Below are 57,671 nucleotides of genomic sequence, written 5' to 3'. Positions count from 1 at the left end.
CCGACACCCTCGGCTGACCTCCGGCGCCGGATCCGCGCGGCGGTCGAATGTCGCAGTCTTGCGACAGTCGGCCGCCGCTTGGCATATCCACGTACTTGTGTGCGAGGGTGGCCCGTGGTGTCTACAGGCGTGTCGTCTGCGGGCACGTCGTCTGCAGAAGCGTCACGAACGTCGATGCGCAGCACCCAATCGCCGCGGGGGGCCGGGGCCGGGTAACGCCGCTGCGCGCCAGGGGGAGTCTTGGCCGGAGAACGCCGCCGTCAGCCCAGCCGCCGACGGTCCAGCCGCCGTGCCTCGATAGCCGGCTTCATCGCGCTCTGCGCCGTGGCCCTGTGCTGCGGCGTGGGATACGCCGCGTGGGACACCCGGCACGACGACTCCGCCGCCGCCGAGGACGGCAGCGCGATGACTGCCACCACCGCGCCCGCCGACCTGTCGGACGACGCGGCGGGCAGCCCGTCGGACGTGCCGTCCTCGCCCTCGTCCACGCCGAGCCCCACCCGCACCACCCCGTCGCCCACGCACACCACGACCCCGCCGCCCCCGAAGGTCCCCACCCACGGCAGCGGCACCTTCACCACCGCCCAGGCCGACGGGGCCGCCTCGGGGCAGGGCCGCATCCGCCGCTACAAGGTCCAGGTCGAGGGCGGCATCCAGCTCTCGTCCAGCGCCGCCGCCCACGAGATCGCCGCGATCCTCGCCGACAAGCGCGGCTGGACCGCCGACGGGCGCGACGGTTTCCAGCTGGTGTCGTCCGGGTACGCGGACTTCGTCATCAAGATCGCCACTCCGGACACGGTCGACGCGATCTGCGGCCAGGCGGGCCTGCTCACGCGCGGCGAGGTCAACTGCGACGTCGGCGCCACCGTGGTGGTCAACCTCAAGCGCTGGATGCTCGGCTCCCCGGAGTTCGACGGGCCGATCGACGAGTACCGGGCGCTGATCATCAACCACGAGGTCGGCCACCGCATCGGGCACGGCCACGAGGGCTGTCCGGGCCCGGGCAAGCTCGCGCCCGTGATGATGCAGCAGATCAAGGGTCTGCACGGATGCCTCGCCAACGCCTGGCCGTACGACAGCCAGGGCCGGTACATCCAGGGCCCGCCGGCTGCCTGATCCTGCAAGCCTTGCCGGATCGGCCAGGACCGCAGATGATCTCGGCACAGCCCGGTGACCCCGGGCCATGCTCTGGAGGTATCCCATGTCCGATGCACCGACCGAAGAGGCGGCGACCCCGAACCTCTCGTTCGAGGGCACGACCCCCTACGAGGACTACGTACAGGCGTCCGTCCTCACCCATCTGCAGCACCCGCTGTCCGACGAGCCCGGCGAGATGGCCTTCCTCGTCACCACCCAGGTCATGGAGCTGTGGTTCACCCTGCTGGTCCACGAGTGGACCACCGCGGCCGCCGCCCTGCGCGAGGACGACATCCCCCGGGCCGTGGCCGCCCTGCGGCGCAGCCTGCCTGAGCTGGAGTCGCTCAACGCCTCCTGGAAGCCGATCGCCCACCTCACCCCCGCGCAGTTCAACGCGTACCGCTCCGCGCTCGGCGAGGGCTCCGGCTTCCAGTCCGCGATGTACCGGCGGATGGAGTTCCTGCTCGGCGACAAGTCCGCGTCCATGCTGGTGCCGCACCGCGGCACCCCCAGCGCGCACGCCGAGCTGGAGAAGGCCCTGACCGAGCCCAGCCTGTACGACGAGGTGCTGCGCCTGCTGGCCCGCCGCGGCCACCCCGTGCCGGCCGAGGTGCTGGAGCGGGACCCGAGCCTGCGCTACGAGCCGCACCCCGAGGTAGAGGCCGCCTGGCAGAGCGTGTACGCCGACCCCGACCAGGACTCCGAGCTGGTCCGCCTGGCCGAGCTGCTCACCGACGTCGCCGAACTCGTCTGGCGCTGGCGCAACGACCACCTCGTCGCGACCCGGCGGGCGATGGGCGCCAAACCCGGCACCGGCGGCTCCGCGGGGGTGGCCTGGCTGGAGAAGCGCGCCGCCAAGAACGTCTTCCCCGAGCTGTGGACGGCCCGCAGCCATGTCTGAGCCCCTGACGCAGCCGCCCGCGGCAGACCCCGCGTCCGGCCGGCCGGACGCCGCCGCCCTCGAAGGCCGCGCGGCCGCCCTGGACGCGCAGGACCCGCTGGCCGCGGTCCGCGACCGCTTCGACCTGGTCACCGGCGAGGTCTACCTCGACGGCAACTCGCTCGGCCCGCCCACCACCCGGATCATGGAGCGGCTGGGCGACGTCGTCGGCCGCGAGTGGGGCCGGCTGGGCATCCGCTCCTGGGACGGCAGCGGCTGGTGGACGGCCCCGGAGCGGATCGGCGACCGCATCGGCGCGCTCGTCGGCGCCGCCCCCGGCCAGGTCGTGGTCGGCGACTCGACCAGCGTCAACGTCTTCAAGGCGCTGGTCGCGGCGGTCCGGATGGCCCCGGACGGACGCGACGAGATCCTGGTGGACGCCGCGACCTTCCCCACCGACGGCTACATCGCCGAGTCCGCGGCCAGGATGACCGGCTGCACCCTGCGCGCCGTCCCGGCCGGGGAGATCGGCGCGGCGGCGGGGGAGCGCACCGCCGCCGCCCTGGTCAACCACGTCGACTACCGCAGCGGACGGCTGCACGACCTGCCCGCCGTCACCGCCGCCCTGCACGCCGCCGGTGCGCTGGCCGTGTGGGACCTGTGCCACAGCGCCGGTGCCGTGCCCGTCGCCCTCGACGCGGACGGCGTGGACCTGGCCGTCGGCTGCACCTACAAGTACCTCAACGGCGGGCCCGGCTCGCCCGCGTACCTCTACGTGCGCGGCGCGCTGCAGCCGCGCTTCGACTCGCCGCTGCCGGGCTGGAACTCGCACGCCGACCCGTTCGGCATGGCGCCGGCCTACGCACCCGCCGAGGGGGCGCTCCGCGGCCGCGTCGGCACACCTGAGATCCTGTCGCTGCTCGCCCTGGACAGCGCCCTCGACGCGTGGGACGGCGTGGACCTCGGCGACGTGCGGGCCAAGAGCCTGGCACTGACGGACTTCTTCCTGGAGTGCGTCGGTGCGCTGGTCCCGCCCGGGCGTGTGGAGTCGGTGACCCCGCAGGCACACGCCGAGCGCGGCAGCCAGGTGTCGCTGCGCTGCCAGGACGCCGGCGAGGTGATGCGCGCGCTCATCGCGCGCGGTGTCGTCGGCGACCACCGCAGGCCGGACGTGCTGCGCTTCGGCTTCACCCCGCTCTACACCCGCTTCGCCGACGCGCTGCACGCCGCACGCGTCCTGGCCGACATCCTCGAAGGGACGCCGTAACCGATGGCCGACGCCGCACCCGACGTGTCTCCGTCCGCCACCGGGCCCCGGCACCCCTCCGGTGTGCCGGATCCGGAGGGCCGGGCGGAGGCCGAGGAGGCGGCGGCCTTCAGCCATGCGCACGTGCCGCCGGACGCGACCGCGGCCTACGGCGGCCACCCCGACCAGATCGTGGACTTCTACCGGCCGCGCCCCGCGCCCGCCCGTCCCGCGCCCCTGGTGGCGCTGCTCCACGGCGGCGCGTGGCGGGCCGCCTACGACCGCGCGCACGTGTCCCCGCTGGCCGCCCACCTGGCCGCGCACGGCTTCGCCGTGGCCTCGGTGGAGTACCGGCGCGGCGGCGCCCCGGACGGCGGCGAGCAGGCCGCAGACCGGCCCGCAGCGGGCTCCGCACCCGACCGGCCGGCCCCCGCCGGCCGCTGGCCGGACACCCTGGACGACGTGGCCGCCGCGATGGACGCCCTGCCGGCCCTGGCCGTCGCGACACTCGGCGACGACGCCGTCGACCCCCGGCGGATCGTGGTCACCGGGCACAGCGCGGGCGGCCACCTGGCCCTGTGGGCCGCCGCGCGCCATGTCCTGCCCCCCGATTCCCCCTGGCACCGCTCCTCGCCTCCCCCGTTGCGCGGCGTCGTGGCGCTCGCCCCGATCGCCGACCTCGGCGCGGCGGCCCGGCTGCACGTCTGCTCGGACGCGGCCGTCGATCTGCTCGGCGGCCCCGACCGCCTCACCGAACGCCTTCCGCACGCCGACCCGGCCGTGCTGCTCCCCACCGGCATCGCCACGACCATCGTGCACGGCGCCACTGACAACGTGGTTCCGCCGCAGGTCAGCGAGGCTTTCATGGACGCGGCGGCCGCGGCGGGGGAGGAGCCGGTGGTGGCCTGGCTGCCCGGCACCGGGCACTTCCCGCTGATCGACCCGGCCGCGCCCGCGGTGTCCGCCGTCACCGACGAGATCGCCCAGCTGGCCTGGTGACGGCGGCGGCCGTCGCGCCGCCCCTCCGCCGCAGGCCGGGATCGGCCGCGCCATCCGCCGATCCCGACCGCCCCCGGACAGCACGAAGCCCCCGCCGTGGCGGGGGCTTCGTCGAGGAGCAGGTGGAACCGTGCGGCGGTGCGGCCGGCCGCTCAGCGGCTGCGCTTGGCCAGCCGCTCGACGTCGAGCAGGATCACCGCGCGGGCCTCCAGCCGCAGCCAGCCGCGGCCGGCGAAGTCGGCGAGGGCCTTGTTCACGGTCTCGCGGGAGGCGCCGACCAGCTGGGCCAGCTCTTCCTGCGTGAGGTCGTGGACGACGTGGATGCCCTCCTCCGACTGCACGCCGAAGCGCCGCGAGAGGTCGAGCAGCGCCTTGGCGACGCGGCCGGGGACGTCGGAGAAGACCAGGTCCGACATGACGTCGTTGGTCCGGCGCAGGCGGCGCGCGACGGCACGCAGCAGCGCGGTGGACACCTCGGGCCGCACGTTCAGCCACGGCTGGAGGTCGCCGTGGCCCAGGCCCAGCAGCTTGACCTCGGTCAGCGCGGTGCCGGTCGCGGTGCGCGGGCCGGGGTCGAACAGCGACAGCTCGCCGATCAGCTCGCCGGGGCCGACCACGGCCAGCATGTTCTCGCGGCCGTCGGGCGAGGTGCGGTGCAGCTTGACCTTGCCTTCGGTGACGACGTACAGCCGGTCCCCGGGGTCGCCCTCGTGGAACAGCGAGTCGCCACGCGCGAGCGTGACCTCCGTCATGGAGGCGCGCAGTTCAGCGGCCTGCTCGTCGTCGAGCGCCGCGAAAAGCGGAGCACGGCGCAGAACGTCGTCCACGAGCTCTCTCCTTGTCGACAGCCGACATCGCCGGGTTTTCCCATGATGCACGACGTCTCAATCAGTGCGATCAATCACAAGGATGTCGTATCCGACCGAGGAGTAGTGCCCCGGGGGCCCGATTGGGCGTCGATTTCGGTGGTTCTGGCCCTGCCTCAGGGCCGAATGAGTGGCGAGAGTACCGGATTCCGCTCTCGGCGAACACCCCGTGCGCGGCCCTCGGACGGCCCCGGCGGGGTGGTTGCGGGGCCTTCGCCGCGGGCCCGTGCGGTGGCGGGCCGCACCGGCCGCCCGTGCGCCGGTCCGGCGCGTCGGAATCGGGTGATCCCTGTCGGCGCCGCCCCGTAGGCTGCATGCATGGCGACAAGTGGTACGGGCGGGGCCCAGGGCCGGCCGGTCAGGAAAGCGAAGCCGCCGCAGACGCACACCGGGCTGGTGCGCCAGGCGCGAAAGATCTACCGCGAACTCGGCGAGGTGTACCCGTACGCCCACCCCGAGTTGGACTTCGAGAACCCCTTCCAGCTGCTGATCGCCACCGTGCTGTCGGCGCAGACCACCGACCTGCGGGTGAACCAGACCACGCCGGCGCTGTTCGCCAAGTACCCCACTCCCGAGGACATGGCCGCGGCCGACCCCGAGGAGCTGGAGCAGATCCTGCGGCCCACCGGGTTCTTCCGCGCGAAGGCCAGGTCCGTGCTGGGCCTGTCCGCGGCGCTGCGGGACAACTTCGGCGGGGAGGTGCCGGGCAACCTGGCGGACCTCGTCACCCTGCCCGGTGTCGGCCGCAAGACCGCCAACGTGGTGCTGGGCAACGCCTTCGGCGTCCCCGGCATCACCGTCGACACCCACTTCGGGCGCCTGTCCCGCCGGTTCGGCTGGACCACCTCGGAGGACCCCGAGCAGGTCGAGAAGGACGTCGCGGCGCTCTTCCCCAAGTCCGACTGGACGATGCTGTCGCACCGCGTCGTCTTCCACGGGCGGCGCATCTGCCACGCCCGCAAGCCCGCCTGCGGCGCCTGCCCGATCGCCCACCTGTGCCCGTCGAACGGCATCGGCGAGATCGACCCGGACAAGGCCGCCAAGCTGCTGAAGTACGAGAAGGGCGGGTTCCCCGGGCAGCGGCTCAACCCGCCGCCGGACTACCCGGGCAAGGCCGCGCCGCCGCTGGGCGCCTCATGACGCAGGCCCAGGGCGCGGACGCGGCCGGCATCCAGGTCACCGCGGACGGCGTGCCCTCCTGGCTCGACCCCGTCGTCACCGTGGTGCAGGGGGTGCGCCCCGAGCAGCTCAGCCGCTTCCTGCCGCCGGACGGCGAGGGCCGCCCGTCGGCCGTGCTGATCCTGTTCGGCGAGGGCGAGCAGGGCCCCGACCTGCTGCTCATCGAGCGTTCCGCGGCGCTGCGTTCGCACGCGGGCCAGCCGTCGTTCCCCGGCGGCGCGCTGGACCCGGAGGACGGCGACCCCGAGGGCGACGGTCCGCTGCGGGCCGCGCTGCGCGAGGCCGAGGAGGAGACCGGCCTGGACCCGTCGGGTGTCCAGGTGTTCGGGGTGCTGCCGCGGCTCTACATCCCGGTGAGCGGCTTCGTGGTGACCCCGGTCATGGGCTGGTGGCGGCGGCCGAGCCCGGTCGCCGCGGTGGACCCGGCCGAGACCGCACGGGTGTTCCGGGTGCCTGTGGCGGATCTCACCGACCCGGCGAACCGTGCGATGCTCGTCCACCCGAGCGGTTTCCGCGGCCCGGCGTTCCTGGTCGACGGAGCCCTCGTCTGGGGCTTCACCGCGGGCCTGATCGACAAGATCCTGCACTACGCGGGGTGGGAGCAGCCCTGGGACACCGAGCACACGGTGCCGCTGGGCTGAGCAGGCGTGACGCGCCGGCCGGGGTTCCGGGCGCGGCGGCGGCGCCGCAGGCGCGGTTAGTGCCGTTACGGTCCCGCGTCCTCAGCCGGTCGTGAGACCGTGTTCCCCGTGAACGCGCTGGACTTCCTGCTCATCCTCGCCGCCGCCTGGTTCGCCGTGGTCGGCTACCGCCAGGGGTTCGTCGTCGGCATCGCGTCGGTGACGGGCTTCCTCGGCGGTGGTCTCGCCGCGGTGTACCTGCTCCCGCTGATCTGGGACAAGGCGACGGACAACGCCCAGCCGGGCTCGGTCGCGGTGATCACCGCCGTCACGCTGGTGATCGTGTGCGCGTCGGTGGGGCAGGCGTTCACCACCCACCTCGGCAACAAGGTCCGCACCCGCATCACCTGGTCGCCGGCCCGGGCGCTGGACGCCGGCGGCGGCGCGCTCATCAACGTCGTCGCGATGCTGCTGGTGGCCTGGCTGATCGGCAGCGCCCTGGCGACCACGACCCTGCCGACCATAGGGCGCGAGGTGCGGTCGTCGAAGGTGCTGCTCGGCGTCTCCAAGGTGGTCCCGGCGGAGGCCGACACCTGGTTCAACGACTTCAGCACCACGCTGGCCCAGAACGGGCTGCCGCAGGTCTTCGGCACCTTCGGCTCGGAGCCGATCACCTCGGTCCCGGCGCCCGACCCGGCCCTGGTCAACAACCCGGTGGTCGACCGCGCCGAGCGCAGCATCGTGAAGGTCGTCGGCACCGCCCCCGGCTGCGGCAAGGTCCTCGAGGGCTCCGGGTTCGTCTTCGCCAAGGACCACGTGATGACCAACGCGCACGTCGTCGGCGGCGTGAGCGAGCCCACCGTCCAGGTCGCCGGCAAGGGCCGGCTGCACGACGCCCGCGTGGTGCTCTACGACTGGCAGCGCGACATCGCCGTCCTGGACGTGCCCGGCCTGGACGCGCCCGCGCTGCAGTTCGCGTCCACCGACGCCCGTTCCAAGGACGACGCCATCGTGGCGGGCTTCCCGGAGAACGGCGCGTTCGACGTGCGCGCGGCCCGCATCCGCGGCCGGATCGAGGCCAACGGCCCGGACATCTACCGCCGCGGCACCGTGCACCGCGACGTGTACTCCCTCTACACCACCGTCCGGCAGGGCAACTCCGGCGGCCCGCTGCTCAGCACCGACGGCAAGGTCGTGGGCGTGGTCTTCGCCAAGTCCCTCGACGACGCCAACACCGGGTACGCGCTGACCGCCGACGAGGTCGCGCCGGACGTGAAGGCGGGACGGACCGCGGTCCGGCAGGTGGACAGCCAGGGATGCGCGCTGTGACCGCGTTCGGGGCGGGCGGCTCAGTCCCGCCCGTGGCGTAGCCGGGCGCCGACCCAGCGGGCCCTGCGCCCCAGGATGCGGGGGATGCCGAGATGGCTGTGCCCTGGCGGGAGCAGCGTCATGGCCGCGGAGGCGCCCGCGGCGGTGAAAGTGCGGCGGCGAGTGCGCGATACGTCACTGTAGTCGTGCGTCCAACCCATACCGAGCTACGTGCCCGCGCCTCCCGGTCGGTAATCGCCGGATCATCGCTCAGTCGGCGTATGCACGCGGCAATATGACCGATCAGCAGCTCGTCGTACCGGCAGGTGTGCCGGGCTCAGCGGTCCGGTTCCGGGTCCTTGAGCCAGTTGATCAGCTCGGTCGAGAACGCCGCCGGGTCCTCCTCGTGCGGGAAGTGCCCGAGACCGTCGAACAGCCGCCAGCGGTAGGGGGCTTCGACGTACTCGCCGCTGCCCGCCGCGATGCGCGTGCCCATCGCCGGGTCGAGCGAGCCGTGCATCTGCAGGGTCGGCACCCGCACCGGCCGCTTCATCCGCCGGTTGAACTGGATGCCGTCGGGGCGCGCCATCGACCGCACCAGCCACCGGTACGGCTCGATCGCGCAGTGGGCGGTCGACGGGATCTGCATCGCGCGGCGGTAGACGTCCACCGCCTCCTCGTCCGGCAGGCTGGGCCCCGACCACTCCTGCACCAGCCGGCCGACCAGCGCCGCCTCGTCGGCGACGAGCTGCCGTTCCGGCAGCCACGGGCGCTGGAAGCCCCAGATGTACCCGCCGGACCTGCTCTGCCGCAGGTCGGCGAGCATCGCGGTGCGCCAGCGGCGCGGGTGCGGCATGGAGGCGACCGCGAGCCGGCGCACCAGCTTCGGGCGCATCGCCGCGGCCGTCCACGCCAGGTAGCCGCCGAGGTCGTGGCCGACCAGCGCCGCGTCGGGCTCGCCGAGCGAGCGGATCACGCCGGTCACGTCGAGGGCGAGGTTGCCCGGGTCGTAGCCGCGCGGTGTGCGGTCGCTGCCGCCCACCCCGCGCAGGTCCATCGCGACCGCCCGGAAGCCTGCGTCGGCGAGCGCCGGCAGCTGGTGGCGCCAGGTCCACCAGAACTGCGGGAAGCCGTGCAGCAGCAGCACCAGCGGCCCGTCGCCCATCTCGGCGATGTGGAAACGGGCGCCGTTGGCCGCGACCTCGCGGTGGATCCACGGGCCGTCGGGGCGGGGAACCGGGATGCGCGTGCCGGACGGCCGACGCGAACCGTCGGGGAGGTTCATGTTCTGAGCGTGTCACATCCGGCGCCGCCATGTGGGCGAGCCGGCGCTCGTCACCCCATCGGTCAGCGGGAGCCCGACGGCGGCAGCGCCGACTGCGACGCCTTCTGCCCGGCGCCGGTCAGCTCCGGCTTGGCGTCCGCGGGCTCCAGCGGCCGCGGGTGCGGCTTGGCCTTCTGCAGCACCGCCGCGCTCTCCTTGGCGGAGTTCAGCGACCGCTCCGGCTTCTTGACCTTCTTGAACCGGCCGTACGCGATCAGCGCGAGCAGGACCGCGAGCACGATGTAGGCGCCGCACACGATGAGGAACGACCAGCCGAGGGTGATGCCCAGCGCGTGGATGCCGTACGCGGCGGCCATGCTGCCCATCGGCACCGCGAACAGGGCCAGCGCCAGGGCCGCGACCACCGCGCCGCTGCCGATCGCGGCCCGCTTGGCGTCCTGCCGGATCTCGGCCTTGAACAGGGCGATCTCGTCGTGCACCAGGGCGGACACCTCCGCCGTGGCGGACGCGAACAGCTGCCCGAGGCTGCGCTCGTCACCGTTCGAGGCTGCGCTCATCGCGGCGTCCTCCGTCGTTCTGCGTCGTATCGGTCCGGTACCGGTCGTACCGTGTCTGCCCCCGATCATGCCTTACGTCGCATCAGGGCCGCCCGCGTCCCGGCCGAGTTGGGCGAGGCGACGGTGTTCGGCGGCCTGGCGTTCGAGTATTTCCGCCATCCGGAGGTGGTACGCGGGCTGGTCCTCCTCGTAGACGTCGGGGATCCCGTCGCCGTCGGAGTCGCGGTTCTCGTCCTCGGTCAGCGCCCGGTAGGTGTTGTTGCGCAGCTTCAGCAGGGTCGCCGCGAGCACCGCGGAGAACAGCGAGCCGAGCAGCACCGCGGACTTGCTCTCGTCGGCCAGTGGCGGACCGGTGAAGGCGAGTTCGGCGATGAGCAGCGAGACGGTGAAGCCGATGCCCCCCAGGGTGGCGACGGCCAGCACGTCGGGCCAGCGCAGGTCGGCGTTCAACTCGGCCCGGGTGAAGCGGGCGGCGAGCCAGGTGCCGCCGAACACCCCGAGCGGCTTGCCGACCACCAGGCCCAGCACGACGCCGAGGGTCTCCGGCTTGTGGAAGACGTCGGCGAGCGCCCCGCCGGACACCGCCACGCCCGCAGAGAACACCGCGAACAGCGGCACGGCCACGCCCGCGGACAGCGGACGCACCAGGTGCTCGATGTGCTCGCCCGGTGCCTGCTCCTCGCCCGGCCGCGGGGTGCAGCGCAGCATCAGGCCCATGGCCACGCCGGCGATCGTCGCGTGGATGCCGCTGTTGTACATCAGCGCCCAGATCACCAGCGCCAGCGGCACGTACACGTACCAGCCGTGCACCTCGCGCCGCAGCAGCACCCAGAACAGGGCCAGCCCGGCGAAGGCGCCGAGCAGCGCGCCGTAGTCGATGTGCGAGGTGAAGAAGACGGCGATGATCAGGATGGCGAAGAGGTCGTCGACGACGGCCAGGGTGAGCAGGAACGCGCGCAGCGCGGACGGCAGCGCGGTGCCGATGACGGCGAGGACGGCGAGCGCGAAGGCGATGTCGGTCGCGGTGGGTACCGCCCAGCCCTTCAGCGACCCGCCGCCCGCGGACGCGGTGATGGCGTAGACGACCGCCGGGACCACCATGCCGCACAGCGCCGCGACCACCGGCAGCACCGCGGCCGCGGGGCTCCGCAGCTCGCCGACCACCAGCTCGCGCTTCAGCTCGACCCCGGCGACGAAGAAGAAGACGGCGAGCAGTCCGTCGGCCGCCCAGTGCGCGACGGACAGGTGCAGGCCGAGCGCTGCCGGGCCGAAGTGGAAGTCGCTCGCCGCCTCGTAGGAGTGGTGCCCGGTGTTCGACCAGATCAGGGCGGCCACCGCGGCCGCCAGCAGCAGCACGCCGCCGACCGTCTCGGTCCGCAGCGCGTCCGCGACGAACCTCCGCTCGGGGAGCGGCAGCCGCCCGAGCAGGGTCGCGGCGCGGCGGACCGGCCCCGGCCCGGGGGCGGATCGCTGCGGCGGCTGCTCGGACACGGGGGCGACCTCCTGGGCGTCCCCCTCAGTCTTGTCGGGAAGCGGGGGCGGGGCGCCGCCCGGATGACCCGAACGAATGAGAGCGGGAACGGGAGAAGGCCCGAGGGGGAGGGGGCGGGAACGGAAGGGGGGCCCCCCCCCCCGGGGCCGGGGCCCCCCCCCGGGGGGGGGCCCCCCCGGGGGGGGCCCCCGGGGGGGGGGGGGGGGGGGCCCCCCCGCGGGGCCCCCCCGGCCCGGCGGGGGGCACGGGGCCCCGCCCGGGGGGGGGGGGGGGGGCACGGGCGGGGGCGCCGGGCCGGGGGGGCGGGGCGCCCCTCTCGTGCGGCGGTCCGCGCGTGTCGGTCCGCGCGTGTCAGGACTGGGTCGTCAGTCCTCGCTCGGCGCCGAGGGCAGGCGGGTCTGGATGAGGTCCATCACCGAGGAGTCGGTGAGCGTGGTGACGTCGCCCAGCTCGCGGTTCTCCGCGACGTCGCGCAGCAGGCGGCGCATGATCTTGCCGGAGCGGGTCTTCGGCAGCTCGGTGACCACCAGGATCCGCTTGGGCTTGGCGATCGGGCCGAGCGTGTGGCCGACGTGGTCGCGCAGGGCCGCGGTCAGCTCGGCGCTGTCCTCGGCGGTGCCGCGCAGGATGACGAACGCGACGATGGCCTGCCCGGTGGTCTCGTCGGCGGCGCCGACGACCGCGGCCTCGGCCACCTTCGGGTGCGAGACCAGCGCGGACTCGACCTCGGTGGTCGAGATGTTGTGGCCGGAGACCAGCATCACGTCGTCGACCCGGCCGAGCAGCCAGATGTCGCCGTCCTCGTCCTTCTTGGCACCGTCGCCGGCGAAGTAGCGGCCGGGGAAACGGGACCAGTAGGTGTCGATGTACCGCTGGTCGTCGCCCCAGATGGTGCGCAGCATCGACGGCCACGGCTCGGTGAGCACCAGGTAGCCGCCGGAGCCGTTGGGCACCTCGTTGGCCTCGTCGTCCACCACGGTGGCGGCGATGCCCGGCAGCGGGCGCTGCGCGGAGCCGGGCTTGGTCTCGGTGACGCCGGGCAGCGGGGAGATCATCATCGCCCCGGTCTCGGTCTGCCACCAGGTGTCCACGATCGGGGTGCGGCTGCTGCCGATGTGCTCGCGGTACCAGACCCACGCCTCGGGGTTGATCGGCTCGCCGACGCTGCCCAGCACCCGCAGGCTGCTCAGGTCGAACTTCGCGGGGATGTCGTCGCCCCACTTCATGAAGGTGCGGATCGCGGTCGGCGCCGTGTAGAGGATGGTGACGCCGTACTTCTGCACGATCTCCCAGAACCGGCCCTGGTGCGGGGTGTCCGGGGTGCCCTCGTAGATGACCTGGGTCGCGCCGTTGGAGAGCGGGCCGTACACGATGTACGAGTGGCCGGTGACCCAGCCGATGTCCGCGGTGCACCAGTAGACGTCGGTCTCCGGCTTGAGGTCGAACACCGCGTGGTGGGTGTAGCTGGCCTGCGTCAGGTAGCCGCCGGACGTGTGCAGGATGCCCTTCGGCTTCCCGGTGGTGCCCGACGTGTACAGGATGAACAGCGGGTGCTCGGCGTTGAACGCCTCCGGGGTGTGCTCGGTGGACTGGCGGCCGGTCAGCTCGTGCCACCAGACGTCCCGGCCCTCGGTCCAGGCCACGTCCTGCCCGGTCCTGCGGACCACCAGCACGTGCTCGACCTGCGGGGTGCGGGAGACGGCGTCGTCGATGGCCGGCTTGAGCGCGGACGGCTTGCCACGCCGGAAGCCGCCGTCGGCGGTGATGACGACCTTGGCGTCGCCGTCGTCGATCCGGGACGCGACGGCGTCCGCGGAGAAGCCGCCGAACACCACGGAGTGCGCGGCACCGATCCGGGCACACGCCAGCATCGCGAAGACCGCTTCCGGGATCATCGGCAGGTAGATCGCCACCCGGTCGCCCTTGGCGACGCCCAGTTCGGTGAGCGCGTTCGCGGCGCGGCACACCTCGTCCTTCAGCTCCGCGTATGTGACGGTGCGGCCGTCGCCGGACTCGCCCTCGAAGTGGATCGCGACGCGGTCGCCGATCCCGGCCTCCACGTGGCGGTCCACGCAGTTGTAGGCCACGTTCAGCTCGCCGTCGGCGAACCACTTGGCGAAGGGCGGGTTGGACCAGTCCAGCGTCTGGGTGGGTTCGGTCGCCCAGGTCAGGCGGCGGGCCTGCTCGGCCCAGAAGCCCAGCCGGTCGGCCTTGGCCTGCTCGTACGCCGCCTCGGTGACATTGGCTGCGGCGGCCAGTTCGGCCGGGGGAGCGAACCGCCGCTCCTCCTTCAGCAGATTGGCCAGGCTCTCGTTGCTGCTCACGCCAGCTCCTTGTCAGGGTGTCCCAGATGTCCCAGCCCTACCTCATCAGTCCGCGCCGACCCTGACAAGGGGCCTCCGCAAAGTGGTTTAGACCTTTGTGGCGACACCCTCCGTTTCCGGCGCCTCGGGGGCGGTACCGCCCGCGGTTCCCGCCAGGCCGGCTTCCGGGCTCGCTTCCGGGTCGGCCGCGGAGTCGTCCGGGGGGTCGTCCGCGGGGACGGTGGCGAGGCGGTCGGCGAGAGCGCCGGCCGGGCCGGAGGCATGTGCGCCGGGCGAGCCGTCGGCGGGGACCATCACCGGGTCCGGGCCGACCGCGGTGAACACGCCGGTCGCCGGGTCCAGCATGTACGCCTGCGCCTCGGCCACGTGGAAGTACATCCCGTGGAGCTGGAGGGTGCCCTCGGCGACCCGGACGGCCACGCACGGATGGGCCGTCAGATGGTCGAGCTGGGTGACCACGTTGGCCAGGGCGAGGCGCTCGGCCTCGTCGGCGACCGGTCGGCCGGCCAGTGCGACCCCGCCGGGGCCCGCGGGGGAGGGGCGCCCCAGCCGTACCAGGCTCGGGCGGCCGTGGTCCAGCCACCGGGCCAGCGGGGTCCGGGCACCCGGCTCGTGATCCGAGGCCAGCAGCGCCTGCATCGCGCCGCACCCGGAGTGCCCGCACACGGTGATGCCGGAGACCCGCAGCACCTCCACCGCGTACTCGACGGCGGCCGCCACCGAGTCGCAGGAGGACTCCGCGCCGGGCGGCGGCACCATGTTGCCCACGTTCCGCACCGTGAACAGGTCGCCAGGACCGCTGGAGGTGATCATGCTGGTGACCAGCCGGGAGTCCGCGCAGGTGAGGAAGAGGTGCCCCGGGCTCTGCCCCTCCAGGGCCAGCCGGGCCAGCTCCGCGCGGACCAGTGGCGCGGTGTTGCGCTGGAACGCGCTGACCCCGCCCAGCAGCTGCCCGCTGCTCGTCGCCGTCGCCGTCGCCGTCGCCGCCTCGGCCCGGGCGGGGCGGGTGCAGTGGTGGTTGCGCCACGGCGTCCAGGGGCGGCAGGCGTGCGCGCTCACCGGTTCGCTGACCCTCCGCCCCGCGCCGTCGCTCAGCGCCGCCCGTCCGCCGCGCGAACGGTGCCGGTCGCACCAGGAGTTGAGCGCCTCGTAGGCGGCGTGGTCCATGAACGAACCGCCCAGCTCCACCACCGCGTTGGCCCCCGCCGGCACCTGGGCGAACCCGCGCGCCAGCCGCGGCACGGCCAGGAACGTCAACTGGCCGGTCACCCGGACCCGGTGGCAGCCCGGCTCCTCGGTGACGGTGACCCGGGTGCGCGTCAGGCGGCTCAGCGCCAGCGCGACGGCGACCAGGACTCCGGCGACCACGCCCTGCAGGACGCCGAACAGGACGACCGCGGCGAGCGTCACCGCGTAGACCGGGAACTCACGGTGCCGCTGGACGTGCCGGATGTGCGCGAAGCTCACCATCCGCATCCCCACCACCATGACCAGCGCGGCGAGTGCCGCCAGCGGGATCGCCTCCAGGGCGGCCGCCGCGAAGCCCGCGCACACCAGCACCCACGTGCCGTGCAGGATCGTGGCCCTGCGGGTGCGGGCGCCCGCTTCGACGTTGGCCGAGCCGCGCATCGCCCCGCCGGCGATCGGCAGTCCGCCGAGCAGCCCCGAGAGGATGTTGGAGGCGCCCTGGCCGAGCAGTTCGCGGTCCAGTCGGGCAGGTGGGGCGTGCGGGCCGGGACGTCCTGCTTGCAGGGTGTCGACGGCGACCGCCGACAGCAGCGACTCCATGCTGGCCACCAGCGTCACGGTCAGGACGGCAGCGGTGACCCCGAGCACCGGCCCGTCGGGCACCTGCGGCAGCACCGGCATCTGCCAGTCCGGCAGGGTCACCCGGGGCACGCTCTGCCAGGCACTCGCCGCGGTGGCGAGCGCGACCGCCACCAGCGGGGCCGGGACCCCCCGCAGCCGCGCCGCGCGGCCGCGCAACCTCGGCCAGCCCAGCAGGACCGCGGCGGTTATCGCCCCGATGAACGGGGTCGCGGGGTGGCTGTGCAGCAACTGGCCGGGTAAAGCGGCGATGTTGGCGAGGGTGGTGCTCTGCGGGGCGCCGCCGAGCACCACGTGGAGCTGGCCGACCGCGATGACCGTGCCGATGCCGGCGAGTATGCCGTGCACGATCGCGGGGCTGATCGCCAGCGCGGCCCTGGCCACCCGCAGCCCGCCGAGCAGGAGTTGGGCCAGCCCGGCCAGCACGGTGATCGCGCAGGTCGCGCGCCATCCGTAGCGGTCGACGAGGCCCGCGGTGACCACCACCAGGCCGGTGGCGGCGCCGCTGACCTGCAGCGGCGCACCTCCCAGCGTGCCGGCGACGATCCCGCCGACGGCGGCGGCGACCAGGCCTGCCTGTAACGGGGCGCCGGTGGCGAGGGCGAGGCCGAGCGAGAGCGGAACGGCGATCAGGAAGACCGTGATCGAGGCGGACAGATCGGATCGGAGGGCGCCGAGCGGGCTCGGCGGGGGAGGCAGTCTCATGGCTCCCGTCTCCTTCGGCGGACGGCGGGCGGTGGACGTACGACGGGTGGTGCACGGGCTGCGGCGGCCTGAGAGTCGGCTCTCGCGATGTTCAAGCGTCGGTAAATGAAGAGTAATGTCCCGAACGCGGAGAGTGAAGTCCGGAGGCTCGATCTGTGGATGATTTCCAGCTATCGAGTGAATTGTCTGGTGAGCGGCCCGGTGGGATCGGCGACGCCCGGTGAGCGTGCCATCGTCCGATCACGGGTGCCCGTCGATCCCCCATCCCACATTCCGCGCCACCGCAGAGCCTCCGTACCCGTCCACGTAGCGAGGTCCGCATGCTGTCCGTGCGCCCGACCCGTCTCCTGCACGCCGTCCGCAGCCGCCGGCTCGCCGCGCTCCGCCTGCTGCGAGCCGTCCCGGCCGCGTGTTCCGCTCGTTCCGCCGCGGTCCCGGCGGCGGATCCGGCCCGTGCCGCCGCCCGTGCCGCCCCCGCCCGTGCCGCCGCCCCGTCGTCCGCCTCCGTCCGCGTCGCCGCGGCCCTCGCCGTGGTCGCGCTGGCCGCCGGCGCGGCGGGGTGCGGCTCCGGCGCCGGGCGCATCGGCCGGTCGCAGTCCGGGAACGCGGACGACCAGGTCGCCATGCCCCCGTCCTCTCCCGCGCGCGTGCTCGGCGACGGCTCGACGTCCGACACCGGTCCCCAGCCGCACCAGCCCGTGCCCTACCGGCTGGTGACCGGCGAGGTGCCGCCGCAGTTCGTCGTCTTCTCCTTCGACGGCGCGGCCGAGGACGCCCGGAAACTGTTCTCCCGGTTCCGCGCCGCGGGCGGTCGCGCCAACGCGGCCATGACCTATTTCCTCAGCGGTGCCTCGCTGCTGCCGGCCGGCCGCGCGGACCTGTACGTCCCGCCGGGCGGTGCCGCCCGGCCCGCTGGTCTCGGCAGCGACGACGTGGACTCGATCGCCGCCACCCTGCGCGAGATGCGGCTGGCCTGGCGGGACGGCAGCGAGATCGGCACGTCCTTCAACGCGCGGACCTGCGCGCAGGCGGCCGCCGGCTCCGACCGCTGGACGTCGGCGGAATGGGGCAGCGAGATCCGGCAGGCCGAGTCCTTCGTCACGCGCTGGAAGTCCGACTCCGGCCTCACCGACGAGGACCCGCTGCCGTTCGAATACGCCAAGGTCCTCGCCGGAGGCCGGGCGCCCTGCCCCGGCGGCGGAGCGGGCCTGCTGCCCGCGGCCGCCGCGGCGGGCTTCCGCTACGACGCGAGCGGCACCGGCGGGCGCCAGATGTGGCCCTCGACGGCGGAGGGAATCTGGGAGTTCCCGCTGCCGTCGGTTCCCGTGCCCGGCGGCACGCGCCAGGCCCCGGCGACCGACGCCGGCCCGCTCGGAGCCGGCCTCGACCGGCAGCAGGTCCGCGACGCCCTCACCGCCGCGTTCCAGCGCGCCTACCGCGGCAACCGCGCACCGCTCTTCGTCGGCGCTCATCTCGCCACGGCGGGCGACGCCTACCTGCGGGGCGTCGAGGACACGATGAAGGACGTGTGCGCCCGGCCCGGCGTGCGCTGCGTGTCCTTCAGACAGCTCGCGGACTGGCTCGACGCGCAGGACCCGCGGGTGCTGGCCCGTCTGCGCACGCTCGCCGTGGGGCGGGCGCCGGCGCCGGGCTGGAAGGAGTTCGTCGCCGCGGCGAAGCGCTAGGCAGGCCCGTCGGCCCCCGCTGAAACGCTCAGCAGGGCCGTCGGCCCCCGCGTCACGCCGAGAGCGTGCCGGCCCCCGCGGGTTCCGCGAGCAGGGCCTCGCTCAGCACGAACGTCGGGTCGATCTGGGCGACCAGGTCCGCACCCGTCTTCTCGTTGCCCCAGTTCCGTGCGTTCTTCTCGTGGAAGTGCGTCATCTGGCGGGTGTAGCGCGCCCAGTCGCGGGCCTCGTACGCCCGGTCGGCGTGCGCGTGGACCGTGCGCAGCGCCTCGCGGTTGGCCTGCTCCAGCAGTTCGAACCGCGGCGGGCGGCCCTTTTCCATGGCCCGCACCCAGTCGGAGTGGCCGAAGGCGACCAGCAGGTCGTTGCCCACCTCGGCGCGCAGGAACGCCAGGTCGTCCTCGCCCTGCACCTTGTTGCCGATGACGGCCAGGCCGACGCCGAAGTCGCGGGCGTACTCCTTGTACTGGCGGTAGACGGCCACGCCCTTGCGGGTGGGCTCGGCGACCAGGAACGTCATGTCGAAGCGTGTGAACATCCCCGAGGCGAACGAGTCGCTTCCGGCCGTCATGTCCACCACGAGGTATTCGTCGCGCCCGTCCACCAGGTGGTTGAGGCACAGCTCCACCGCGCCGACCTTGGAGTGGTAGCAGGCCACGCCCAGGTCCGACTCGTTGAACGGTCCGGTGACCATCAGGCGCACGGCCGCGTCGCCGTCCAGGGCGACGGTGTGCGCGCAGGCCGTGTAGACGGGGTTGTCCTCGACCAGGCGCAGCAGCCGGGAGCCGTGTCCCGGCGGCGTGGTCTTGATCATCGTCGCTGCCGAGCCGATCCGCGGGTTGGCGCCGCGCAGGTACTCCTTGATCTCCGGCAGGTGGGCGCCCAGCGCGGGCAGGGCGGCGGCGTCGTCCTCGTCGAGACCGAGCGCGGGGCCGAGGTGCTGGTTGATGTCCGCGTCGATCGCGAGGACGGGGACCTGCGCCGCGGCGAGATGGCGGACGAAGAGCGAGGACAGCGTCGTCTTGCCGCTGCCGCCCTTCCCAACGAAAGCGATCTTCATGTTCGTCAGCGTAGTGGCGTTCGCCACGTTCCAGTCCGCCAGGAGTGGGAAAGGCCACTCGTTCGTGGTCGTTCGGGGTCCCGGGGGGTTTGTATGGTCGTGCACATGGCTTCGAACGCAGCTCCCTCGCCCGCTCACGGGCACGCCGACCCGCTGGCTGTGCTGGGCGATCTCCCGGGTGTTCCCGAGGCGGTCGCCTCGGTGCGCAAGGCCGTCGACGGCGTCTACGGGCACCGCGTGATGCGCCGGCGCTCCGACGAGGTCGCCTCGGAGGCGGCGCTGCGCGGAGCCCGGGCGTCGGCTGCGCTCGCGGACGCGGACTGGCCGCTCGAGGAGCTGCGCCGGCGCAGTGACTTCTCCGCCGACGCCGAGGCCCGCACCGTCGGCGCCGCGCTGCGGCTGACCGCCGAAGCCGGTCAACTGCTCGGCATCTGGCGCCAGTCGCCGGTCCAGGCGCTCGCCCGGCTGCATCTGGTGGCGGCCGGTGGGGTGGCCGACGACGCGACGGTGGGGCGCCCGCGGCTGAGCGGCGAGGCCGTGGACGAGCCGCTGGTCCCGGTCTCCGAGATCCCGCTGCCCGACCCGATAGAGGTCAACGCCCGGCTGGAGGGCCTGGCCGACCTGCTGCGCGCCGGCACCAGGGCGCCCGCTCTGGTGGTGGCCGCGGCCGTGCACGGTGAACTGCTGTGCCTGCGGCCGTTCGGGTCCTTCAACGGACCCGTCGCACGGGCCGCCGAACGTATCGTGCTGGTCGGCAGCGGCCTCGACCCGAAGTCGGTCTGCCCGGCCGAGGTCGGCTACGCGGAACTGGGCCGTTCGGGGTACCTGGCGGCGCTGGAGGGCTACGCCTCGGGAACTCCGGAGGGCATGGCCGTGTGGATCGCCCATTGCGGCAAGGCACTGGAACTCGGGGTGCGCGAGAGCGTGGCGGTCTGCGAGGCGCTGCAGCGCGGGGCCGCCTGAGTCCGGCGGCGAGTTCCGCCCGGCCCGGCGCCGGTGTCCGTGCACCCGGACAGAGTTGCGGCGGCATCATCGGAGATGCCGCCGCTGGCATGTCCGCCGAGTTACCAGTGCGTGCGCGAATTCTGCCCATCAGGCCGGGATCTTTGCCCGTCACCTGGTGCGGCTGGCCCGGTTGGCGGGTCGGCTACGCGTGGGTGCCCAGCTTCCATACTCGGTCCGTGGGGCCATCTGCTGTGAACTGCGGTCTTCCTCTCGGAACTCCGTGGTCTCGCGGGCCTAAGTCCTTTCTACCGCCGACCCGTGCGTAGCGGAACCCCTGGCTACACTTTTTACTTTTCCTGCCAATCAGGACATAAGCATCGGCCGGCGCCGCCGGGAGGCCAGCCACACCAGCCCCGCCGTCGCCACGGCCGCACCCACGGCTGCCATCACGAGCACGGGCCCCTGGGGCATCGGCAGCGACGGGAGGCGCTGGTTGAGCCGCACCGGCCGGCTGAACGTCAGTACCGGCCACTCGCGGGACACCGCCTCCTTGCGCAGCGCCCGGTCCGGGTTGACCGCGTACGGATGGCCGACCGCCTCGAGCATCGGGATGTCGGTCGCCGAGTCGCTGTAGGCGAAGGAGCGCTCCAGGTCGTATCCCTCGGACTCGGCCAGCAGGGCGATGGCGTCGGCTTTCGCCGGACCGTAGACGTAGTGCTCGATCTCCCCGTTGTAGGCGCCGTCCTCGACGACCATCCGGGTGGCGATCACATGGTCGGCGCCGAGCATCTCGCCGATGGGCTCGACGACTTCGGAGCCGGAGGCGCTGACGATCACCACGTCACGCCCGGCCGCCCGGTGCTCCTCGATGAGGGAGGCCGCCTCGTCGTAGATGATCGGGTCGATGAGGTCGTGCAGCGTCTCGGCGACGATCTCCCTCACCTGCTGTACATTCCAGCCCCGGCACAGATCGGAGAGGTATTTGCGCATCCCTTCCATCTGGTCGTGATCCGCACCTCCGACCAGGTACACGAACTGGGCATATGCGGTACGCAATACCGCACGTCTGTTGATGAGCCCGCCGTGGTAGAAGGAGCGTCCGAAGGCGAGCGTGCTGGACTTGGCGATCACGGTCTTGTCGAGATCGAAGAACGCCGCGGTGCGCGGTGGCAGGTGGTTTTCCACGAGATGAGCATAGGCAACCACCATTCGGCGTAAGCTCAGGCGCGTGGGTTTGCCTGAGAAGGGCTTCGGGTACACCATGGAAGTCACGGATCGTTCGCGACCGTGCTAACCCGGTCTGGCTCCTCCCCCCCCGAGTCGGACCGTGGGGACGACCCCCGCTCTCCCCCCCGGCGGGGGTCGTCGCATGTCCGGATGCGTTTCGGCACTCCGACCCCGGCTCCGCGACTCGTACGTCCATCGTTCTCTCCTTCGCATGTGTGTGCGCTGCGATGTGTACGACGCGTGACGCTCCGTAATCGATTCCCGATCCTGCGGAACTCACTCCTCCGAGTGGCGGAGTTATCCACAATCGCCGAGTTGTCCACAGATTCCGACCAAGATCATCTCAATTCCGGTTCGGGTCCCAAGCTGATCGCAGACGAAGCTCACCGAGCTCGCACGACATGCGACGGGGGACTTGGAAATGCCCGGAACCACCACGCCCGACCGCCTCACGGCCGCCACTGCCGAACGCCCGGCCGGTCCGCTGATTGTGACCGAGGACGAATCACTCCTCGACGATCTGCTGCGGTTGTGTGCCGCCGCGGGCAGCGAACCGGAAGTCGTGTTCACCGCACCGCCGCGTGCGGGCAGTTGGGACCGTGCGCCGCTGGTGCTGGTCGGCGCGGAAGCCGCCGCGCGGGTACGCGGCGCGCCCCGGCGCCGGGGCGTCCTGCTCATCGGACGGAACGACGACGATGCGGAGACCTGGCGGCAGGGCGTCGGCATCGGCGCCGACCACGTGCTCTTCCTGCCCGAGTCCGAGAGCTGGCTGGTCGACCGCATCGCCGACGTCGCCGAGGGAGCGGGCGGTCCCGCGCTGACCATCGGCGTGGTCGGCGGCCGCGGCGGCGCAGGCGCGTCGACGCTTGCCTGCGCGCTCGCGGTCACCGCCGCCCGCGGCGGCCTGCGCGCCATGCTCATCGACGGCGACCCGCTCGGCGGCGGCCTGGACATCCTCTTCGGCGCGGAACGCACCGGAGGGCTGCGCTGGCCGGACTTCGCCGACTCCCGCGGCCGGGTCAACAGCGGGGCGCTCGAGGAGTCCCTGCCGCGGCTCGACTCCCTCAGCGTCCTCAGCTGGGATCGCGGAGACTCCGTGCTGATCCCTCCTCAGGCCATGCGGTCCGTGCTGGGTGCCGCCCGGCGCCGGGGCGGTGTGGTCGTCGTCGACCTGCCGCGTCGTGTCGACGACACCACCGCCGAGACGCTCACGCAGATCGACGTGGGGCTGCTGGTGGTCCCGGCCGAACTGCGCGCCGTGGCAGCCGCCAGCAGGGTCGCCGGCGCCGTCCAGGAAGTGCTCGACGACCTGCGCGTGGTGGCCCGCGGCCCCTTCGGATCCGGGCTCGACGACCAGGAGATCGCCCGCCTCATCGGGCTGCCGCTGGCCGGTGAACTGCCGCCGGAACCCTCGCTGGCCGACGCGCTGTCGGGCGCTCCGCCCGGCTCGGCCCGCCGCGGTCCCCTGGCCCGCTTCTGCGGCGCCTTCCTCGACCAGGCGCTCGGCCACGCCGGGAGCGTGACGGCATGAATCCCGAACTCCTGGACGCCGTACGGCTCCACCTGGCCGAACACGGTGGTGAACCCACCCCGGCCCGCGTGGCGGGGGCCCTGCGCGCACGAGGGCGCCTGCTGGGCGACGCGGAGGTGCTGGACGTGGTCGCCGCCCTGCGCTCGGAACTGGTCGGCGCCGGCCCGCTGGAACCCCTGCTCGCCGACCCCGAGGTCACCGACATCCTCGTCAACGCACCGGACCAGGTGTGGATCGACCGGGGCCGCGGGCTGGAACGCAGCGGCGTCGGCTTCGGCGACACCGCGGCCGTGCGCCGGCTCGCCCAGCGCCTGGCCACGACCGCCGGCCGGCGGCTCGACGACGCCCGGCCCTGGGTGGACGCGCGGTTGCCCGACGGCACGCGCCTCCATGCCGTGCTTCCGCCCGTCGTGGTCGGCTCCCCCTGCCTGTCGCTTCGCGTGGTCCGCGCCCGTGCCTTCACGCTGCCCGAACTCGTGGCCGCCGGCACGCTCGACGCCGGAACCGCCGCTCTGCTGCAGGACGTCCTGGACGCCCGCCTGTCCTTCATGATCAGCGGCGGCACGGGGTCGGGGAAGACGACGCTGCTCAGCTGTCTGCTCGGCCTGGTCGACCCGGCTGCCAGGATCATCCTCGCCGAGGACTCCGCGGAACTGCGCCCGGACCACCCGCATGTGGTCCGGCTGGAGACCCGCCCCGCCAACCAGGAGGGCGCGGGCCTCGTGACCCTGCGGGACCTGGTGCGCCAGGCACTGCGGATGCGCCCGGACCGGCTGGTGGTGGGCGAGGTCCGAGGAGCCGAAGTCACCGACCTGCTGGCCGCGTTGAACACCGGCCACGAAGGCGGCTGCGGCACGGTCCACGCGAACGCGGCAGCCGACGTGCCCGCCCGCCTGGAGGCACTCGCCAGCACCGCCGGGCTCGACCGGGCGGCCCTGCACAGCCAGTTGGCCGCCGCCCTGTCCCTGGTCGTCCATCTGGAACGTGACGGCGCCGGCCGTCGGCGGCTCGCCGAGATCCATGTCCTGCGGCGCGGTGCCGACGGCCTGGTGGCCACCGAACCCGCCCTGGTCCGCGATCCCCGCGGCGGGTTCGAGCACGGCCCCGGATGGCCGCGGCTGAACCGGCTGTGCGCGGCAGGTGCGTCATGACCGCGACCACCTCGACGGCGACCCTCACCGCAGCAGCCGCTCTGTGCGCCCTCCTGGCGACCTTGGCGGCCGTATCCGGCTCCTCGCCCCATCGGCGCGCCCGGCAGCTTCTGGAAGGCCCTGAGCGGCGACCGGGACGCAGTTCTGTGCTGGGGCAGTGGGTGGCCGCGGTGGCCTCCGCGCTCCGCGGCGACCGGTCTTCGGCAGCGCAGGACGGCGGCGACCCCGCACGGGTCGCGGCGGAGGGACGGAAGGCGCAGGCGGGGGATCCGGGTCCGGTTCCGGATGCGGGCAGGGCCGAGGAGTCCGGCACGGCCGCGGCGCGCACGGCACGGCGCCTCGCGAACGGCTCAGGGAAGCGCGCCGGCGGGCTCACGAGTGGCCGGGTGTCACACACAGTGCCGCCGAGGAGAGCCGGCCCGCCCGGAGCGTCCCTCACGGACCTCGCACCAGCCGGAACCGCTGCTGTGGCCGACGATCACGCGAGCAGGCCACGGGCGGCCGAGGCGCTCGTGGCGCGGTTGCGCGGCAGGGGTTTACGGCCGGAGGTCCTCTGCGTGCCTGCGGGGGCGGTGGCCGGGCTGGTGACCGCGTCGCCGGTGCCGGTGGTGGCGGGCCTGATGGCTGTCCGGCCGGTCGGGCGGGCGCTGTGCCGGCGAGCCGAGCGGGCGGCGGCGGAACGCGGCGCGGCTGCCGTGAGCGCACTGTGCGGTCGGCTGGCCGGGGATCTGCGGGCGGGCCGCCCGCCCCACGCGGCCCTGGCCGAGGCGGTGGACGCCGCCGGCTGGGCGCGGATCCCGGAACTGTCCTCGGCAGCGGCGCTGCTGTCCTCGGCGGCCCGGTTCGGCGGTGATGTGCCGAAGGCGCTGCGGACCGCCTCCCGGCTGTACGAGGGCACCCGGGGCCTCTCGGCCGTGGCCGCCTGCTGGCAGGTCGCCGTGGACGGCGGCGCCGGACTGGCGGCCGCGCTGGACCGGGTGGCCGGTGCGCTGCGGGCCGAGGCGGATCAACGTGAGGATCTGCGGGCCCAGTTGGCCGGGCCGCGGTCCACGGCGGTGCTCCTGGCGCTGCTGCCGGTGTTCGGGGTGGTGCTCGGCGCCGGCCTGGGTGCCGACCCTTCGCGGGTGCTGCTGCACACCCTTCCGGGGCTGCTGTGCCTCGGCGCGGGCGCGGTCCTGGAGTGGGCCGGCCTGGCATGGACGGCCCGGATCATCCGCAAGGCGGAGGGCGGACAACCGAAAGATCCCGGAATGCCGCGGCTCCGAGGGAGGTGGGTGCCATGACAGCCGAGACTGTCCACAGGCTGGGGATGGCGGGCGCTCTCGCGACAGCGGGGCTTGCGCTCCTCCTCGTCCTGGCCGAGACCCGCGAACGCACCCGAGCCGCACGCCGGTTGCGCAGGGCGCTGGACGCGCCGCCATCGCAGGGGCCGCGCCCGCGCCAGGCGCAGGGCACGCGGCGAAGGCCGCGCGACGGCATTCTGCGGGGCCCCGAGGGCGTCCGGGAGGTCGCGGCATACGCGGCGGCCGGAGCGGCCGCAGGCGCGGTCCTCGGCGGGCTGCCGGGCGCGATCGCCGGGGCCGTGGTGGCGGCCTGCGCCGCGAAGTGGTGGGCCGGACGTCGTGCGGGACACGGGGAGCCGGGCAGGGCCGCACCCGATCCGTCCGAACTCCCGCTGTGTGCCGACCTGATGGCCGCCTGCCTGGCAGCAGGAGCGACGCCCGGCGAGGCCGCGGGTGCCGTGGGGACCTGCCTCGGCGGCCCCTTGGGCGCGGCCCTGAGACGCGCACAGGCGGAGCTGCGGCTGGGGGCCGAGCCCGAGGACTGCTGGGACCGGCTGGGCCGGCTGCCCGGGGCCCGCGAGATGGCCCGCTGCCTCGCCAGGGCGTCCACGACCGGCAGCGCGCCGGTCGCGGAGATGGCCAGGCTCGCCGCGGACTGCCGTGCGGCCCACGGGCGTTCGGCCCTCGCGCGAGCCCGGAAGGCCGCCGTCGTGGCCACCGCGCCTCTCGGGGTCTGCTTCCTGCCGGCCTTCCTGCTCGTCGGCGTGGCACCCGTCGTCATGGGGCTCGCCCGGACCGTGCTGGGAGGCGCCATGGGCTGAACCAGGCCGCCCGAACCGACCGATGCGACCCGTTCCAGAGATCCAGACCCGAGCGCCGGCGGAACCGCCGGCGTCGACCACACCAGGAGGAAGCCATGACCACGACCACCCGAATCGCCACGGCGTCGACCGCTCTTGTCCGCCCGGACAAGGGCCGCAGGAGGGCCCCTTGGCTCGCACGCAGGCTCAGGCGATGGCGCGCGGCGCCCGAGGCGGGCATGAGCACCGCGGAGTACGCGGTGGGCACGATCGCCGCATGCGGGTTCGCGGCCGTGCTCTACAAGATCGTGACGAGCGGGCCGGTGCGGACCGCCCTCACCGGGGTGATCGAGAAGGCCCTCCATGCGCCGTTCTGATCGCCGTCATGAGCGGCCGCGGCCGCCAGGCCGCCGCGGTGACCGGGGCTACGTCACCGCCGAGACCGCGATGGTCGTTCCGGTGCTCGTCCTGCTCACCGGACTGCTGGTCTGGGGAGTGATGGCCGCTGCCGCGCAGGTGCGCTGCGTGGACGCAGCCAGGGCCGGGGCGCGGGAGGCCGCCCGTTCGGAGGCGCCGGCCGACGTGCTGAGTGCCGCCCGGGCGGCCGCGCCCGCCGGGGCACAGGTCAGCGTGCAGCGGGAGGGCAGCATGGTCCACGTGCGGGTGACCGTTCCGGCCCCGCGCTTCCCGGTCACGCTGACCGCCGAGGCCGCGGCCCTCGCCGAGGACACCGTGGGCGAAGGGGGTGGCGGTCCATGAGGAAACACGGGGACCGCGGATCGGCCACCATCTGGTCGCTGGGCGCGATGGGGGTGCTGCTCGCCCTGTTCGCGGCGGCGCTGTTCCTCAGCCAGGCCGTGATCGCCCGGCACCGCGCGGGCGGCGCCGCGGACCTGGCCGCCCTCGCCGCGGCCGACCACGCGCTGGACGGCCCGCAGACCGCCTGCCGGCTGGCCGCCGCCGTCGCCCAGGCCCAGGGCGCACGGCTGCGCAGCTGTCAGGTGGCCGGAGAAGTGGCGGAGGTCGTCGCCGAAGTGGACCGAGCCAGGGTCCGCTCGCGCGCAGGCCCCGCCGACGAACCGACCCCAGCGGCGCCTCAGCCACGCCCCCCGACCACGGCGGCACTCCCACCCCTCGCCTAGCCGGCCCCAGCAGCCCCGGCTTCGCCTTCGTCCTGGGCCATGGCTCCGGCCGAGCCGTCGGCCTTGGGCTTGGGTCGGGTCTCGCCCCCACCCTCGTCCGGCGCGGGCTGGCTCTTGCCCTGCGGGGCGGCTCCGGCCGAGCCGTCGGCCTCGTCCCCGCCCCCGGGCCGGGCCTCGGCCTCGGCCTCGGGCGCAGCTCCGTCCCCGCCCCCGTCACCGGCCTCCGCCTCCAGTGCGTCCCCCTCGGCGCCCGCGGTGAGCAGGCAGTCGAGGAGGCGGACGGCGGCGGCCTTGTCCAGGGGGTCGTTTCCGTTGCCGCACTTGGGGGACTGGACGCACGAGGGGCAGCCGAACTCGCACTCGCAGGCGGCGATGGCCTCGCGGGTGGCGGTGAGCCAGGTGCGGGCGGTGCGGAAGGCGCGCTCGGCGAAGCCGGCGCCGCCGGGGTGGCCGTCGTACACGAAGACGGTGGGCAGGCCGGTGTCGGCGTGCAGGGGTATGGACACGCCGCCGATGTCCCAGCGGTCGCAGGTGGCGAAGAGCGGAAGGAGGCCGATCGAGGCGTGCTCGGCGGCGTGCAGGGCGCCGGGCAGCTCCTCGGGGTGGATCCGGGCGGCGTCCAACTGGTCCTCGGTGACCGTCCACCACACGGCCCGGGTGCGCAGGGTCCGCGGCGGGAGGTCCAGCTTGGTCTCGCCCATGACCTCGCCGGTGATGAGCCGCCGGCGCAGGTAGGACACGACCTGGTGGGTCACCTCGACCGACCCGAAGTGGATCCGGGCCTCGCCCCACGGCTCCTCGAGCTCGTCGGCGAGGACCCGCACGTCGGTGGTGTCGCGGGCCATCGTCGAGTAGGGCGGGTCGGCGCGCTCGACCAGGGCGACCGAGTCCTCCAGGTCGAGCTGCCGGACGACGTAGGTGCGGCCCTGGTGGAGGTGGACCGCGCCGTCGTGGACGGTGGTGTGGGCGGCGCCCGCGTCGACGGTGCCGAGCAGGCGGCCGGTCCCGGCCTCGACGACCTGGACGGGCGTACCGCCCTCGCCGCGGATGTCGGTGAGGTCGGCGGCCCGCTCCCGCCGGGTCCAGAACCAGCCGGCCGCCCGGCGCCGGAGCAGCCCCCGCTGCTCCAGCTGCGGCACCAGCGAGGCCGCCTCGGGCCCGAACAGGTCCAGGTCGGCCTCGGTGAGCGGCAGCTCCGCGGCGGCTGCGCACAGGTGCGGTGCGAGGACGTAGGGGTTGTCCGGGTCGAGCACCGTGGACTCCACGGGCCGCTCGAAGATCGCCTCGGGGTGGTGGACGAGGTAGGTGTCCAGCGGGTCGTCGCGGCCGACCATGATCGCCAGCGCGCCCTGTCCGGTGCGGCCCGCACGGCCGGCCTGCTGCCACAGGGACGCGCGGGTGCCGGGGTAGCCGGCCAGCAGCACGGCGTCGAGCCCGCTGACGTCCACGCCGAGCTCCAGGGCGGAGGTGGAGGCGAGGCCGAGCAGCCGGCCGGAGTGCAGGTCGCGTTCCAGGGCGCGGCGCTCGTCGGCGAGGTAGCCGCCGCGGTAGGCCGCGACGCGGCGCGGCAGGGAGGCGTCGATCTCGGCCAGGCGCTCCTGGGCGATGAGGGCGACCAGTTCCGCGCCGCGCCGGGACCGGACGAAGGCCACGGTGCGGATGCCCTGCAGGACCAGGTCCGTCAGCAGTTCGGCGGACTCCGCGGTGGCGGTGCGCCGCACCGGGGCGCCGTGCTCGCCGGACAGCTCGGTGAGCGGCGGCTCCCACAGCGCGAAGGCCAGCTCGCCGCGCGGCGAGGTGTCCTCGGTGACCTCGGCGACCGGCACCCCGGTCAGCCGGCCGGCGGCCCGCGCGGGGTCGGCGGCCGTCGCGGAGGCCAGCAGGAAGACCGGGTGCGCGCCGTAGCGGGCACACACCCGCCGCAGCCGCCGCAGCACCTGGGCGACGTGCGAGCCGAAGACGCCGCGGTAGGTGTGGCACTCGTCGATGACGACATAGCGCAGGCTGCGCAGGAAGGAGGACCAGCGGGCGTGCCCGGGCAGGATGCCGCGGTGCAGCATGTCGGGATTGGTCAGCACGTAGGTGGCGTACTGGCGTACCCATTCGCGCTCTTCGAACGGGGTGTCGCCGTCGTACACGGCCGGCCGTACGGCCTGGCCCAGGGGCGCGGCCAGCGCCGCCACGGCCCGGCGCTGGTCGGCGGCCAGCGCCTTGGTGGGTGCCAGGTACAGCGCGGTCGCGCCGCGCCCGCCGGTGGCGGAGCCGCCGCGGGCCCGCGCGCCCGGTTCCGCGCCGTCCATCAGGGCGCTGAGGACCGGCGCGAGATACGCCAGCGACTTCCCGGACGCCGTGCCGGTGGCGACGACCACCGACTCGCCGCGGACCGCGTGGGCGGCCGCGCGCGCCTGGTGTTCCCACGGACGGTCGATCCCGGCCTTGCGGATCGCCTCCACGACATCCACCCGGATGCCCTCGGGCCAGGATGCATGCCTGCCGACCCGCGGGGGCAGGTGCTCCGTATGGGTGATGCGTACGGCACGGTCGTCCCCCGCGGAGAGCCGCTCCAGAGCGGTCCGGGGAGACGGGCGTCCGTGCGCCGACTGCGGAAGATGATCCTGGGCCATCGGCACTCAGTGTGTCACCGGCGTGACGGACAATCGCAGTAAGGCGTCGTGCTGGCCCACCGCGAAGTGATTGAATGCCATCGCGGCTGCCGATCCTTCCCCTACCTTTCGGTGAGGAAGGCCCCTACAACCGTTACCTTCGGTGGGTAGCCCCAGGGGGGCGCCGCGTCGATGCAAGGTGCTGGAGGATCCGTGGACCTGTCCCTGTCGACCCGAACCGTCGGCGATCGCACGATCGTCGAGGTCGGCGGCGAGATTGATGTGTACACCGCGCCCAAGCTGCGCGAGCAGCTGGTGGAACTCGTGAACGACGGGAGTTACCACCTGGTCGTGGACATGGAGGGAGTCGACTTCCTCGATTCGACCGGCCTGGGTGTGCTCGTCGGCGGGCTCAAGCGGGTGCGCGCTCATGAGGGATCGCTGCGTCTGGTGTGCAACCAGGAGCGCATCCTGAAGATTTTCCGCATCACCGGCCTGACCAAGGTGTTCCCGATCCACACCTCGGTCGACGAGGCCGTCGCCGCGACCGACTGAACCTTCGACCCAGACGAGGGGCACCGGACGGGCTCGCCGTCCGGGCCCCTGTGTTGCCCACCCAAAGGAACCGAGGGGGAGGCCCGGCCATGCCCACCGTAGAACTGCTCTTCAGCGCCCAGCCCGAGCACGTGCGCACCGCGCGGCTCGTAGCGGCTGCCGTGGCGCGCCGGGCGGGGGTGGACGAGGCGGCTCTGGACGAGGTGCGGCTGGCCGTGGGCGAGGCGTGCAGCCGCGCCGTCGGCCTGCACCGCATCAGCGGCGTCGAGGAACCGGTACGGGTGCGGCTCACCGAGGAGGAGAAGAAGTTCTCCATCGAGGTGGCCGACGAGGTGCCCGGCACCCCCTCCGGCTCCGCGCCCGACACCGGCGCCGACGAGCCGGCCGACGACGAAGGCGAGATGGGCCTCGCGGTCATCAGCGGTCTCGTCGACGACTTCGAGGTCATCGACGGCGACAAGGGCGGCATCATCCGCATGAGCTGGCCCACGGTCTCCGTCTAGCCGCTCCCTCCAGCCGCTCCGGCCGGACGCACTTCCGGCCGCTGCGTCCAAGCCCTCCGGCCTGACGGACTTCCAGCCGCTCCCCGCCGTACGTCGCGCGCCGCGCCGACCCCTCCGCCGGCGGCCCCCGCGGGCCGCCCCGCGCCAGGTCAGGCGCGGCGCCCCCACCCTTCACGGGCCGCGCTCCGCCCGCCGCGCGGAAACGCCGCCCGTCATTTACCGTGGGAATTCCCTACGGGCACCCTTTTGCGATCTTCTGCTGCTCCCTACAATCCGTCCATCTTGCTCAGCTCGCCTGAGCGTTGCGGCTTGATCAGCCGTAGGAGCCGCACGCCCATGCGCCAAACGTCAAGGAGGACGAATGGCGGGGCAACTCACCCCTCAATCGCTTGCTGCCGCGCCGGTATTGACCGGTGGAAACCAAGCACTCGTATGGATCATCGCGGTGGTCGCACTGGCCGCTCTCGGGGTCGCCGCGGTGCTGGTGCGTCAAGTGCTCGCGTCGGACGAGGGTACCGACTCCATGAAGAAGATCGCTGCTGCCGTGCAGGAAGGCGCCAACGCCTACCTCGCACGGCAGTTCCGTACGCTGGGGATCTTCGCCGTGGCGGCGTTCTTCCTGCTCATGCTGCTGCCGGCGGACACCACCTCGCAGCGCGTCGGACGGTCGATCTTCTTTCTGGTGGGCGCCGTCTTCTCGGCGACCACCGGCTATATCGGAATGTGGCTCGCGGTCCGCAGCAATGTGCGGGTCGCGGCCGCCGCGCGGGCGGCGACACCGGAATCCGGTGAACCGCCGAAAGATCTCACCGAGGTCTCCCACCACGCGATGAAGATCGCTTTTCGCACCGGCGGCGTGGTCGGAATGTTCACCGTCGGGCTCGGGCTGCTCGGCGCTTCCGCGGTCGTCCTGATCTACAAGGCGGACGCGCCCAAGGTGCTGGAGGGATTCGGATTCGGCGCGGCCCTGCTGGCGATGTTCATGAGGGTCGGCGGCGGGATCTTCACCAAGGCCGCCGACGTGGGCGCCGACCTCGTCGGCAAGGTCGAGCAGGGCATCCCCGAGGACGACCCGCGCAACGCCGCCACCATCGCGGACAACGTCGGCGACAACGTCGGGGACTGCGCCGGCATGGCGGCCGACCTGTTCGAGTCCTACGCGGTCACCCTGGTGGCCGCCCTGATCCTGGGCAAAGTCACCTTCGGCGACTCGGGGCTGGTGTTCCCGCTGCTCATACCGGCGATCGGGGTGCTCACCGCGATGGTCGGCATCTTCGCGGTGGCCCCCCGCCGCTCCGACCGGAGCGGCATGGCCGCCATCAACCGCGGCTTCTTCATCTCCGCCGTGATCTCGCTGGCCGGCGTCGCCGTCGCCGTCTTCTCCTACCTGCCCTCCTCCTACTCCGACCTCAAGGGCGTCGGCCCCGACATCTCCTCGCACTCCGGTGATCCGCGGGTCCTCGCCCTGGTCGCGGTCGCCATCGGCATCGTGCTGGCCGCGCTGATCCAGCAGCTCACCGGCTACTTCACCGAGACCACCCGGCGCCCGGTGCGCGACATCGGCAAGACGTCGCTGACCGGGCCGGCGACCGTGGTGCTCTCCGGCATCGCGCTGGGCCTGGAGTCCGCGGTGTACTCGGCGGTGCTGATCGCCCTCGCGGTCTACGGGGCGTTCCTGCTCGGCGGCACCTCGATCTTCCTGGCGCTGTTCGCGGTGGCGCTGGCCGGCACCGGCCTGCTCACCACGGTCGGCGTGATCGTGGCCATGGACACCTTCGGGCCGGTCTCCGACAACGCCCAGGGCATCGCCGAGATGTCCGGCGACGTCCACGGCGAGGGCGCCCAGGTCCTCACCGACCTGGACGCGGTCGGCAACACCACCAAGGCCATCACCAAGGGCATCGCGATCGCCACCGCGGTGCTCGCGGCGACGGCCCTGTTCGGGTCGTTCAAGGAGGCCGTCGACACCGCGGTCGCCAAGGCCCATCCGGGCACGTCCGACGCGCGCTGGCTGTCCCTGGACATCTCCCAGCCGAACAACCTCGTCGGGCTGCTGCTCGGCGCGGCCGTGGTCTTCCTCTTCTCCGGACTGGCGATCAACGCCGTGTCGCGGTCCGCGGGCGCGGTGGTCTACGAGGTGCGCCGCCAGTTCCGCACCCACCCGGGGATCATGGACGGCACCGAAGTGCCCGAGTACGGCCGCGTGGTGGACATCTGCACCAAGGACGCACTGCGCGAGCTGGCCACGCCGGGACTGCTCGCCGTGCTGGCCCCCGTCGCGGTGGGCTTCGCCCTCGGCATCGGCTCGCTCGCCTCGTACCTGGCGGGCGCGATCGGCGCCGGCACCCTGATGGCGGTGTTCCTCGCCAACTCCGGCGGCGCCTGGGACAACGCCAAGAAGCTCGTCGAGGACGGCCATCACGGCGGCAAGGGCAGCGAGGCCCATGCCGCGACCGTCATCGGCGACACCGTCGGCGACCCGTTCAAGGACACCGCGGGCCCGGCGATCAACCCGCTGCTGAAGGTGATGAACCTGGTGGCGCTGCTGATCGCGCCGGCCATCGTCAAGTTCAACTACGGCGTCGACGCCAACCTCGCCGTGCGGATCCCCGTGGCCATCGTGGCCCTGGCGGTCATCATCGGCGCGGTCTACGTGTCCAAGCGCCGCGGCATCGCGATGGACGACCAGGGGAAGGACGGTGACCAGTCTCCCGCGGACCACGGATCGACCGTGGCCGCCTGACAGCACCCGCGCCATTCCCCCGATTCCCGGCCTCTGACGTCCACTTCACCTGCGTGTTCGGCACGCTGCCCGCGGGCGCCCGGTGTGCACCGGGCGCCCGCGGCGCGCCGGTGTCCGGGCCCGTTCCGGGCCGCCGTCCGGTTCTTGCGACGAACGGCTTGATTACCGGATGAATCAGGTCTTTCCGGGTCCCGGATTCGCGGTGCGTACGGGGTACCCGTGTATGTTCCGGGGCGGTAAGGCCACGGAAGGGACCCATCCGGTGAAGGTGAACACGAAGTTCCTGACCGCGCTGTCCGGAGCGGTACTGCTCCTGGCGGTCGCCGGGTGCAGCAGTGACGACTCGGGCAAGAAGCTGAACGACTGGGCCAAGGGCGTCTGCGACCAGGCGGCCGCTCCGGCGAAGCAGATCGACGACGCGAACACCGCGATCAGCAAGGTGAACAGCGGCGGTGCCCCGGCGGACGTCCAGAAGGCCGACTCGGCCGCCTTCCAGCAGCTGTCCAGCGCCTACGCGTCCCTGGCCGGGATCTTCCAGAAGGCCGGAGCCGCGCCCAACGGCGACGAGGGGACGACCTTCCAGCAGAACGCCGTCACCACCCTCAACCACCTATCGGCGCAGTACGAGAGCCTGAAGAAGCAGGTCGACGCGCTCAACACCAGCGACCAGAACAAGTTCGCCGACGGTCTGAAGAGCGTCTCCGACTCCCTGACGAAGACCACCGCGGACGTCCAGAGCTCCATCACCACCCTCAGCCAGGGCGACGCCGGCAAGGCGCTCGCCGCCCAGCCCGGCTGCCAGCGGGTGTCGAGCACCGCGTCGCCGACCGCTGCGCCCACGGCCTCCTGACCGCTCGCGCGCTCTCCGCCCGGCGTTCCGCGAGAATGACCCGTGTGAGTACGCCGCGCAACGCCGCCCCCCGTCCCGTTCCCGCCAGCGCGCCGTCGCTGCGCGCCGATCTGCTCGCCGCCGACTTCACCGCCGACGGCTGCCTCGACCTGCTCGGCGCGGTCGCCTACGCGGCGCTGTCCCGGGCCGAGACCGTGCCCGCGCTGCGCGCCACCCGCGGCGCCGGCCCGCTGGAGAGCCTCGTCCGGCTGTTCCTGCTGCAGCAGCCCGTCCCGTACGACCGGGCCCGCGCGGCCCTGCCCGGCATCGAGCAGTACGCGGCCGACGGCTGGCTGGTGCGCGACGGGGACGAGGTGCGGGCGACCGTCGACATCCGCCCCTACGCGGGCGACGGCGGTGAGGACTGGTGGATCGTCTCCGACCTGGGCTGCGCCGTGGGCGGCGCGGGCGGCATCGGCAGCGCGCCCGGCGTGGACCGCGCCGACCTGGTGCTCGGCGTCGGCGGGGCGTCCACCACACTCGCCGGGCTGACCGTCCGCACCTCGGTGGAGCGCGCGCTGGACCTCGGCACCGGCTCCGGCATCCAGGCCCTGCACGCCTCCCGGCACGCCACCCGGGTCACCGCCACCGACCTCAACCCGCGCGCCCTGGAGTTCGCCCGGCTGACCCTGGCCCTGTCCGGCGCGCGCGAGCCGGACCTGCGGCAGGGCAGCCTCTTCGAGCCGGTCGCGGACGAGCGGTTCGACCTGATCGTGTCCAACCCGCCCTTCGTGATCTCACCCGGCGGCCGCTTCACCTACCGCGACGGCGGAATGGCCGGGGACGACCTCTGCCGCACGCTCGTCCGTGAGTCCGCCGACCACCTGACCGACGGCGGCTGGTGCCAGCTGCTGGCGAACTGGCAGCACATCGAGGGCGAGGACTGGCGCGAGCGGCTCGCCGGCTGGGTGCCCGCCGGCTGCGACGCGTGGATCATCCAGCGCGAGGTGCAGGACGTGGCGCAGTACGCCGAGCTGTGGCTGCGCGACGCCGGGGACCACCGCGCCGACCCCGCCGCCTACGCCGCGCACTACGACGCGTGGCTGGAGGAGTTCGAGCGCGGCAAGGTCAACGGCATCGGCTTCGGCTGGATCACCCTGCGCAAGTCGGGGTCCGCGGATCCGGTGGTGGCCGCGGAGGAGTGGCCGCACCCGGTCGAGCAGCCGCTGGGCGCGCACATCGCGGACTGGTTCGTGCGGCAGGACTTCCTGCGCTCCCACGACGACGCGGCGCTGCTGGCCGCCCGCTTCACCCTCGCCCCGGACGTCGTCCAGGAGCAGGTGGGGCTGCCGGGCGCGGAGGACCCGGAGCACGTGGTGCTGCGGTCGGCGCGCGGGATGCGGCGCGCCACCAAGGTCGACACGGTCGGCGCGGGCTTCGCCGGCGTCTGCGACGGGACGCTGCCGGCCGGCCGCATCGTGGACGCGATCGCCCAGCTGCTGGGCGAGGACCCGGTGGTGCTGCGCGACCGCACGCCCGAGTCGATCCGGCTGCTGGTCGGGCAGGGCTTCCTGGAGCCGGTCGCCGGCTGAGGTGCCGGGGGACGGCCGCGTCCTCAGTGGACGTTGCGGACGACCGTCCACAGCACGGCGAGCCCGAGCACCGCGTACTGCGCCCGCGGGCTGAGCACCGGCCGCCAGCGCCGTCCGCGCAGCCCCTCGACCAGCCACCGCCCGCACATCCACAGCATGACCGGCGAGGTGATCAGCAGCAGGGCGTTCTCGTGGAAGGCGCGCACGGGGTCGCCGTGCAGCAGGTCGTACGCGAGGCGGGTGCCGCCGCACGCCGGGCAGAGCAGTCCGGTGACCCAGTTGAACGGGCAGCGCGGCAGCCAGTGCCCGCTCTGGTGCGGGTCGGTGGTGTAGAGGTACGCCGAGGCCGCCACGGCCGCGGCGAGGGCACCGAGCGGCGCGACCGCCGGATGGTGCCGCAGCCCGCTGGGCCGGCGCACCGCGGGGGGTGCGCCGGCCGGAACGTGCCGCAGGTGGTCAGCCACGCAGGACACGGCCCTGGGCGTCGGTCTGGTTGTTGCCGGCGAGCAGCATGATGCCGTCGATCAGCGCCCAGATTCCGCAGCCGCCGCAGGTGAAGAGCTGTCCGAGGGCTATGCCGGTGTGGCCGGTGTAGAAGCGGCCGATGCCGAGGCTGCCGAGGAGCAGCTGCAGGACACCCGCGGTGACCTTCGACTTCTCGGAGTAGGGTCGGCCGTAGGGGTCGACGCCGTACGGCGCGTTCGGGTCCCCGGTGTAGGTGCCGGGCGGAGGCGGCGGATAGGCGCCACCCTGCTGCGGGTAGCCGTACCCGGGCTGTCCGCCCTGCGGGTAGCCGTAGCCCGGCTGCTGCTGGCCGTACGGATTCTGGCCATAAGGATTCTGGTCGGACAAGGCCGTCCCCCTGCGCTTGTAGTGCGTGTCGGTCTTTGCTGGCGGACATCCTTGCAGTCCCCGCCCGCCCCTGTCCCCTCCGGGGGGCGGGGCGCCTCGCGGCCCGTACGTCCCTGGCCCGGGCCACCGGCGCGCCCCCCGGCGCACTACCGCAAAGCCCCCGGGCGCGGCCGTGGCAGCTGCATTTCCGGGCACGATGGGCTGAGGAGACGTAGCCTTCTTGAGGACCCCGGCAGTGTGGATAGAACGTACATCGGGTTACCGTTCGAGTGGCGTTGCGGACTTTTCCCGTTTGACACGGGGCCACGAGGTACGGTCACACTCCGCAGCGACACCCCTTCGACCCGGAGAGAAGAGCGAAGTTGTCCCCGACCCGCGAGACCGCACCAGGCGGCCGCCGACTCGTCATCGTCGAGTCGCCTGCCAAGGCGAAGACGATCAAGGGCTATCTCGGCCCGGGATACGTCGTCGAGGCCAGCGTCGGGCACATCCGCGACCTCCCCAACGGGGCCGCCGAAGTGCCGGCGGAGTACAAGGGCCAGCCGTGGGCCCGGCTCGGCGTCAATGTGGACAGCGATTTCCAGCCGATCTACGTCGTCAACGCCGACAAGAAGGCACAGGTCAAGAAGCTCAAGGATCTCCTGAAGGAGTCCGACGAACTATTCCTCGCCACCGATGAGGACCGCGAGGGCGAGGCCATCGCCTGGCATTTGCAGGAAATCCTCAAGCCCAAGGTGCCGGTGCACCGGATGGTGTTCCACGAGATCACCAAGGACGCCATCCAGGAAGCCGTGCGCAATCCGCGCGAGCTGAACCAGCGCCTCGTCGACGCCCAGGAGACCCGGCGCATCCTCGACCGGCTGTACGGCTACGAGGTCTCGCCGGTGCTGTGGAAGAAGGTCATGCCGCGGCTGTCGGCCGGCCGCGTCCAGTCCGTCGCCACCCGCCTCGTCGTCGAGCGGGAGCGCGAGCGGATCGCGTTCCGCTCCGCCGAGTACTGGGACCTGCTCGGCACCTTCGGCACCGGCCGTGCCGGCGACGCCTCCGACCCGTCGACGCTCACCGCCCGCCTGGTCGCCGTCGACGGTCGCCGGGTCGCCCAGGGCCGCGACTTCGACGCCTCCACCGGCCAGCTCAAGGCCGGCGCCAACGTCCTCCAGCTCGACGAGACCGCCGCCCGCGGGCTGGCCGCCGCGCTCGCCGACACCCAGTTCTCGGTGCGCAGCGTCGAGTCCAAGCCCTACCGCCGCTCGCCGTACGCGCCGTTCCGCACCACCACCCTCCAGCAGGAGGCGTCGCGGAAGCTCGGCTTCGGCGCGAAGGCGACCATGCAGGTGGCCCAGAAGCTGTACGAGAACGGCTTCATCACCTACATGCGTACCGACTCCACCACGCTGTCGGAGACCGCGGTCCGGGCCGCCCGCGCCCAGGTCACCCAGCTGTACGGCGCGCAGTTCCTGCCGGACAAGCCGCGTGTGTACACCGGCAAGGTCAAGAACGCGCAGGAGGCGCACGAGGCGATCCGCCCCTCCGGCGACCGCTTCCGCACCCCCGCGGAGACCGGCCTGACCGGCGACCAGTTCCGGCTCTACGAGCTGATCTGGATGCGGACCGTCGCCTCCCAGATGAAGGACGCCGTCGGGCAGTCCGTCACCGTCCGGGTCGGCGGTGCCTCCGCGGACGGCCGGGACGCCGAGTTCTCCGCGTCCGGCAAGATCATCACCTTCCACGGCTTCCTCAAGGCCTACGTCGAGGGCGCCGACGACCCCAACGCGGAGCTGGACGACCGCGAGCGCCGGCTGCCGCAGGTCAGCGAGGGCGACCCGCTGACCGCCACCGGCATCACCGCCGACGGCCACGCCACCAAGCCGCCCGCCCGCTACACCGAGGCCTCGCTGGTCAAGGAGCTGGAGGAGCGGGAGATCGGCCGCCCGTCGACGTACGCGACGATCCTGGGCACGATCCTGGACCGCGGCTACGTCTTCAAGAAGGGCACCGCGCTCGTCCCGACGTTCCTGTCGTTCGCGGTGGTCAACCTGCTGGAGAAGCACTTCGGCCGGCTGGTCGACTACGACTTCACCGCGTCCATGGAGGACGACCTCGACCGGATCGCCCGCGGCGAGGCCCAGGCCGTGCCATGGCTGCGCCGCTTCTACTTCGGCTCCGACGAGGGCGAGACCGACGCCGTGCCGTCCGCGGCCAACGCGGGCAACGGCGACGGCGACCACCTCGGCGGGCTCAAGGAACTCGTCGAGGACCTGGGCGCGATCGACGCCCGCGAGATCTCCTCCTTCCCGGTCGGCGACGGCATCGTGCTGCGCGTCGGGCGCTACGGCCCGTACGTGGAGAAGGGCGAGCGCGGCGAGGAGGAGCACCGCCGCGCGGACGTCCCCGACGACCTTCCGCCGGACGAGATGACGGTGGAGTACGCGCAGGAGCTGTTCGCCAAGCCCAGCGGCGACTTCGAACTCGGCAACGACCCCGCCACCGGGCGGCCCATCGTCGCCAAGGACGGACGCTACGGCCCGTACGTCACCGAGGTGCTGCCCGAGGACACCCCGAAGACCGGCAAGAACGCGATCAAGCCGCGCACCGCCTCCCTCTTCAAGTCGATGTCCCTGGACACCGTCACCCTGGAGGACGCGCTGCGGCTGATGTCGCTGCCGCGCGTCGTCGGCACCGACGCCGAGGGCGTCGAGATCACCGCGCAGAACGGCCGCTACGGCCCCTACCTGAAGAAGGGCACGGACTCGCGCTCCCTGGAGAACGAGGACCAGCTCTTCACGATCACCCTCGACGAGGCGCTGGCCGTCTACGCCCAGCCGAAGGTGCGCGGGCGGGCCGCGGCCAAGCCGCCGCTCAAGGAGCTGGGCACCGACCCGGTCAGCGAGCGCCCGGTCGTCGTCAAGGACGGCCGCTTCGGCCCGTACGTCACCGACGGCGAGACGAACGCGACGCTGCGCCGTGACGACGACGTGGAGACGATCACGCCGGAGCGCGGCTACGAGCTGCTGGCCGAGAAGCGCGCCAAGGGGCCGGTGAAGAAGGCCGCCGCGAAGAAGGCACCGGCGAAGAAGGCCGCGGCCAAGAAGACGGCGGCCAAGAAGGCGGCGCCCACGGCGAAGAAGACGGCGGCCAAGAAGACCACGGCGAAGAAGGCCGCCCCCTCGGAGTAGGCCCGTCAGGGCCTACAACTGCGCGCTCAGCCACCCACCGGCCGGTGGTCCGGCACGGACCGAACCGCCCCTCCGGGGGGGGGGGGGGGGTGGCGACCCGTGGGCGCCGTCGGCCGGTCGCGCAGTTCCCCGCGCCCGTCGGGGCGCGTCCGGCCCGGACGGGTTCGCCGCCGTCCACCGGCCGGTGGCGCTGTCGGTCGCGCCGGTGGCCCGCGCCCCACGGAGCGCCCCCCGGAAGGGCCGAACCGACATGAGTGGCCGCGCCGGAGGCGGCTAGGCTGTCAGGATGACGCGATCCGAGCAGCCGGCGCCGCCCGCGGACGTCACCGACACGTTCGCCACCGACCTCGCGGCGGACTCCCGTGAACGGGCAGTGGGTGCACTGCTGAAGATCCCCGCGCTGCGCAGGCTGTGGAATGCCCAGCTGACCGGAGCGGTCGCCGACCGCCTCGGCCTGCTCGTGCTGCTCCTGCTCACCGTGCAGGCCGTCGCGGCCTCCCACTCGTTCGGCGGCGGCTACCGGGGTGTGGCCTTCGCGGCCTCCGCGGTGTTCGCTGCCCGCCTGGTCGCGACCCTGCTCTTCGGTGCCGTCCTGCTCGGCCCGCTGTCCTCGCTGACCGCCGAGGGCGGCCCGCTGGACCGGCGCTGGACGATGATCGGCGCCGACGGCGTGCGCCTCGCGCTGTTCATCGTGGCGCCGCTGTGGATCACCTGGGTGCCGGACTCCGCGCACATCTGGCTGCTCGTCACCGCGTTCGTCGCCGGCGTCGCCGACCGCCTGTGGGCGGTGGCCAAGGACGGCGCCGCGCCGCTGCTGCTGCCGGCCGGCGAGTCCTCGGTGCGGCCCGCGCCCGACCACCTGGCCACCCTGCACCGGCTGGACCTGCGCACCAGCTTCGTGGCGCTGCCGCTGGCCGCCGCCGCGCTGGTCCTGGTGACCATGGTGAACACCCTCATCGCGCTCGGCGCCGACTGGTTCCACCTGCACCAGGTGGCGCTGTCCTCCTACGTGGCCGCCGGACTGTTCTCGTCGTCGATCGCGATCCTCTACCTGCTCGAACTGCCGTCCGGCACCGCCGTCCGGCCGCGCTCCCCCCTGGAGGGGCTGCGGCTGCCCAAGGGCCCGGCGGGCGCCGAGCGCGGCAGGACCGGCGCGCTGCCGCTGCTGGTCCTGGCCACCGCCGCGGTCGCCGGCGCGATCGGCGCCGCCGTGGCGCTCGCCGTGCTGCGCGCCGCCGGACTCCACTTCGGCCCGGTGGGCTTCGGCCTGCTCGTGCTGGCGCTCACCGCCGGCACCGTCATCGGCATCAGGGTCGCGCCCAGGACCCTGCCGGGCCTGTCCCGCCGCCGGCTGCTCGCCATGACGATCGGCCTCACCGGCATCGCCCTGCTGCTCACCGGCATCGTCGCCGACCAGGCGAGCGTGCTGCTGCTCGCGCTGCTCGCCGGCCTCAGCGCCGGACTGACCGCCAACATCGGCCACGTGCTCATCGAGCAGGAGGCCGAGGAGCCGCGCAGGGCCCGCACGGTCGAGCACCTGCAGGCGGTCGCCCGCGCCGTCGTCGCCGTCGCGGCCATCGCCGCACCGCTGGTGGCCGGCGCGATCGGTCCGCACCGCATCCACCACGGGCACTTCACCTTCGACCACGAGGGCGCCGCGTACACGCTGATCCTCGTCGGCGCGCTGCTGCTGCCGGTCGCCGCGCTGGTCCTCGGCAAGACCGACGACCGCACGGGCGTGCCGCTGCGCCGCGACCTGCGCGAGGCGCTGCGCGGCGCCGAACCGGCCGTCGCGCCCGCCGACACCGGCTTCTTCATCGCGCTGGAGGGCGGCGACGGCGCGGGCAAGTCCACCCAGGTCGAGGCGCTCGCCGAGTGGATCCGCGGCAAGGGGCACGAGGTCGTGGTCACCCGCGAGCCCGGTGCCACCGCGGTCGGCAAGCGGCTGCGGTCCATCCTGCTCGACGTCTCCGACGCGGGGATCTCGCACCGTGCTGAGGCCCTGCTGTACGCGGCGGACCGCGCCGAGCACGTCGACACCGTGGTGCGGCCCGCCCTCGCGCGCGGCGCGGTCGTCATCTCCGACCGCTACATCGACTCCTCGGTCGCCTACCAGGGCGCGGGCCGCGACCTGGCGCCGACCGAGATCGCCCGCATCTCGCGCTGGGCCACCGACGGGCTGGTCCCGCACCTGACCGTCCTGCTCGACGTCGCGCCGGAGACCGCGCGGGAACGCTTCACCGAGGCGCCCGACCGCCTGGAGTCCGAGCCGGCGGAGTTCCACCAGCGGGTCCGCGCCGGCTTCCTCACCCTGGCCGCCGCCGACCCCGCGCGCTACCTCGTCATCGACGCGGGGCAGGCGCCGGAGGACATCACCACCGTCGTACGGCACCGGCTCGACCAGCTCCTGCCGCTCTCCGAGAAGGAGATCGAGGCCCGCGCGGAGGCCGAGCGCAAGGCCGCCGAGGAGGCCGCCCGCCTCGCCGCCGAGGAAGCGGCCCGCAAGGCGGAGGAGGAGCGGCTCGAACGCGAGCGGCAGGCGCAGCTGGAGAAGCTGCGGCGCGAGGAGGAGGAGCGCAGGCTCGCGGCCGAGGAGGCCGCGCGGCGCGAGATCGCCGAGCGCAAGGCCGCGCAGGAGGCGGAGGCCGCACGGCTGCGCGCGGAGGAGGCCGCCCGCATCGAGGCGGAGGCCGCCGCCAAGCGAGAGGCCGAGGCCGCGGCCCACGCCGCCGAGCAGGAACGGCTGCGGCGGCTCGCCGAGGAGCAGGCGCGGCTGCGCGCCGAGGCGGACGAGCGGCGCGCAGAGAAGCAGCGCAAGGCCGAGGAGGCGCTGCTGCGCGCCGAGGCCGCGCGGGCGGCGGCCGCTGCCGCTGCCGCCGAGGCGGCTGCCGCGGAGACGACGGTGCTGCCGCAGATCGCTCCCGAGGGTGAGGGTTCCGGATCCTCCGCGCCCTCCCAGGGCGGTTCGTCGCAGGACTCGCCGCAGGGCGGTGCCGATCGCGAGGACGAGCAGGGCGCCGGGGGCGACGAGGGCGACGACAGTCCTGCCGAGCGCAGTACCGAGGACACGACGGTGCTCACGCCGGTGGCCGCGGCGGGCGAGCCGTCCGACGCTCCCGGGGCGTCGGAGACGACGACGGTGATGACGCCGCTGCCCGAGCGGGTGGACGAGGCGTCCGGCGACTCCGGCGCGGGTGACAGGGGCGAGTCCGGGTCGGAGCCCAGGTCCGGCTCGGGGTCCGCGGAGAGCACGGACGGGTCCGAGACCACGACGATGATGCCGCCGGTGCCGGGGACGGCCCGGGACGCCGATCCCGCGGACCGGGTGCCGCCGTGGCTGTTCCGGCCCGAGGCGTCGGAGAGCGAGCGGACGCGCGAGCTGCCCGCGCCGGGGGCGTCGGGGACGGAGGCGGCGTCCGGACGCCGGCCCAGGTCCGAGTGGGCCGAGGCGACGCCGCTCGACGATTTGCCGTCGCTGGCCGATGAGTTGTTGGGGCCGCACGATGAGGGGGAGCCTCCGGCTGGGGGGCGCCGCTAAGGGGTCCCCGTCGCACGGGGCTGGCGGACCAGGCTGCGCCTGGGGGCTTCCCGGGGGTGTCCCCGGGCGGCCTTGCTTCCGGGGGTGCTCCCGCGGCAGCCTTGGGGTTCCCGGGGTGCCCCCGGGGCGCCGTTCCCGTCCTACGGTCCGCTTCGGTTGGTCGCGCAGTTCCCCGCGCCCCTTGGGATCCGGGGTGCCCCCAGGGGTGCTTTGCCGTCGGGCGGGCTCGTTCCGGCTGAGCGCGCAGTTCCCCGCGCCCCTTGCGGCTCCCGGGGTGCCCCCGGGGCGCCGTTCCCGTCCTACGGTCCGCTTCGGTTGGTCGCGCAGTTCCCCGCGCCCCTGGCGGTGCACCTTCGGTGGGTGGGGTCGGGGCCGCCACGGGAGTGTCTCCTCGGAACTGTGCGTGCGGCTCCCTCCGCCAAGTTGCCCGGGCGCATGCACAGTTCCTGCGGGGACACTCCCGTACCGTCCCCTCCCGGCCGGTCCCCGGCTGCGGGTGGGGAAGGGAGACTGCGGTGCGGTGGGGGGAGGGGTGGGGAGAATAAGGGGCGTGCGGCGGTATTCGGTGTTGGGTGTGACGGAGGTGTGGGACGGCGAGTCGGCCGTGCCTCTGGGCGGGGGAAAGCTGCGGGCACTGCTCACCGTGCTGGTGATGCATGCGGGGCGGGCGGTGAGCCCGGAGCGGCTCATCGGGGAGGTGTGGGCGGACGAGCCGCCCGTTGACGCGCCCGGGGCGCTGCAGGCGCTCGTCGCGCGGCTGCGCAGGATCCTGGGCCGGGAGGCCGTGACGTCGGAGCCCGGGGGCTACCGGCTCGATGCCGAGCCCGGGGCGGTCGACCTGTTCGTGTTCGAGGCGGCGCTGCGGGAAGGGGAACGCGCCCTGGAGGGCGGCGATCCGGAGGGTGCGGCGGAGACGCTGGGGCGGGCCCTGGCGCTGTGGCGCGGGCCGGTGTTCGCGGACCTGCCGGACCGGGCGGCCGCGGCCGCCCGTCCCGAGGCGCTGCGGCTGACCGCGCGGCGGCTGCGGATCGAGGCGGACCTGGCGATGGGCCGGGCCGCGCAGGCGCTGCCCGCGCTGCGCGAGGCGGTCGAGGACCATCCGCTGGACGAGGCGTTCCATGTGCAGCTGATCCGGGCGCTGCGTGCCGAGGGGCGTACCGCGGACGCGCTCGTGGCGTTCGAGGTGGCCAGGACCGTCCTCGCGGACACGCTCGGTGCCGATCCTGGCCCGGAACTGCGGGCCCTGCACGCCGAGTTGCTGCAGCAGGAGGCCGCCGGGCCGCGGTCCCGGCCGGGGAGCGCGCCGCCGCCGCGGGGCAACCTGCGCGCCCGCCTCACCAGCTTCGTCGGCCGGGAGGCCGAACTGGGCGACATCGCGGCTGACTTGGCGTCGGTACGGCTGGTCACGCTGACCGGGCCCGGCGGTTCGGGGAAGACGCGGCTGGCCCAGGAGGCAGCGGACCGTACGGACTATCCCGACGGGGTGTGGCTCGCCGAGCTGGCCCCGCTCGACGACCCCGCCGGCGTCCCGCACGCCGTGCTCAGCGCGCTGGGCCGGCGTGACACCCATGTGCTGACCGCCTCGCGGGACCGGCCGGCCGAGGGGCACGCCGAGGACCCGCTTGAGCGGCTGCTGGACTACTGCGCGCAGCGCCGCCTGCTGCTCGTGCTGGACAACTGCGAGCACGTGATCGGCGCGGCGGCCGACCTCACCGCGGAGCTGCTGGCCGTGTGCCCGGGCGTCACGGTGCTGTCCACCAGCCGGGAACCGCTGGGTGTGCCCGGGGAGGTGGTGCGGCCGGTGGAGCCGCTGCCGCCGGCGCCCGCGTACCGGCTGTTCGGCGAGCGGGCGGCGGTGGTGCGGACCGGCGCCGCGGCGTACGAGAGCGCGGAGGACGCGGCGGCGGTGCACGAGATCTGCCGGCGGCTGGACGGGCTGCCGCTGGCCATCGAGCTGGCGGCGGCCCGGCTGCGAGCGCTGTCGCCGCGGCAGATCGCCGACCGGCTGGACGACCGGTTCCGGCTGCTGACAGGCGGCAGCCGCACCCTGCTGCCGCGCCAGCAGACGCTGCGCGCGGTCGTGGACTGGAGCTGGGACCTGCTGGACGAGCCGGAGCGCGCCGCGCTGCGCGCGTTCAGCGTGTTCTCCGGCGGCTGCACGCTCGCCGCCGCGGAGGCGGTGTGCGGCCCGGACGCGCTGGTGACGGTCGCCCAACTCGTCGACAAGTCCCTGGTGGTGGCCGAGCACGGCCGCACGGGCGGCACCCGCTACCGGCTGCTGGAGACGATCCACGAGTACGCCGCCGAGCGCCTCACCGCGGTCCCGGAGGAGGCCGCGGCGGCGGCCGCCCGGCACACCGCGTTCTTCCGCGAAATGGCCGTGACGACCGACCCGAAGCTGCGGGCCGGCGACCAGCTGCACTGGATGGAGGTGCTGGAGACCGAGCTGGACAACATCCGTGCGGCCCTGCACCGCGTGGTGGGCGAGCGGAACGAGGCGGACGCGCTGGCGATGGTCTTGGCCATGGGCTGGTTCTGGTGGCTGCGCAACTACCGCGACGAGGCCTGCGAGTGGCTCGACCGGACGCTCGCCCTGAGCGGGAAGCGCGGCGAGGACCCGTCGGAGCCGCTGTACTGGACGCGGCTGGACGTGCGGATGCTGGACTTCTTCGTCAAGAGCGACCGGGCGTCGGAGGAGCAGTGGTACTCCCCGGAGGCCAAGGAGGAGGCGGCCGCGCTGATGGCCGCCTACCGGCAGGGCGGGCCGCCGGCCGCGCGTTTCCCGGGGATGCTGTGGCCGTTCGCGGTGTATCTGTTCGGCGGCTCGGGCGCGGTCCGCCGCCACATCGACGAGGTCGTCGCCAACTGCCGTGTGCACGGCGGCGACTGGGAACTGGCCGTGGCGCTGATGTTCCGCACGCATGTGACGGTCGACTCGCCCGGCGCCCTGGCGGAGGCCGACGCCGACCTGGCGGAGCTGCGGCCGCTGTGCGCGGGCCTCGGCGACCGCTGGATCCGCGCCCAACTGCACGGTGCCAGCGCGGAGATCGAGACGGTGCGCTGCCAGTACGACGCGGCGCGGGCCGACTTCGAGGAGGCGCTGCGGCTGGGCACGGAACTCGGCGCGTACAGCGAGAACCCTTTCCTGCTGGGCCGGATGGCCGACCTGGAGCACCGGGCGGGCGACGACGATGCGGCGCGCAAGCTGTGCGCGCAGGCCGAGGAGGACGCCGAGCGGTTCGCGGTGTGGGACGCCCGCACCTACATCCGCTACGTCAAGGCCGTCCTGCTGCTGCGGCAGGGTGACACGGCCACGGCCAGGGAGCTGGCCGACCTGGTGGAGGGGCACGCCGCGGACGGGACCCCGCCGCCCAGCTTCCAGGTCATGGTGCTCGGCCTGAAGGCGCGGGTCGCCGCCGCAGAGGGCGACACGCAGACGGCGCTGGCCGGCATGGCCGAGGCGGCCCGGCAGGCCGTCGCGGTCGGCTGCACCGATCCGGTGGTCGCCGAGCAGGTGGACGCTGCGGCCGGGGTGCTGGCCGCCGCGGGCGACCTGCCGGGGGCGGTGCGGCTGTCGGCGGTGGCCGGCGCGGTACGGGGACGGCTGCCGCGTACGGTGCCGGAGCTGCGGGCCGACGAGGAGCTGCAGCGCCGGGCAGCCGCGGCGCTGGATCCGGCGGCGCTGGCGGCCGCCCGGGCGGCCGGGGCCGGCCACGACAGGACCACGGTGGTGGACCTGCTGAGCGCGCTGGCCGGCGGTTCCGGCAGGGAATAGCGCAGCGGTGCTCTCGGTTGCCCTGATTGAGTATTCAAGTACCTTGGGTGAGGTACCCGGCGCCGGAAGCGCCGTCGTGTGGCGGGAAGTGGGAGAGCCGTGAAGGTCGAGATCTACAGCGACATCGCCTGTCCGTGGTGCTACGTGGGCAAGGCCCGCTTCGAGCGGGCGCTGACGGCGTTCCCGCAGGCGGACTCCGTCGAGGTGGTCTACCGGCCGTTCCAGCTCGACCCCGCGGCCCCGCTGGAGCCGCGCGTGCACCGCGAGGTGCTGACGCAGAAGTACGGCCCGCAGTCGGTGGCCATGGACGACCGCGTGACGCAGCTCGGGGCGGCCGAGGGCATCACCTTCGACTTCGACACCGTGGTGGAGAACAACTCGCTGCTCGCCCACCGCCTTCTGCGGTTCGCCCTGGAGACCTACGGTCCCGAGGCGCAGGCCCGGCTCAAGGGCCGGCTGATGGCCGCGCACTTCGGTGAGGGCATGGACATCGGCGACCGCGCGCAGCTGGCCGACGCCGCTGCCGCCGCGGGCCTGGACCGCGCGGCCGTCGCCGCCTTCCTGGACACCGACGACCTGCGGGCCGAGGTCCAGGCGGACATCGACGAGGCCCACCAGCTGGGCATCTCCGCGGTGCCGACCTTCGTCTTCGAGGGCCAGTGGGCGGTGCAGGGCGGCCAGGAGACCTCGACGTTCCTGCGGGTGCTGGAGCAGGTCGCCCAGCAGACCGCGGCCGCGCAGGACCCGGGCACGGACGGCGGGCCCGACGCGGACCCGGACGCCGCGGCCTGTGCCGACGGCGTCTGCGAGGTCCCGCCGACCTCCGCGCACTGACCCAGTCGGCGGACGGCCGGTCCCGGAAGGGGCCGGCCGTTCGTGCGTGCGGGCGTCGGGCGGGACCGGTGGACGCCCCTGGCGTGGCGCTGCCCCGTACGGCCGCCGGTCAGCTGCAGGTGATGACGGAGTCGGCCCAGTCGGACAGGTTCGCCGCGTGCAGGCCGCGTCCGGCGGGGTCGACCACCAGCCGCAGCGTCGAGATTCCCTTGAGGCCGACGTGCACCGGCACCGCCGGATCCCCGGCGCGCACCGGGCCCGACGACCACAGCTCGGTGTCGTCGCCGTACACGGAGAAGGTGACCGCGGCCGCGAAGAGCCGAGTGATGTCGTCCACCCCGGCCTTCGCGTCGTACGCCACGCAGGCCCGGTTGAGGTCGATGGTCACCGACGACGGCGCGTGCACGGTGATGCCGTGCTGGTACTCGACGCCGCCGATGCTCAGTCCGGAGCGGCCCCACCACCAGCCGCGCCCGCCGGTCCTGCGGATGGTCGGCTCGGCGGCCCCGTCTCCCGGGTGGCCGACCGGCAGCGCGTCGACCTGGTAGACCGGCGGCGGTGTCGGGGTGGGGGTGGGTGTCGCCGTGGGCGTCGGGCTGGGTGTCGGGGTCGGAGTCGGGGTCGGCGTGGGTGCGGGGGTCGCCTTGGGCGACGGCTTCGGCGGGGGAGGCGGTGCCGGAGTCGTGGCGGCCGGCGTGGGCTTCGGCGCGGGCGCCGGCGGCGGGGGCACCACGGGCGGCTTCTTCGACGGCGCGGGCTTCGGCGCCGGCGGCGGCGCAACGGTCGCCACCGGGGCCGTCGTGGGCGGCAGGGCCTTCGGGGCCGGCGCCGGGTGCCCGTCGCCACCGGTCAGCGCGAACGCCAGCGCGGTGGCGGCCGCCGCGACCACCACGGCCGCCACGATGCCCGCCTTCACCGGTGCGCCCAGTCCCTCGCCGGCGGCCGCGCCGCCGGCCGCTCCCGCGCTGCCGCCGGAGCCGGAGGCCGCCGCCGCGGCACCGCCCGCGGCGCCCGCCGCGACCGCTCCGCCGGCCACCACCGCGCCCGCGGACTTCGCCGCGTAGACGGCGGCGAACCAGCCGATGTAGGCGACGGGAAGCAGGCCCTTGAGCGCGGAGTTGAGGTCGGCCAGCTCCAGCGAGGCCTCGGTGCAGCGGGAGCAGTCCTTCAGGTGCCGGTTCAGCTCCCGGTCGGCCCGCACCCGCAGGCCGCCGCGGGCGTGCGCGCCGAGCCGGTCGGCGAACCGCGCGCACTCGCCCTCGGCGGTGAGGCTGGAGCTCACGTGGGCCTGCAGATACGCCTGGCGCAGCCCCTCCCGGGCGCGGTGGGCGAGCACGGCGGTGGCGTTCGGGGTCAGGCCGAGCAGCGGCGCGACGGTGCTCGGCGACTCGTCCTCGACCGCGGTGTGCCACAGCACGGTCTGCCAGCGCTCGGGCAGGGTGCGGAACGCGCGGACGGCCAGGCTCTGTTCTGCCTGGTGCATGGCGCGCACGTCGGCGCCGAGTTCCGCGGTGTCCTCGGTGGCGGCGGCGCCCGCCGAGGTGACCGCGAACACCGCGAAGTCCTCGACGAGGTGCTCGCGCCTGGCGGACGTGCCCCACGTCGCCGCGACCCTCCTGACGGTCGTCAGCAGGTAGGCGCGCACCGCCGACTCGGGGCCGCTGCCGCCGCGGATCGCCTGCAGGGTGCGGGCGAACACCTCGCCGGTCAGGTCCTCGGCGGTGTGGGCGTCGCGGCAGCACGTCCTGGCGTAGCGGCGTACCGATTCTGCATGGCGGCGGTACAGCTCCTCGTAGGCGCTGTCCCGGCCGGCGCGGACCAGGTCCACCAGCTCCGCGTCGGACAGGCCGGCCCGGCCTTCCGCGGTGTCGGGGGCGGGCGCCGGATGACCGCTCGGGCGCTCGTCGACGTCGTCCCCGGGCGGTCCCGCGGGTGCGGGAACGGTGGGCCCGGACGCGTCCGGTTCGGGTCGCGCGACGGGGTCACGCTGTCCGGGCACCCTGCGCGACGGCAGTTCCTCGCCGGTCTCCGGCCCCGCTGCGGGTCCGCCGGACTCCCCGTTCGCCTCTTCCACGGGAGCAAGCGTGGCACACCGCGATCAGACGACGTCATGGAGTGCCGAACAACCACCCGTCCGTGCGGAAAGCGTTCACAGATCCTCCACGTTCGCGCCTCGCGGGCGCCGGCGGAGGGCCCGTTTCGGGCCGAATCTGCGCACGCGGCGGCGCCGCGCCCCCGCGGACCGTGCGGTCCGGGAGACGCGGCGCCGTCGGGTCGATCATCGGCCGGCGGACCGGCCGCGCGGCTCAGGTCGGGTCGCCCGCCGGCTGCCGGCCGGGGCCGTCGGCGGTCACCTGGTGCGCCGTGTGCTCCGCCGCCCGGTCGCGGGCCGCGGGCCCGTCACCGAGCCGCTCGCCGGGCCGGGACCGCAGCCCCTCCAGCAGGATGTCCAGCAGCCGGTCGGAGGCCGCCGCCTGCTGGGCGGCGTCCGGCAGCGGCGGTGCCGCGGTGGCGATCACCAGCAGCACGTCCGCCACCGACACGTCGCCGCGCAGCTCGCCCGACTCCCGCGCCCGGTCGACCAGCTGGCCGACCACGTCGAGCAGTGCCGGCACCCCGCCCGCGTCACGGGCCGGTCCCGCGATGACGGACGTGGTGTGGTCGCCCGGAGCCGCCGCCGCGCGGGTGCGCTGCTGCGGCACACGGGCCGGTTCGTCCCCGACACCCGGACTGCCCTGGACGCGCAGGACCTGGGGCGGCAGCAGCCGCCCCGCGCCCGAGGCGGCCGAGGTGCGCAGGAAGCGGGCGAGCGCGGACCACGCCTCGTCCTCCTGGCCGAGTGCGGTACGGGCCTGCTCGGTGAGCCGGGCCGTCTCCTCCTCGGCGATCCGCCGGACGAGGACGTCCTTGCTCGGGAAGCGGCGGTACACGGTGCCCACGCCGACCCGCGCCCGGCGGGCGACGTCCTCCATGGGCGCGCCGTAGCCGAGCTCGCCGAACACCTCCCGCGCGGCGCGCAGGACGTGTTCGAGGTTGCGCTGTGCGTCGACGCGAAGCGGAGCAGGACGGCCGGAACCGCTGTGGCCGTGAGAAACCGCTGTTGCGGTGCGCTGTGAGTCCTGAATGTGCATATCCCATCCCCCGGAAATCCGTAAGTCTCCCCCCGGAGACTCCCCACCCATTACGAAGATCGCTACGCGTTACGCGTAGTACTACGAGATACGAACATAGTTGAGGCCGCGTCAATAAAGAAGGGGGCGTTTCGGCTCCCGGGGGCTCCCGCCGCCCCGCGGGCGCCCCCGCCGGGCGCCGCCCGCCGTCCCTCGATCGGGGGACCCGAACGGACGTCCGGAGGATGGTCCTGCGGTGCGCGCTTTGCCCGGTGATGGGTGCACCGTGGCACCCCCCAGGGGCGGGAAAACCCGCAATCGGTGCCGTCCGGCCTGTGGACAAACGCCACCCGGCCATTGCCTCATGGAGCAATGACGGAGTCGGTAGCTTTGGCCAAAGGAAGCACGCCGCGCATTCTGGTGGTCGGCGGCGGCTATGTGGGGATGTATACCGCCCTGCGCCTGCAGCGGAGGCTCAAGCGCGACGAGGCGGAGATCGTCGTCGTCGAACCGCAGCCGTACATGACCTACCAGCCGTTCCTGCCCGAGGCCGCGGCCGGCTCCATCTCCCCGCGGCACGTCGTGGTGCCGCTGCGCCGGGTGCTGCCGAAGTGCCGGATCGTCGTGGGCGAGGCCCGCGCCGTCGACCACGAGCGGCGCACCGCCACCGTCACCACGCTCGCCACCGCCGAGGGCGGCGAGACCCTGGAGATCCCCTACGACCAGCTCGTGCTGGCCCCGGGCTCGGTCTCGCGCACCCTGCCCGTCCCCGGCCTCGCGGAGCACGGCATCGGCTTCAAGACCGTCGAGGAGGCCATCGGGCTGCGCAACCACGTGCTGGAGCAGCTCGACATCGCCTCCTCCACCCGCGACGCCGAAGTGCGCGAGGCCGCGCTCACCTTCGTCTTCGTGGGCGGCGGCTACGCGGGCGTCGAGGCGCTCGCCGAGCTGGAGAACATGGCCCGCTACGCCGTGCGCTACTACCACAACGTCCGCGCCGAGGACATGAAGTGGGTGCTGGTCGAGGCGACCGGCCGGATCCTCCCCGAGGTCGGCGAGGAGCTCGGCAAGTACGCGGTGCGCGAGCTGCGCGGCCGCAACATCGAGGTCCACCTGGAGACCCGCCTGGAGTCGTGCGAGCACCGCGTCGCCGTGCTGTCCGACGGGTCCCGGCTGCCGACCAGGACCCTGGTGTGGACCGCGGGGGTCAAGCCCGCTCCGGTGCTGGCCGCCTCCGGGCTGCCGCTGTCCCCCCGCGGACGGCTGGTCGCCGAGGCCACGCTGCGCGTTGCCGGCACCGACGCCGCGTGGTCGGCCGGCGACGCCGCCGCGGTGCCCGACCTGACCGCGGAGAAGCCCGGCACCGAGTGCGCGCCCAACGCCCAGCACGCGGTACGCCAGGCGAAGGTGCTGGCCGACAACATCGCCGCCGAGCTGCGCGGGCAGCCGCTCGCCGAGTACCGGCACAAGCACGTCGGCTCGGTGGCCTCCCTCGGCCTGCACGAAGGCGTCGCCCTGCTCTACGGGCGCAAGATCAAGGGCTACCGGGCGTGGCTCATCCACCGGGCCTACCACCTCAGCCGGGTGCCGACCTTCAACCGCAAGGCCCGGGTGCTCGCCGAGTGGGTGCTCGCCGGGCTCTTCAAACGGGAGATCGTCTCCCTCGGCTCGCTGGAGCACCCGCGCGCCGAGTTCGAGGCGGCCGCCGGCGACCACGGCCCCCGTTCCGACACCCGGTGACGCCGCTCGCCGCCCCGCAGGGCCTGCGGCGATTCCCCCCGGGGGCCACGTTCGGTCACACTGGGCGGGTGACCACGCGTGCAGCAGCACTGGCAAACAGTGACACATACGAGGAATCGGACGTTTGAACCTTACGCGTTGGAGCGCCCGGCTCCCCGGAACACAGCGACGCAGCGCCGTCCCCGCGGCCCGCGCCAAGACCGGCGACCCCGCGGGCACGCCCGCCGCGGGGCGCGCCGTCGTCGGCGGCGGACGCCCCGAGGCCGCCCGGGCCGCAGACGGCCCCCTCACCGATGACTTCGCCCAGGTCACAGGCGCACCCTCGGTCCCGGACGTGCTCACCCGCCTCCCCGCGCTCATCGCGGTCATGCACGGCCCCGCCCACCGCGTCGGCTTCGTCAACGACGCCTACACCGAGGTCTTCGGCCCCCGCGCCACCGGAGCCCCGGCCCGCGAGGCCCTGCCCGAACTCGACGAGCTCGGCCTGCTCCCGCTGATGGACCAGGTCCGCCGCAGCGGCAAGCCGCGCACCGTCAAGGCCCGCAAGGTCACCCATGGCGACGGTCCCACCATCACCCGTCAGGGGTACTTCACCTTCACCTGCACGCCCGTCGACGCCGACGACCCCGACCCCGAGCGCCGCGGCGTCCTGATGTTCGCCGCCGACGTCACCGACCAGGTGCAGTCCGCCGAGCGGCTGCGCGAGAGCGAGCGGCGCCTGCACGAGACCGCCGTCACCCTGCAGCGCAGCCTGCTCCCGCAGGAACTCGAACAGCCCGACGACCTGCGGGTGGCCGCCACCTACCAGCCCGGCGGGACCGACGCCGCGGTCGGCGGCGACTGGTACGACGTCATCACCCTCGGCGCCGGCCGCACCGCGCTGGTCATCGGGGACGTCATGGGCCGCGGGGTGCGCGCCGCCGCCGTCATGGGCCAGCTGCGCACCGCGGTCCGCGCCTACGCCCGGCTGGACCTGCCGCCGCACGAGGTCATCCAACTGCTCGACGGACTCGCCTCCGAGATCGACGCCACCCAGATCGCCACCTGTGTCTACGCCGTCCACGACCCGAGCGAGGGCCGGCTGTCCTACGCCAGCGCCGGCCACCTGCCCATCGTCATCCGCGACCCCGACGGCACGGTCCGCCGCGCCGATGAGCCGACCGGGCCGCCGCTGGGCACCGGCGGCTGGATCCACACCTCCGGCAGCATCCCGCTCGGCCCCGGCTGCACCGCCGTCCTCTACACCGACGGGCTCGTCGAGCGCCGCGACCAGGACATCGACGACGGCATCGCCGCACTGACCCAGGCCCTGGCCGGAGCCACCGGATCCCCGCAGGTCGTCTGCGACCGCCTGCTGCGCTCCCTCGGCGTCACCTCCGAGCACGACGACGACGTGGCCGTGCTCGTGCTGCAGTACCCCGACCACACCGGGGGAGACGCCGAGCTGTTCCGCAACGCCTCCCTGGACCTGCTCGGCGGCATCGAGGCGGCACCCCGCGCCCGCGCCTTCGCCTCCGGGGTGCTCGCGTCCTGGCGCTTCCCGGTCGAACTGCGCGACCTGGGGGTGCTGGCCGCCAGCGAACTCGTCGCCAACTCGCTCAAGCACGGCCACCCGCCGATGCGGCTGCGGCTGCGCCGCACCGACCGCCGGCTGATCATCGAGGTCACCGACGGGGACGAGCATCTGCCGCGCCGCCGCAGGGCCGAACCCGGCGACGAGTCCGGGCGCGGCATCTCGATCATCGCGACCATCGCGTCCGGCTGGGGCTCCCGCCGCACCCCCGGCGGCGGCAAGGCCGTCTGGTGCGAGTTCGCCCTGCCCGAGTACCCGGAGTACCCCGACGGCGGTGCCTAGGGGTTCGGCCCCCACATGGCGCAGTGCGGCCCCGCGGTCTTTCCGACCGCGGGGCCGCACTGCGCGATGAACGGGGCCGCCTCAGGCGGCCATGCTCTCCTCGACCGCGGGCTTCGGCGCCGACTGCGCGACGACCCGCGCCGGCCGCATCGGGCTGTCCTGCGCCCCGGTGAGCCCGCGGCCCATGCGCAGCGCGATCACCGAGATCCCGAGCGAGCACAGGACCAGCATCACCAGGTAGGCGTTGTACGCCCCGGTGCCGGCCAGCACGCCCGCGACCGCCGGGCCCAGCGCCAGCGCCAGCTGCTTGACCAGCGCGAACGCCGCGTTGTACTGCCCGACCATCCGCTCCGGAGCGAGGTCCGCCACCAGCGGCGACACCGTCGGCGCCAGCATCGCCTCGCCCAGCCCGAACAGCGCGTACGTCGAGATGATCGCCGCCACCGCCGCCATGTGGTGGCTGTGCACCACGCCGGACGTCCAGGCGACCACCCACGCCACCGTCCACACCAGGCCGACCCCGGCGATCACCCGGCTGCGCCGCCGGTACTCCACCAGCCGCAGCACGACGAACTGCGCCAGCACGATGACCGCGGTGTTCGCGGCCAGCGCGATGCCCAGCGTCGCCGGGGAGATCCGGGTGACCTCGACCGCGAACGCGGACAGGCCGGACTCGAACTGCCCGTAGCAGGCGAAGAACATCACGAAGCCGAGCACGCACAGCATGACCATCGAGCGGTCCGCCAGCAGCACCCGCCAGCCGCCCGCAGCGCCGCGGTCCTCGCCGGGCACCGCCTCGTCCAGCCGCGGCGCGCGCGGCAGCCGGATGCCGGCCACCACCGCGCCCAGCACCAGGAACATCGCCGCCTCGATCGCGTAGAGCCGCAGGAACGAGGACGGGTGGGCGGTGTCCACCAGCATCCCGCCGAGCAGGCCGCCCACGCCGAGCCCCAGGTTGTTCAGGAAGAACTGGGTGGCGAAGGCCCGCGACCGGGTGGCGGTCGTCGAGCACCAGACGATCATCGTGGCCAGCGCCGGCGACACCACCGCAACGCCCGCGCCCAGCGCGCCCGCCGCGGCGACCACCCCGGCCTCGCTACCGGACAGGCCCAGCCCCAGGGAGCCGGCCGCGGCCAGCAGCGTGCCCAGCACGGCGACCGGAACCGGGCCGCGGCGGTCGATGGCCCGCCCGGTGAAGGGCAGCACCAGCAGCGCGGCGACGGCGAACGTCGCCAGCACCGCACCCGCCGTGCCCGCGCCCAGGCCGCGCACCTGCGACACGTAGATGAACGTGAACGGCACGGTGAAGCCATTGCCGAACGCGCTCAAAGCGTTCCCCAGCTGGATCCGGCGCAGCGCGGCGCTCATGGTCGTGGTCACGTTCACCTCTTTCGGGCGTAGGAGTCCCCGGGTCGTAGCCTCAAGGGCTTCGGTCCGAAGACTTCACAGCTAAAGTTCGAAGCTAAAGATTACATACGGAAGGGCTTTAGGGCAACGTCGTTCGTGGCATACTCATTCCCATGACCGCAGCCGAGGGTTCACCAGGCGCACCCCAGGAGCTGGACCTCGACGCCCAGGTCGCCGCCTACCAGCGCGAGTTCCCCGAGGTCGACCCCCAGGTGGAGAAGGTCGTCACCGCCCTGGGCCGGCTCAACCGCCGGATGAACGTCGCCTATGGCCGCCAGCTGGTCGATCTGGGCATCAGCAACTCCGAGTGGGAGGTCCTCAAGGCGCTCGTCGTCGTGGGCCACCCCTACCAGCTCGGGCCCGGCGACCTGGCCAAGCGGCTCGGTCTCACGCCCGCCGCCATGACCCACCGCATCGACCGCATGGTCAGCGAGGGCCTGGTCACCCGGGAGCGCGACGAGTCCAACCGCGTCCGCGTCATCGTCGAGCTGACCGACGAGGGCCGCGAGAAGTGGCTCCAGACCATGCGCATGGCCGCGGTCTTCGAGGACGACCTCCTCCAGGACCTGGACCCCGACGAGCGCGGCGCGCTCGGCGACATCCTGACCCGCCTGCTGCGCCGCGTGGAGTCCACGCAGCCCGACGCCGGCGGCCGCCTCGAAGATCTTGACTGACGGGGTTGACACGGTCCGGACCGGCCCGTAATGTTCTTCGGGTTGTCCGACGTGAGCGCCGACTCCGGTCGGTCCCCGGACAGCCATCCCGCAGGAACCTTGTCGACCGAACACGTGACTCGTCACGTCGTTCTGTTGTCGCGCGTTTTTTCGGAATGCGAGTGGTCTTTCGAAGCACCGGGCCGATTTGGCCGGTGGGACGGGTTCCGCTAAAGTCTCACTCGTCGGAACGGCCCAACAGCCGGGAAGACGGACCCCGCTGACTGGGGGTCAGACACTGGAAAGCGTCTGATACAGTCGGAACACAACGAAGGGAAAGCCCGGAGGGGCCTGAAAGGGCCGCTGAAGGCAGCTTCCGTTCCTTGAGAACTCAACAGCGTGCCAAAAGTCAACGCCAGATATGTTGATACCCCGTCCCCTTAGGGGATGAGGTTCCTTTGAAAGTCCTTCCCGTTGCTGGGAAGGCGATACACAGCGAGGACGCTGTGGGCGGTCGGATTATTCCTCCGATCGTCCCGCTCTTTCGTGTGTTGCCGGGATGACCCGGAAGCATTCACGGAGAGTTTGATCCTGGCTCAGGACGAACGCTGGCGGCGTGCTTAACACATGCAAGTCGAACGGTGAAGCCCTTCGGGG

General features: G+C 73.7%; 43 protein-coding genes and 1 rRNA gene (1 of these 44 running past the window's edge). 30 read left to right on the top strand and 14 right to left on the bottom strand.

Annotation, left to right across the window (positions count from 1 at the left end):
* The 5 genes from ACH4TG_RS34480 to ACH4TG_RS34460 all read left to right on the top strand — a co-directional run.
* A protein-coding gene (locus ACH4TG_RS34480) for a DUF3151 domain-containing protein (protein ID WP_398246593.1) crosses the window boundary here: on the top strand, positions 1 to 17 show its end. 397 nt of this gene lie to the left of the window's left edge; 17 of the gene's 414 nt are visible here — the last part of the coding sequence; the start codon falls outside the window, past its left edge; the stop codon is at positions 15 to 17.
* 223 nt (positions 18 to 240) lie between these two features.
* A complete protein-coding gene (locus ACH4TG_RS34475; protein WP_398246592.1) occupies positions 241 to 1,116 on the top strand; it encodes a DUF3152 domain-containing protein in 876 nt (291 codons plus the stop codon).
* 85 nt (positions 1,117 to 1,201) lie between these two features.
* Positions 1,202 to 2,038: a tryptophan 2,3-dioxygenase gene (locus tag ACH4TG_RS34470; protein ID WP_398246591.1), complete on the top strand. Its 837-nt coding sequence runs from the start codon at positions 1,202 to 1,204 to the stop codon at positions 2,036 to 2,038.
* Positions 2,031 to 3,284 (top strand): kynureninase, encoded by a 1,254-nt coding sequence (gene kynU, locus ACH4TG_RS34465; protein ID WP_398246590.1) that lies wholly within the window; start codon positions 2,031 to 2,033, stop codon positions 3,282 to 3,284. Before ACH4TG_RS34470 ends, kynU begins: the two co-directional genes overlap by 8 nt.
* Positions 3,285 to 3,287: 3 nt before the next feature.
* On the top strand, positions 3,288 to 4,262 hold the full coding sequence (locus tag ACH4TG_RS34460) for an alpha/beta hydrolase family protein (RefSeq protein ID WP_398246589.1): 975 nt from the start codon (positions 3,288 to 3,290) through the stop codon (positions 4,260 to 4,262).
* Between the two features lie 152 nt (positions 4,263 to 4,414).
* Here the strand turns inward: ACH4TG_RS34460 and ACH4TG_RS34455 are convergent, their stop codons facing one another.
* Positions 4,415 to 5,089: a Crp/Fnr family transcriptional regulator gene (locus ACH4TG_RS34455; RefSeq protein ID WP_037911812.1), complete on the bottom strand. Its 675-nt coding sequence runs from the start codon at positions 5,087 to 5,089 to the stop codon at positions 4,415 to 4,417.
* 357 nt (positions 5,090 to 5,446) lie between these two features.
* Here ACH4TG_RS34455 and nth point away from each other — a divergent pair, with 357 nt between their 5' ends.
* The 3 genes from nth to ACH4TG_RS34440 all read left to right on the top strand — a co-directional run bounded on the left by nth (position 5,447) and on the right by ACH4TG_RS34440 (position 8,256).
* Entirely contained in the window at positions 5,447 to 6,268 is an 822-nt protein-coding gene (gene nth / locus ACH4TG_RS34450; RefSeq protein ID WP_398246588.1) for an endonuclease III, read from the top strand.
* Positions 6,265 to 6,948: an NUDIX hydrolase gene (locus tag ACH4TG_RS34445; RefSeq protein WP_398246587.1), complete on the top strand. Its 684-nt coding sequence runs from the start codon at positions 6,265 to 6,267 to the stop codon at positions 6,946 to 6,948. The genes nth and ACH4TG_RS34445 overlap by 4 nt, the downstream gene beginning before the upstream one ends.
* A gap of 108 nt (positions 6,949 to 7,056) precedes the next feature.
* Positions 7,057 to 8,256 carry a MarP family serine protease gene (locus ACH4TG_RS34440; protein ID WP_398246586.1) on the top strand — a complete coding sequence of 400 codons (1,200 nt, stop codon included), beginning with the start codon at positions 7,057 to 7,059 and terminating at the stop codon, positions 8,254 to 8,256.
* Positions 8,257 to 8,572: 316 nt separating this feature from the next.
* Here the strand turns inward: ACH4TG_RS34440 and ACH4TG_RS34435 are convergent, their stop codons facing one another.
* The 5 genes from ACH4TG_RS34435 to ACH4TG_RS34415 form a co-directional block, all read right to left on the bottom strand.
* Positions 8,573 to 9,520, bottom strand: a complete 948-nt coding sequence (locus ACH4TG_RS34435; protein WP_398246585.1) for an alpha/beta fold hydrolase — start codon at positions 9,518 to 9,520, stop codon at positions 8,573 to 8,575.
* Between the two features lie 62 nt (positions 9,521 to 9,582).
* On the bottom strand, positions 9,583 to 10,077 hold the full coding sequence (locus ACH4TG_RS34430; protein ID WP_398246584.1) for a phage holin family protein: 495 nt from the start codon (positions 10,075 to 10,077) through the stop codon (positions 9,583 to 9,585).
* Between the two features lie 72 nt (positions 10,078 to 10,149).
* Complete coding sequence (nhaA, locus tag ACH4TG_RS34425; protein ID WP_398246684.1) at positions 10,150 to 11,505, bottom strand: Na+/H+ antiporter NhaA; 1,356 nt, start codon at positions 11,503 to 11,505, stop codon at positions 10,150 to 10,152.
* A gap of 429 nt (positions 11,506 to 11,934) precedes the next feature.
* Complete coding sequence (acs, locus tag ACH4TG_RS34420) at positions 11,935 to 13,893, bottom strand: acetate--CoA ligase (RefSeq protein ID WP_398246583.1); 1,959 nt, start codon at positions 13,891 to 13,893, stop codon at positions 11,935 to 11,937.
* An 87-nt stretch (positions 13,894 to 13,980) separates the two neighbouring features.
* Positions 13,981 to 16,425, bottom strand: coding sequence for a SulP family inorganic anion transporter (locus ACH4TG_RS34415; RefSeq protein WP_398246582.1), 2,445 nt, complete (start codon positions 16,423 to 16,425; stop codon positions 13,981 to 13,983).
* Between the two features lie 320 nt (positions 16,426 to 16,745).
* Between ACH4TG_RS34415 and ACH4TG_RS34410 the strand changes: the two genes are divergently transcribed.
* Complete coding sequence (locus tag ACH4TG_RS34410) at positions 16,746 to 18,110, top strand: hypothetical protein (protein WP_398246581.1); 1,365 nt, start codon at positions 16,746 to 16,748, stop codon at positions 18,108 to 18,110.
* Between the two features lie 52 nt (positions 18,111 to 18,162).
* Here ACH4TG_RS34410 and ACH4TG_RS34405 read toward each other — a convergent pair whose 3' ends face one another.
* The gene (locus tag ACH4TG_RS34405; RefSeq protein ID WP_398246580.1) at positions 18,163 to 19,170 is read right to left on the bottom strand and encodes an ATP-binding protein; all 1,008 of its coding nucleotides are present in this window, start codon (positions 19,168 to 19,170) and stop codon (positions 18,163 to 18,165) included.
* Positions 19,171 to 19,275: 105 nt separating this feature from the next.
* On the opposite strand from ACH4TG_RS34405, the gene ACH4TG_RS34400 reads away from it, so the two are divergent.
* Positions 19,276 to 20,133, top strand: coding sequence for an oxidoreductase (locus ACH4TG_RS34400; RefSeq protein WP_398246579.1), 858 nt, complete (start codon positions 19,276 to 19,278; stop codon positions 20,131 to 20,133).
* Between the two features lie 345 nt (positions 20,134 to 20,478).
* Here ACH4TG_RS34400 and ACH4TG_RS34395 read toward each other — a convergent pair whose 3' ends face one another.
* Positions 20,479 to 21,324 (bottom strand): HAD family hydrolase, encoded by an 846-nt coding sequence (locus ACH4TG_RS34395; protein WP_398246578.1) that lies wholly within the window; start codon positions 21,322 to 21,324, stop codon positions 20,479 to 20,481.
* A gap of 439 nt (positions 21,325 to 21,763) precedes the next feature.
* Between ACH4TG_RS34395 and ssd the strand changes: the two genes are divergently transcribed.
* From ssd to ACH4TG_RS34360, 7 genes are all read left to right on the top strand, one after another.
* A complete protein-coding gene (gene ssd, locus ACH4TG_RS34390; protein WP_398246577.1) occupies positions 21,764 to 22,873 on the top strand; it encodes a septum site-determining protein Ssd in 1,110 nt (369 codons plus the stop codon).
* Positions 22,870 to 24,024, top strand: a complete 1,155-nt coding sequence (locus ACH4TG_RS34385; protein ID WP_398246576.1) for a TadA family conjugal transfer-associated ATPase — start codon at positions 22,870 to 22,872, stop codon at positions 24,022 to 24,024. Before ssd ends, ACH4TG_RS34385 begins: the two co-directional genes overlap by 4 nt.
* 557 nt (positions 24,025 to 24,581) lie before the next feature.
* Positions 24,582 to 25,307 (top strand): type II secretion system F family protein, encoded by a 726-nt coding sequence (locus ACH4TG_RS34380; protein WP_398246575.1) that lies wholly within the window; start codon positions 24,582 to 24,584, stop codon positions 25,305 to 25,307.
* A complete protein-coding gene (locus ACH4TG_RS34375) occupies positions 25,304 to 26,128 on the top strand; it encodes a type II secretion system F family protein (RefSeq protein WP_398246574.1) in 825 nt (274 codons plus the stop codon). The genes ACH4TG_RS34380 and ACH4TG_RS34375 overlap by 4 nt, the downstream gene beginning before the upstream one ends.
* 95 nt (positions 26,129 to 26,223) lie before the next feature.
* Entirely contained in the window at positions 26,224 to 26,484 is a 261-nt protein-coding gene (locus ACH4TG_RS34370; protein ID WP_398246573.1) for a DUF4244 domain-containing protein, read from the top strand.
* Positions 26,471 to 26,866 (top strand): TadE family type IV pilus minor pilin, encoded by a 396-nt coding sequence (locus ACH4TG_RS34365; protein WP_398246572.1) that lies wholly within the window; start codon positions 26,471 to 26,473, stop codon positions 26,864 to 26,866. The genes ACH4TG_RS34370 and ACH4TG_RS34365 overlap by 14 nt, the downstream gene beginning before the upstream one ends.
* Entirely contained in the window at positions 26,863 to 27,249 is a 387-nt protein-coding gene (locus ACH4TG_RS34360; protein WP_398246571.1) for an Rv3654c family TadE-like protein, read from the top strand. The genes ACH4TG_RS34365 and ACH4TG_RS34360 overlap by 4 nt, the downstream gene beginning before the upstream one ends.
* On the opposite strand, the gene ACH4TG_RS34355 is transcribed toward ACH4TG_RS34360, so the two are convergent.
* Positions 27,246 to 29,873 (bottom strand): DEAD/DEAH box helicase, encoded by a 2,628-nt coding sequence (locus ACH4TG_RS34355; RefSeq protein ID WP_398246570.1) that lies wholly within the window; start codon positions 29,871 to 29,873, stop codon positions 27,246 to 27,248. The genes ACH4TG_RS34360 and ACH4TG_RS34355 overlap by 4 nt on opposite strands.
* A gap of 192 nt (positions 29,874 to 30,065) precedes the next feature.
* On the opposite strand from ACH4TG_RS34355, the gene bldG reads away from it, so the two are divergent.
* The 5 genes from bldG to ACH4TG_RS34330 all read left to right on the top strand — a co-directional run bounded on the left by bldG (position 30,066) and on the right by ACH4TG_RS34330 (position 36,074).
* On the top strand, positions 30,066 to 30,407 hold the full coding sequence (gene bldG / locus ACH4TG_RS34350) for an anti-sigma factor antagonist BldG (protein ID WP_031520166.1): 342 nt from the start codon (positions 30,066 to 30,068) through the stop codon (positions 30,405 to 30,407).
* An 89-nt stretch (positions 30,408 to 30,496) separates the two neighbouring features.
* Positions 30,497 to 30,910, top strand: coding sequence for an ATP-binding protein (locus ACH4TG_RS34345; RefSeq protein WP_398246569.1), 414 nt, complete (start codon positions 30,497 to 30,499; stop codon positions 30,908 to 30,910).
* Positions 30,911 to 31,271: 361 nt separating this feature from the next.
* The gene (locus tag ACH4TG_RS34340) at positions 31,272 to 33,653 is read left to right on the top strand and encodes a sodium-translocating pyrophosphatase (RefSeq protein ID WP_398246568.1); all 2,382 of its coding nucleotides are present in this window, start codon (positions 31,272 to 31,274) and stop codon (positions 33,651 to 33,653) included.
* A 262-nt stretch (positions 33,654 to 33,915) separates the two neighbouring features.
* A complete protein-coding gene (locus ACH4TG_RS34335; protein WP_398246567.1) occupies positions 33,916 to 34,503 on the top strand; it encodes a small secreted protein in 588 nt (195 codons plus the stop codon).
* Between the two features lie 35 nt (positions 34,504 to 34,538).
* On the top strand, positions 34,539 to 36,074 hold the full coding sequence (locus ACH4TG_RS34330; protein WP_398246566.1) for a methyltransferase: 1,536 nt from the start codon (positions 34,539 to 34,541) through the stop codon (positions 36,072 to 36,074).
* Between the two features lie 23 nt (positions 36,075 to 36,097).
* Here the strand turns inward: ACH4TG_RS34330 and ACH4TG_RS34325 are convergent, their stop codons facing one another.
* Together ACH4TG_RS34325 and ACH4TG_RS34320 are read right to left on the bottom strand one after the other, a co-directional pair.
* Positions 36,098 to 36,538, bottom strand: coding sequence for a DUF2752 domain-containing protein (locus ACH4TG_RS34325; protein ID WP_398246565.1), 441 nt, complete (start codon positions 36,536 to 36,538; stop codon positions 36,098 to 36,100).
* Entirely contained in the window at positions 36,531 to 36,926 is a 396-nt protein-coding gene (locus tag ACH4TG_RS34320) for a TM2 domain-containing protein (protein WP_398246564.1), read from the bottom strand. The genes ACH4TG_RS34325 and ACH4TG_RS34320 overlap by 8 nt, the downstream gene beginning before the upstream one ends.
* A gap of 362 nt (positions 36,927 to 37,288) precedes the next feature.
* On the opposite strand from ACH4TG_RS34320, the gene topA reads away from it, so the two are divergent.
* The 4 genes from topA (at position 37,289) to ACH4TG_RS34300 (ending at position 48,249) form a co-directional block, all read left to right on the top strand.
* Positions 37,289 to 40,102, top strand: coding sequence for a type I DNA topoisomerase (gene topA, locus ACH4TG_RS34315; RefSeq protein WP_398246563.1), 2,814 nt, complete (start codon positions 37,289 to 37,291; stop codon positions 40,100 to 40,102).
* Positions 40,103 to 40,388: 286 nt separating this feature from the next.
* A complete protein-coding gene (gene tmk / locus ACH4TG_RS34310) occupies positions 40,389 to 43,640 on the top strand; it encodes a dTMP kinase (protein ID WP_398246562.1) in 3,252 nt (1,083 codons plus the stop codon).
* 574 nt (positions 43,641 to 44,214) lie between these two features.
* The gene (locus ACH4TG_RS34305; protein ID WP_398246561.1) at positions 44,215 to 47,415 is read left to right on the top strand and encodes a BTAD domain-containing putative transcriptional regulator; all 3,201 of its coding nucleotides are present in this window, start codon (positions 44,215 to 44,217) and stop codon (positions 47,413 to 47,415) included.
* 99 nt (positions 47,416 to 47,514) lie between these two features.
* Positions 47,515 to 48,249: a DsbA family oxidoreductase gene (locus tag ACH4TG_RS34300; protein WP_398246560.1), complete on the top strand. Its 735-nt coding sequence runs from the start codon at positions 47,515 to 47,517 to the stop codon at positions 48,247 to 48,249.
* Between the two features lie 109 nt (positions 48,250 to 48,358).
* On the opposite strand, the gene ACH4TG_RS34295 is transcribed toward ACH4TG_RS34300, so the two are convergent.
* Positions 48,359 to 50,323, bottom strand: coding sequence for a sigma-70 family RNA polymerase sigma factor (locus ACH4TG_RS34295; protein WP_398246559.1), 1,965 nt, complete (start codon positions 50,321 to 50,323; stop codon positions 48,359 to 48,361).
* Positions 50,324 to 50,555: 232 nt separating this feature from the next.
* Complete coding sequence (locus ACH4TG_RS34290) at positions 50,556 to 51,380, bottom strand: TetR/AcrR family transcriptional regulator (RefSeq protein WP_398246558.1); 825 nt, start codon at positions 51,378 to 51,380, stop codon at positions 50,556 to 50,558.
* Positions 51,381 to 51,749: 369 nt separating this feature from the next.
* Between ACH4TG_RS34290 and ACH4TG_RS34285 the strand changes: the two genes are divergently transcribed.
* A complete protein-coding gene (locus ACH4TG_RS34285; protein ID WP_398246557.1) occupies positions 51,750 to 53,099 on the top strand; it encodes an NAD(P)/FAD-dependent oxidoreductase in 1,350 nt (449 codons plus the stop codon).
* A gap of 124 nt (positions 53,100 to 53,223) precedes the next feature.
* Positions 53,224 to 54,954 (top strand): SpoIIE family protein phosphatase, encoded by a 1,731-nt coding sequence (locus tag ACH4TG_RS34280; RefSeq protein ID WP_398246556.1) that lies wholly within the window; start codon positions 53,224 to 53,226, stop codon positions 54,952 to 54,954.
* Between the two features lie 81 nt (positions 54,955 to 55,035).
* Here ACH4TG_RS34280 and ACH4TG_RS34275 read toward each other — a convergent pair whose 3' ends face one another.
* Complete coding sequence (locus ACH4TG_RS34275) at positions 55,036 to 56,334, bottom strand: MFS transporter (RefSeq protein WP_398246555.1); 1,299 nt, start codon at positions 56,332 to 56,334, stop codon at positions 55,036 to 55,038.
* A gap of 140 nt (positions 56,335 to 56,474) precedes the next feature.
* On the opposite strand from ACH4TG_RS34275, the gene ACH4TG_RS34270 reads away from it, so the two are divergent.
* Together ACH4TG_RS34270 and ACH4TG_RS34265 are read left to right on the top strand one after the other, a co-directional pair.
* The gene (locus ACH4TG_RS34270) at positions 56,475 to 57,035 is read left to right on the top strand and encodes a MarR family winged helix-turn-helix transcriptional regulator (RefSeq protein WP_398246554.1); all 561 of its coding nucleotides are present in this window, start codon (positions 56,475 to 56,477) and stop codon (positions 57,033 to 57,035) included.
* A gap of 552 nt (positions 57,036 to 57,587) precedes the next feature.
* A 16S ribosomal RNA gene (locus ACH4TG_RS34265) occupies positions 57,588 to 57,671 on the top strand; the annotation flags it as partial.

It is taken from the genome of Streptomyces sp. NPDC020917 (assembly GCF_044333795.1).
Lineage (GTDB): Bacteria > Actinomycetota > Actinomycetes > Streptomycetales > Streptomycetaceae > Actinacidiphila.
This window is presented reverse-complemented; position numbering and strand designations above follow the sequence as displayed.

Excerpts from the sequence above, each read along its gene's own strand:
- ACH4TG_RS34290 (WP_398246558.1), bottom strand. The coding sequence starts at position 51,380 with ATGCACATTCAGGACTCACAGCGCACCGCAACAGCGGTTTCTCACGGC.
- ACH4TG_RS34345 (WP_398246569.1), top strand. The coding sequence starts at position 30,497 with ATGCCCACCGTAGAACTGCTCTTCAGCGCCCAGCCCGAGCACGTGCGC.
- ACH4TG_RS34405 (WP_398246580.1), bottom strand. The coding sequence starts at position 19,170 with ATGAAGATCGCTTTCGTTGGGAAGGGCGGCAGCGGCAAGACGACGCTG.
- nth (WP_398246588.1), top strand. The coding sequence starts at position 5,447 with ATGGCGACAAGTGGTACGGGCGGGGCCCAGGGCCGGCCGGTCAGGAAA.
- ACH4TG_RS34445 (WP_398246587.1), top strand. The coding sequence starts at position 6,265 with ATGACGCAGGCCCAGGGCGCGGACGCGGCCGGCATCCAGGTCACCGCG.
- ACH4TG_RS34410 (WP_398246581.1), top strand. The coding sequence starts at position 16,746 with ATGCTGTCCGTGCGCCCGACCCGTCTCCTGCACGCCGTCCGCAGCCGC.
- ACH4TG_RS34400 (WP_398246579.1), top strand. The coding sequence starts at position 19,276 with ATGGCTTCGAACGCAGCTCCCTCGCCCGCTCACGGGCACGCCGACCCG.
- ACH4TG_RS34470 (WP_398246591.1), top strand. The coding sequence starts at position 1,202 with ATGTCCGATGCACCGACCGAAGAGGCGGCGACCCCGAACCTCTCGTTC.
- ACH4TG_RS34365 (WP_398246572.1), top strand. The coding sequence starts at position 26,471 with ATGCGCCGTTCTGATCGCCGTCATGAGCGGCCGCGGCCGCCAGGCCGC.
- ACH4TG_RS34395 (WP_398246578.1), bottom strand. The coding sequence starts at position 21,324 with ATGGTGGTTGCCTATGCTCATCTCGTGGAAAACCACCTGCCACCGCGC.
- ACH4TG_RS34355 (WP_398246570.1), bottom strand. The coding sequence starts at position 29,873 with ATGGCCCAGGATCATCTTCCGCAGTCGGCGCACGGACGCCCGTCTCCC.
- tmk (WP_398246562.1), top strand. The coding sequence starts at position 40,389 with ATGACGCGATCCGAGCAGCCGGCGCCGCCCGCGGACGTCACCGACACG.
- ACH4TG_RS34415 (WP_398246582.1), bottom strand. The coding sequence starts at position 16,425 with ATGAGACTGCCTCCCCCGCCGAGCCCGCTCGGCGCCCTCCGATCCGAT.
- kynU (WP_398246590.1), top strand. The coding sequence starts at position 2,031 with ATGTCTGAGCCCCTGACGCAGCCGCCCGCGGCAGACCCCGCGTCCGGC.
- ACH4TG_RS34460 (WP_398246589.1), top strand. The coding sequence starts at position 3,288 with ATGGCCGACGCCGCACCCGACGTGTCTCCGTCCGCCACCGGGCCCCGG.
- ACH4TG_RS34330 (WP_398246566.1), top strand. The coding sequence starts at position 34,539 with ATGACCCGTGTGAGTACGCCGCGCAACGCCGCCCCCCGTCCCGTTCCC.
- ACH4TG_RS34430 (WP_398246584.1), bottom strand. The coding sequence starts at position 10,077 with ATGAGCGCAGCCTCGAACGGTGACGAGCGCAGCCTCGGGCAGCTGTTC.
- ACH4TG_RS34360 (WP_398246571.1), top strand. The coding sequence starts at position 26,863 with ATGAGGAAACACGGGGACCGCGGATCGGCCACCATCTGGTCGCTGGGC.
- ssd (WP_398246577.1), top strand. The coding sequence starts at position 21,764 with ATGCCCGGAACCACCACGCCCGACCGCCTCACGGCCGCCACTGCCGAA.
- ACH4TG_RS34435 (WP_398246585.1), bottom strand. The coding sequence starts at position 9,520 with ATGAACCTCCCCGACGGTTCGCGTCGGCCGTCCGGCACGCGCATCCCG.
- ACH4TG_RS34370 (WP_398246573.1), top strand. The coding sequence starts at position 26,224 with ATGACCACGACCACCCGAATCGCCACGGCGTCGACCGCTCTTGTCCGC.
- ACH4TG_RS34270 (WP_398246554.1), top strand. The coding sequence starts at position 56,475 with ATGACCGCAGCCGAGGGTTCACCAGGCGCACCCCAGGAGCTGGACCTC.
- ACH4TG_RS34385 (WP_398246576.1), top strand. The coding sequence starts at position 22,870 with ATGAATCCCGAACTCCTGGACGCCGTACGGCTCCACCTGGCCGAACAC.
- ACH4TG_RS34375 (WP_398246574.1), top strand. The coding sequence starts at position 25,304 with ATGACAGCCGAGACTGTCCACAGGCTGGGGATGGCGGGCGCTCTCGCG.
- ACH4TG_RS34340 (WP_398246568.1), top strand. The coding sequence starts at position 31,272 with ATGGCGGGGCAACTCACCCCTCAATCGCTTGCTGCCGCGCCGGTATTG.